The sequence below is a fragment of the Ruania rhizosphaerae genome, from assembly GCF_009805705.1.
Lineage (GTDB): Bacteria > Actinomycetota > Actinomycetes > Actinomycetales > Beutenbergiaceae > Ruania > Ruania rhizosphaerae.
In genome coordinates this window covers 1-56,934 of record NZ_VSMB01000019.1, presented here as the reverse complement: position 1 = coordinate 56,934, position 56,934 = coordinate 1, and the positions used below count along the sequence as shown (strand labels likewise).

Below are 56,934 nucleotides of genomic sequence, written 5' to 3'. Positions count from 1 at the left end.
AGTTGGACCCGACCGGCGCCTGAGTAGCCGCATCGACACGTATGCGTCGAGCGCGGCGAACGCGTGCCTGGCTCGGCGCATACGTGTCGATGCGGTCAGCCGGAGGGTTGCCGGCACCGGCAAGCGAGCCCGCACGGACTATCCTGCATCGAGCCGCCTAGCCGATCGGAGCCTGCATGCCCACCCTGCGTGACTGGGTGGACGGCGCACGTCCACGTACGCTGCCCGCCGCCCTCGCCCCGGTGCTCGCCGGCACCGGAGCCGCCGCCTACGACGACTCGGCCTCGCTCGTGCGGGCACTGCTGGCAGCCGGGGTGGCACTGGCGCTCCAGGTCGCCGTGAACTTCGCCAATGATTACTCCGACGGCGTCCGGGGCACCGACGACGTCCGCGTGGGTCCCGTGCGGCTCACTGCCTCCGGCACTGTTACCGCGGCAACGGTCAAGCGAGCGGCGTATGCCGCCTTCGGGGTGGCCGGGGTGTTGGGAATCGTGCTGTGCGCGGTGGCCGGGACCTGGTGGCTGATTGGCGTCGGGGCGCTGTGCGTACTCGCCGGTTGGTACTACACCGGTGGCAAGAACCCCTACGGCTACCGGGGGTTCGGCGAGGTCGCGGTGTTCGTCTTCTTCGGGCTCGTGGCCACGCTGGGGACGACCTACACGCAGGCGGGCCGGATCAGTGTTCCGGCGGTCCTCGCAGCCTGCGCGATCGGCGCTCTGGCCTGCGCCCTGCTCATGGTCAACAACGTCCGCGACATCCCCACCGATACGGTGGCCGGGAAACGCACCCTCGCGGTGCGCCTGGGCGATCGCAAGGCACGTCTCGCCTACGCCGGGCTGCTCGTGGCCGGTGTGGTCTGCGCCGTCGCGATCGGTGCCTGGGCGCCGTGGGCGCTGCTGTTGAGCGGGCTGGCCCTTCCGGTACTGCACCTGTCGAGGCAGGTGGTCGGCGGTGCCACCGGCAGGGAACTGATCACGGTGCTGGGCCGCACCGGAATGCTGGAGTTAGCGCTCGGCGTCGGTCTGGCCGTGGTGCTGACGATCTGAGTCCGCCTCGGATGCCGGTCCGGGTTCCGGGGACTGCTCCACCGCTGCCTCGCTCACCCCTGTCGAGCCGCTCCCGTGCTGGTCCAGTGCTTCGTCCTCGGCGTCGGCATCCTCGCGCAGCGATCGGGAGAACCTTCCCTCCCGCCCGGCCGACCGTTGCTGCAACCACAGGGCCGAAGCCTGCCGGAACCGGTCCAGCAGCACATAGGAGAGCGCGGCGCCGATCAGCACCGCCGCTGCCACGAGCAGCACCCCTCGCATTCCGGCAAGGTAGAGGCCCGCTCCGGCCAAGCCGATGAGGAGCAGGCGGAGGGCGCTGTAGACGATGACGGGCACAGACACAGCGTAGGCTGTCTGTGATGAGGATTCTGATCAGCCTGGGCCTGCTGGCGCTCGCGGTGTACTGCGTGATCGACTGCGTCGGCGGTGAGGAACGGCGGCGCCTCGGGGTCCCGACCTGGCTGTGGGTGCTGCTGATCATCGTGCTGCCCGGGCTGGGTCCGCTGATCTGGCTGTTGATGTCGCGCACCTACGGCAACGGCGGCGCCACGACGCCGAGACGTCCCACCCGACCTGTCGCTCCGGACGACGACCCGGCCTTCCTCGCCGACCTCGACCGGCATACCCACGACGAGCACCATGGCGAGGACCGCACCGGCGAGGACCACCCCGAGAACGATGGGCATGGCCCTGAGGAGCGAGGCGACGGCCGCCCCAGCTGATCAGGAACCGGAGCTCCACTGCCTACGCGGTTGGTCGCAGCAGCCACACGACCACCCACAACCGCGCAGGCCGGTATCAGGACCCTGATATCAGGACCCGTGCTTCACAGCCCTGAGTAGGAGTGGCGACCGTTGAAGAAGATGTTGACGATGTAGAAGTTCGCCAGCAGCGCCATGAATCCGACCAGGGCGAAGTACGCGAACTTGTTGGCGGCCCAGCCGGTGGTGACCCGGGCGTGCAGATAGGCGGCGTAGATCACCCAGATCACGAACGTCCAGGTCTCCTTCGGATCCCAGCCCCACGGCCGGCCCCAGGCATGCTCGGCCCAGATGGCCCCGGCCACGAGGGTGAAGGTCCAAGCCACGAACCCGACGGCGTTGAGCCGGTAGGCGATCCGCTCCAGGTCCGCTGCGGCCGGCAGAGCGTCCACGATCCGGGAGAGCACTCCCGTTCGGGAACCCGCCGGAGCCGCACCCGCCGGAGCACTGTCCACCACTGCACTCGGGGCAGCAGCGGCAGAAACAGAGACCGCACCTGGGCGCTCGGTGAAGGCATCGGGACGGTCGCTGCCACGCTGTGTCCCGGTCGTCGCCGCCACCCCACCCGCGGAGGCTCCCGACCCGCCGTCGCGCCCCCGCCCCTTGATCAGCTGCAGGACCGACAACAGCGCGCTCACCCCGAACAGCCCGGTGGCGAAGGTGGCGACCGAGACGTGGATCACGAGCCAATAGCTGTCGAGCGCCGGCTGCACCCCATCTGCGTCGACGTAGAGCACCGCTGTTGCCAGCCCGAGCGCGAGCAGCGAGAGCAGCGTCACACCCACGCCGATGTAGCGGATGTCCCGCCGCCGTTGGATTCCCAGGAAGATCGCCGTCAGGAAGAACGTGAACATCAGCGTGAACTCATACATGTTCGCCCACGGCACCCGCCCGGCCGCCAGCCCCCGCAGCAGCGTCCCCGCTGCGAGCACCACGACCGCCAGCCACGTCAGGGACATGCCGATCCCGGCAGCACGGCGGCGCCGGTCCTTCGCAGCACCGGTTCCCAGGGCCGAGACGTCGATCGCGAATGCGATCATCGCGATCATGTAGCACGCCATCGCGCCATAAACGAGCAGCGTGCTCACAGTGCCGAGATCGGTGTTCACGAGTTCTCCTTCGTCATCTGGCCGAGCGGACTCAGAACCCGGTCCAGCTCACGGCGCAAGCCCGGGTCGTCCCCGCGCGCCAGGGCAGCCGCCGTCACCACTGTAGTCCCGCCCGGGCCGGGGGCGATGCGCGCCCAGACGCGCCGCCGCGGCAGGAAGAGAGAGGCCATCAGGCTCACGAATGCCATTCCCGCGAACACTCCCATCCAGGGGATCGAGGGGTCGTATCGCACGTCCAGAGCCGCGAAGCGGGGCAGTCCGTCGAACGTGATGGTGCCCAGCCCGTCCGGCAGTTCGACCGTCTCCCCCGGGCGCAACACCAGCTGCACCGGGGTCTGGCTGCCGTCGGGCCCGGTCTCGGCCACGGGTTCCATATTCGTGGTGTCCAAGGTGTACAGATTCTGCGGCAGCCCATCGTCCAGCCCGAGGTCACCGGTGTAGAGGTTGAGCACCATGACCGGGTCGAGCGCTTCCGGGTAGACCGAGCCCACCGGGTCACCCTCCGGGGATTCGAGCACGGTCGGCAGCAGCACCCCGCTGAAGCCGTACTGCAACTCACCGCCGTTCGCATCCGGGGCCATGATCACACCGTTCGAGGTGTAGAACAGGTCACCCGAGGGCAGGAACATCGTCGAATCGGCGAACGCCACCTCACCCTCGGCGTCGGTGATCGTCACCTTCGGGGCATACCCATTGCCGGAGAGGTACACGCGGGTCGAATCTGTCTCCAGCGGGTGGTTCAGCCGGATGTCCTGCTCACGCTCGGCGCCGTCGGGGGTCAGCAGCGTGACCGAGGCGGTGAAGTCGCGCGGCTGGGCGTCGTCGGTGAAGACCGAGGAGAAGGCGTCCAGGCGAAGACGGAACGGCTCGACCGACTCCCCGGCGAACCAGGCACCGGTGTCGAACGAGTCGTAGTCCAGCGGAGCATTGACGAAGGTGCGCCCCTCAACCACCACGATCTGACCGCGGTAGTGCACCAGCTGGCCCCACGCCGTCACGACCAGCAGTCCCACCAGGGCGAGGTGGAAGAGGACGTTTCCCGTCTCCCGTCCCCTGCCCCGTTCGGCGGAGATGGTGCGCACCTGCACCTGGCTGCCGGACGCCGTCGTGCGATCTTCCACGCCGGTACGGCGAACGTAGCGCCGCCCGAGCGCAGCCATGAGTGTCCGCTCGGTCTCGGCAGGGCTGAGCCCGGTCCGCAACTCGGAGCGGACGTCGAAGCGGGAGAACCGCCTCGGAACCCGCGTGGGCTCGGCGCGCAGGTTGCGGGCGTGGGCGATGGTGCGCGGCACGATGCAGCCGATGAGCGAGGCGAACAGCAGCAGGTAGACCGCGGAGAACCACGGCGAGGAGTAGACGTCGAACAGGTGCAGGGAGTCGAGCACCTCCGCGGTCTCAGGGTGGTCGCGGTAGTACTGGATCACCCCGTTCGGGTCCACCGGGCGCTGCGGGAAGAACGCCCCCGGGAGCGCGACAGCGGCCAGCAGTAACAACAACATGAGGGCCACCCGCATGCTGGTCAGCTGCCGCCACATCCACCGCAGCCAGCCTCGCAGGCCCAGCCGCGGGCCTGCCGGAGTGCTCGACGGCGGCTGCTCGCCCGGGTCGGGAGCGGTCTTCAATCCTTCGGGATGGTAGGTGCTCATTGCGGCCTCCTCGCGCTCACACCATGCTCCCCTTCGTGCAAGCACTGCGGTGCCCTGCTCCGGCACACCTCGTCCCTCGCCGTACCTCCGCGAGGCCTCCTCGCGCTCACACCATGCTCCCCTTCGTGCAAGCACTGCGGTGCCCTGCTCCGGCACACCTCGTCCCTCGCCGTACCTCCGCGAGGCCTCCTCGCGCTCACACCAACACCTCGAAGTCTGCGACGTACCCCTGCAGCCACGACGCCAGCTGGCTCCACAGTCCCGTCACCATCGCCAGCCCCAGCAGCACCAGGAGACCACCGCCGATCCGCATCATCGCGAGCCGGTGCCGGCGCAGGAAGACCATCATCCGCTCCGAGGAGCGCAACCCCAGCGCCACGAGCACGAACGGCAGCCCCAGGCCCAGGCAGTACAGCAGCACCAACACGAGCGCGCGGATCGGATCGGCACCACCGATCGCCAGACTCTGCACCGCGGCGAGCGTCGGACCGATACAGGGCGCCCAACCGATGCCGAAGACCACACCGAGCAGCGGCGCACCCCACACCCCGGCACGCGGGGAGAAGTGCAGTCGGCGCTCGCGCTGCAAGAACGGCAACGCACCGATGAAGGCCAGCCCCATGACGATCACCACCACACCGAGGCCGCGCAACAGCTCGTCCTGCCAGCGCACCAGCGCCACACCGATCCCGGCCAGCGCCATCGTGGTGGCGGTGAACACCGCCGTGAAACCGGCGATGAATCCGAGCACGCCGAGGACGAGCCGCATGCGGGCACGGCGGGTCGCCTGCGTGCTGCCGCGAGCGGCCGGCGTACGGCCCGCCCCACCGGCATCGGCGCCCACCATTCCCCCGACGTAGCCGAGATAGCCCGGAACCAGCGGCAGCACGCACGGCGAAGCGAACGAGATGAACCCAGCCAGCAGCGCCACCGGGGCTGCCGCGAGCAGCGGCCCCGAGAAGACGGTCTCGGCGAAGGTGCGGCCGAGTTGCTCCCACCAGGTCACGGCACCTCGGCCCGTACGTCGTCGATCAGTGCACTCAGCGTGCTGGCCTCCACCCGGCCCACCACCCGGGCGGCCACGCGGCCGTCCTGATCGATCACCACTGTGCTGGGCATCGCCTGCAACGGCACCACGCCCTGCAATGCCGCGACCCCGGCGGCGTCGGAGTCGTACAGGCTCGGATACGGCACCTCGAAACGCCGCTCGAACGCGAGTGCCGTCGCTGGTTCGTTGGTGTGGTTCACACCGAGCAGATGCACGCCCTCGTCGGAATACTCCTCGTGCACCTGCGCCAGATCGGGAGCCTCCGCCCGGCAGGGCGGGCACTCGGCGTACCAGAAGTTCAGCACGGTGATATCCCCGCGCCAGTCAGCCAGATCGACCGGCTCTTCCTCGAACGTGACCCCCGCGAGCTCGACGACGTCGCCACGCTCGCCCCGCGGCCAGGTCTGCACGCTGCCATCTCCGGAGACGTAGCCGGTGTCGACCTCGGCGTCGGCGGTGGTAGTGGCATCCGCACTGCACGCAGCCACGGTCAGCCCGGCGACTGCGGCCAGCGCCCCGGCGACCACACGGCGCCGCGAGGGACCGGTCACGGAAGCACCGCCGTCGAGGTATCTGGCAGCAGGTCGCGGCACGGTTCGGCATAGTCAACAGTGATGAGCGTGCCGTCATCGAACGTGAGCGAGGTGATCGACGCAAGCGTGGTGTTGCGCTTACGAGGATCGTGCACCATGCTGCGACCCTCGAGATGGCGGCGCATGGTCCAGATGGGCAACTGGTGGGAGACCAGCACGGCCTCGTGGCCGGCTGCCCGGGCCCGCGCCTCGCGAATCGCGGCGGTCATCCGCTCGATCACCTCGACGTAGGGCTCACCCCAGGAGGGCTTCCAGGGGTTGACCAGCTTGACCACCCGCGCCGGTCGCAGCAGGTGGGTGGGGTCCTTCGCCACAGAAGTCCCCTCGAAGTGGTTACCGGCCTCGATCACCCGCTCATCCGTGCCGAGCTCGAGCCCGAACCCCTCGGCGATCGGGGTGGCGGTCTGCTGCGCACGCAACAGCGGCGAGGCAGTCACATCGACGATGTCTGCACCTTGCTCCCGCAGCGTGGAGGCGACCCGCTCGGCCATCTCGCGGCCGCGGGCCGACAAGGGATACCCCGCGAGACGGCCGTAGAGCACCCGGTCGGGGTTGTAGACCTCGCCGTGCCGGATCAGATGGACCGTCGTATAGACCATGGCACCAGTGTCGCAAACCCCGACGACGTCCCTGACCCCCGTGTGCGGCAACCGGCGTGAAGCCGGTCACCTCCTCGTTCAGGGTTCGTGGCGGTCCATCTCGCGGAGGATCTCGGTGAATGCCTGTCCCACTGTCTCCAGCTGCTCGGGTGTGAGCACATCCACGAGGCGCCGCCGTACAGATTCCACGTGCGCGGGTGCTGCGGCTTTCAGCTTCTCGAACCCGGCGTCGGTGAGCACGCAGTCGACCCCCCGACCGTCGTCGGCCGCACTACGGCGCTCGAGGAATCCCGCTGCCTCCATCCGCCTGACGGTGTGGGTCAGCCGCGACCGGGAGGAGATGACGTCGTGAGCGAGCCGCGACATCCGCATGGTGTGGCCCTCGCACTCACTGAGCCGCACCATCACCTCGTACTCGTTCATCGACAAGTCAGCCGCCTCCTCGAGGTCGCGTCCAAGAGCCTCGAACAACGCCCACGACCCTCCGAGCAACGCACGCCAGTGTCGCTGCTGATCGGCGTCCAGCCATCGTGGTTCTGCCATGTCGTCCCTCTCGCGTGATCAATCCCGACCGACCTCTTGACAGCAAGGGTAGTTGTCCCGCACAGTAATTGCTACAAGATTCAACTAATTCTTCGATCCGAGGAGATCCATCGTGAGCACCATCCCCGCCGGCATCTACGCCATCGACCCCGTCCACAGCGAGGTCGGCTTCGTCGTCCGTCACTCCGGCATCTCCAAGGTGCGTGGCCGGTTCACCGAGTTCGCCGGCTCCTTCACCATCGCCGACAACTTCGCCGACTCCTCCGCCCAGGTGACGATCCAGTCCGCATCGGTGCACACCGGCAACGAGCAGCGTGACGGCCACCTGACGAGCCCGGACTTCTGGGACGCCGCCTCCAACCCCGAGTGGACCTTCACCTCGACCTCCGTCGAGGGAAGCGGCGAGGAGTTCACCCTGCACGGGGACCTGACCATCAACGGTGTCACCCAGCAGGTCGCACTCGAGGTCGAGTTCGAAGGTGCGCTCGCCAGCAGCGATGGCGAGGAGAAGGTCGGCTTCTCCGCCCAGACCACCATCTCCCGCAAGGAGTTCGGCCTGACCTGGAACGTCGCCCTCGAGGGTGGCGGCCTCCTCGTCGGCGACAAGGTCACCATCTCGATCGAGGTCCAGGCCGCGAAGCAGGCCGTCGCCAGCCAGGCCTGACCTCCCCCGCACGCGGAGCCAGGACAGAGGCCCTCCCCGGTTCAGCCGGTGAAACGCTGCCCGGTTCCGCGCCGCAAGAAATGACGGCCCTCAGCGACACCGCCTATGTGGCACGGAGTCGCTGAGGGCCGTCGTTTGTGTACCGGGCTCCGTCAGGCCAGCGCAGCCTCGAGCCGCGCCGGGTCGATCCGGTAGTACCCGACCTGCTCACCGTCGACGACGACCACCGGGACGAGTTCCCCGAACCGAGCGGTCAGATCGGCGTCGGCGTCGACGTCCACCTCGGCCCACGTCGCTCCTCGACGTTCGCTGATCACCCGGACCACACGCCTGGCGGCATCGCACAGGTGGCAGCCGTCCCGGGAGTAGAGAATCACGCGCGCATCCACAATCCCAGGGTACGGGTAGCGAGCCAGGTACCGAGCGTCAGCTCTGGCCGGGACCGAGCGCCGGAGGGCGCGCGAAAGGGCCGGACCGGCTCCACTGGGGAGCAGCGGTCCGGCCCAGCGCAGGTGAGCGTCACGTCGAGGTGCCGCCAGGAGGGCGATGCCGACTGCGCGGCCCTACTGGCGGAACCTCTTACTTCTTGTTGCGGCGCTGGTGACGCGTCCTGCGGAGCAGCTTGCGGTGCTTCTTCTTCGCCATCCGCTTACGACGCTTCTTGATGACCGAACCCACGGGACCTCACTACGACTCAGGCGATCACGCGAACGCTCCGGGGAATCCCCGGCGCTCGCGTCGGACAGAACATCGGGCCATCTTACCTGCCCGGGAGGGCAGCACCCGCCGCGGCGGGTCAGCGACCGGAAGCGGCTCGCGGATCGCCCCAGTCACCCAGGCCGCCCGAGAGCATCTCCTCCACGGCGGCCTGCGGCACCCGGTAGGACTTCCCCACCCGGATCGCCGGCAGTTCACCGGAGTGAACCATCCGGTACACCGTCATCCGGGAGACACGGGCCATCTCGGCCACCTCGGCAACCGTGAGGAAGCGTGGTGCACCGTCGTCGGCCATCCTCGTCTCTCCCTCTGTCGGTCGTCGTGCCTGGTAGCCCGGCGAACTTGCGCCTCGTCGGACGTGGACAAAGCCCCAGACGAGCATCCTAGGGGTAAAACACCGGCGACGGGAACCGCAGGAGGCAGATCAGTCCGCCGTGAGCGGGTCAAGACCGCGCCAAGGAAAGGCGGCACGTCGTGTCGCGGCGATCGCCTGGTCCACCGGATCTGCAGGGTCGTATCCGTCGACCCAGGACCGGAAGTCCGTGTCACCGCCGTCGGACATGGTGGTCGGACCGTCTCCGTCACCCAAGTCACGCACCCGCTCCAGCCACCCGGCAGGCAGGTCGGTCTGCACCGCGAGCGGCACACCTGCACTGACGGCAACCAGATGCGCCCACGAGCGTGGGACGGTCCAGATGAGGTCGTACCCCCCACCACCGGTGGACAGCCATCTCCCACCGGCGTGCTCCGATGCCCACCGGCCCACCATCTGCGCTGCTGCGCGCTGGGCATCGATCGTGAGGTCCAGACTCGCCTGCGGGTCGCGCCGGTGAGTGTCGCATCCGTGCTGACTGACGATGACCTGTGGTGCGAACTCACGGACCACCGGCCCGGCGACGGCCTCGATCCCCCGCAACCAGGCGACGTCGCCCGTACCTTCCGGAAGAGCGAGGTTGATCGCCGATCCCCGCGCGTCCGGGCCCCCTACATCCTGGGCGAAGCCCGTTCCCGGGAACAGCGTCTGCCCGCTCTGGTGCACCGAGATCGTCACCACCCGCGGATCGTCCCAGAACGCCCGCTCCACCCCATCGCCGTGATGGGCGTCGATGTCCAGGTACAGCACACGCTCACAGCCGGCGGCCAGCAGCCAGGAGATCGCCACCGCCGCATCGTTGTAGATGCAGAACCCGCCGGCGCGGCCGGGCATCGCATGATGCATGCCTCCGGCGATGCTCACTGCACGGGCCGGCCCCTCCTGCCATACAGCGCGCGCCCCTGCAAGGGTGGCTCCCACGATCCGGGCCGAGGCTTCATGCATCCCGGCGAAGATGGGATCGTCGGTGGTTCCGAGCCCGCGGGAGCGATCCGGAACGCCCTCGGAGGCTGCGCGCACGGCCGCGATGTAGGCACGCTCGTGCGCGCGGGCGAGCTCGTCGTCGGAAGCCGGCTCGGCGTCGACCACCCGCACCTCAGGAGCGGACAGCAGCCCGAGCGCGGACAGCAACTCGACCGTGAGGCGCAACCGGATCGGTGCCATCGGGTGCCCAGCGCCGAAGTCGTACGCCAGGAGCTCCTCGCTCCAGGGCAGCGTGAGGGGGCAGGGCATACCTCACGGTAGCGCGAACGCCCCCTCCTCGATGCAGACTGCGGCCGGCGGCGGCCATCAAGCTGCCCGACCCACCGGTGACTGCCTGCTCCGGCACGGATCGACGTGGCACAGTAGGCACGTCCCGACCGCAGGCTGTCAGGAGAGACGTGGCACGCGAGCAGACCCCTCGCCCCGGCGACGATGTCGGGGTGCTCACTCGCATGCGTGAACGCGTCGACGACGTCGCACGCCACTCCCCGGCCCGGCTGACACTGATCGTCTTCGCCTCGGTGATCGGGGTGGTCACAGCGCTGCTTTCGCTGCCGATCTCCACCAGCACCGGTCAGCCCGCTCCGTTCGTGGACGCGCTGTTCACCGCTACCTCAGCCGTGTGCGTGACGGGACTGGTCACGGTCGACACCGCAACCTACTGGTCGCCGTTCGGCCAGGTGGTGATCCTCGTCGGGATCCAGATCGGAGGGCTCGGGGTGATGACCCTCGCCTCGATCCTGGGTCTGGCTGTCTCTCGTCGGATCGGGCTGACGCAGAAGCTGCTGGCTGCGGCCGAGACGAAGACCACCCGGCTCGGCGAGGTCGGCTCACTGCTGCGTGCCGTCCTGGCGACCATCGCCGTGATCGAGGGGGCCCTGTGGATCGTCCTGTTCCCGAAGTACCTCCTCATCGGCTACCCCCTCGGAGAGGCACTCTGGCACAGCCTGTTCCAGGCAATCTCGATCTTCAACAACGCGGGCTTCATCATCGAAGAAGGTGGTCTGGGCCAGTACGCCGGTGACTGGTGGATGGTGCTGCCCATCATCATCGGGGCGTTCATCGGTGCGCTCGGATTCCCCGCCATCCTCTCGATCAGCCGGAACTGGCGCCGCCCCCGGCAGTGGTCGCTGCACGCGAAGCTCACCGTGGCCACGAGCACGATCCTCTGGGTCGTCGGGACCCTCGCCATCGGCTTGCTGGAATGGGCCAACCCTCGTTCATTCGGGACCCTCCCGGTTGCCGACCGGATCCTCAACGCGATGCTCGCCGGGATGACACCGCGATCGTCCGGGTTCTCGACCGTGGACATCGCGACCATGACCGAGAGCACCTGGTTCATCCAGGACGCGTTGATGTTCGTCGGTGGCGGCAGCGCCTCCACCGGAGGCGGGATCAAGGTGACCACCTTCGCCGTCATGGTGCTCGCCATCCTTGCCGAGGCACGAGGCGATCCGGACATCGAAGCGTTCGGACGGCGGATCGCGCCCACCGTGCTCCGGCTCGCCGTGGCGGTGGCTTTCGTGGGTGCCACCCTCGTGGGTGCCGGAACGCTCGCACTGCTCGTCCTGACCGACCTGCACCTGGACGTGATCCTGTTCGAGGTGATCTCCGCCTTCGCCACCTGCGGACTGAGCACAGGTATCACCGCCAACCTGCCCGACTCCGCCAAGTACGTCCTGAGTGCTCTGATGTTCACCGGGCGGCTCGGCACGATGACGATGGCCGCGGCCCTCGCCCTGCGAGACCGCCGCCGTGTGATCCGACTTCCCGAAGAGAGGCCGACCATTGGATAAGAAGTTTCCGCGCGGAAGCACCCCTGATCTCGACCAAGGTGCCGACGCCAGCGTTCTGGTGATCGGGCTGGGCCGGTTCGGTGGAGCGCTGGCGGCGACGCTGGACGAGTTGGGACGCGACGTCCTCGCCGTCGAGCGGGATCCTGACCTGATCCGCGATTGGACCGGCCGCATCCCGCTGGTCGAGGCCGATGCCTCCAACCCTGTCGCCCTCGAGCAGCTCGGGGTCAAGGACTTCCCGATCGCCGTCGTCGGGGTGGGAACCTCACTGGAGGCGAGCGTGCTGATCACCGGGAACCTGGTGGACCTCGGCACCCCGCTGATCTGGGCGAAGGCGATCTCTGCCGAGCACGGGCGCATCCTCCAACGCATCGGCGCCCACCACGTCGTCTACCCCGAGCATGACGCGGGGGCGCGGGTGGCACACCTGGTCTCGGGCCGCATGCTCGACTTCATCGAGCTCGAGGACGGTTTCACGATCGTGAAGATGCGCCCGCCGAAGGAGACGCATGGGTTCACGGTCGGCGAGACGGAGATCAAGAGCAAGTACGGGGTGACCGTGATCGGTGTGAAGCAGCCGGGTCAGCCGTTCGAGTACGCCACCGCCGAAACCCGGATCGACGCCGGCGACACGCTCATCCTCTCCGGTGACACGGCGCTGCTGGAGAAGTTCGCTGCCCGGCCGTGAGCTCTACTTGACGTCGTAGGAGCGCACAGCGGTCGCCTTCTCCCCTGGCTTGGGGGCGATGACCACGACGGCCTGACGGTCACGCTTGGAGGCGCTGAGCAGGGGTCCTTCGGGCAGTCCGGGCAGGATCTGCGCCAGTGGCAGGGGCCGGCCTGCGACCTTGCCCTTGGTCAGGGCCGTCTCCCACTGCGCCACCTGCGGCCCGGCAGCGGCGACCTGCTGGCGTACGTGGGCGAGTAGTTCCGCGTTCTGCTGCTCCGACATCGATGGGTGGGTGAGCAGGTCGACATCCAGCCCGGCGGACTTCCTGTCGATGCTCACGCGCAGGCCCGTCGGCTGGGCGAGGGCCAGGTACCCGCGTTCGAGATAGGCCTGGTGCAGGCGCCGATAGAGAGCATTCTGGGAGATCATCGCGTAGGCGAACAGCACGGCTGCGAGCACCAGCAGGATCGGCGGGCCGTAGACGACGAAGTTCAGCCACACCGACGTGGCCTGGTCCTCGCCGAGCGTGGACCAGAACACCCGCCAGAAGCGGGAGGAGCCGATCGCGGAGAAGTCGTTGTCGAGAGTGCGCAACGTGGAACGCAGGTTCCACAACAGCCCGATGACGGCGAACATCAGGGCTATTCCCGCAGCCGCCATCGTGGGGCGCTCGATCCGTAGCGACTTGCCGAAGCGGTGTGGGTCGGTGAACTGGCTCTGCAGCTGGGTGATCGACACGAGCAGCACTGTAGCGGGACCGACGGGACCGTCAACCGGTGACCACTGGGTGGTCTGTCACCCAGCCGCCGGTGGAGTTCGGGCGCCCAACACTCCTTCAGATCAGTCCGCGAGCTCGCGCCCCATCTCGATCGAACGCAGCCGCACCGTCTCGGCCGCGGCGATCACCGCGGCCCGGACTCCCCGCTCGTCCAACTCCCGGATCGCGGCGACGGTCGTACCCGCCGGGGAGCTGACGCGTTCACGCAGTACCACCGGGTGCTCACCGGTCTGCTGAGCCATCGCCCCGGCGCCGGCGACGGTCTGCACGGCGAGGTCGCGAGCGAGGTCGCGGCTGAGGCCGCCGAGCACCCCGGCCTCGGCGAGGGCGTCGATGAGGTAGAAGACGTACGCGGGGCCCGATCCGGAGATAGCGGTGACGGCATCCTGATAACTCTCCTCGACCCGGTGGACGGCGCCGGTCCCGGCCAGCAACGTGGCCACCTGGTCGAGGTGGTCACCGGTGGCGTGCTCCCCCGCGCTGAGCACGCTCACCCCGGCACCGATCGTGGCGGGGGTGTTGGGCATGACGCGCACCACGGGGGTGCCTGCGGGCAGGCGGGAGGCGAGGTACGCCGTCGAGATCCCGGCGGCCACGCTCACCACGATGGCGCCGGGTGCGAGCGCCGGAGCGATCTCGGTGGCGATGCCACCGATATCCTTCGGCTTGACGGCGAGGATCACCACGTCAGCCCCGGTGACTGCCTCGGTGTTGCTGCCGGCCGCCTGCACACCGAGCGCGGCGGCGCGGGTACGCGCGTGTTCGGGCCGGCCGTCCGCCACGCGCACGCCGCCAGCATCCACGGTCGGCAGCATCGAGGTGAGGATGGCCTCCCCCATCACTCCGATGCCGATGAGGGAAATGCGTTCTGCCATGGCGGACTCCAGTCGGTTGTGGTTCGTCATGCGGTCGGTGCTCACGTCACAGGGGGTAGGCGCGGTAGAAGGTCGTGACGGTCTCGACGTCCGGCCCGTCGGCGATCAGCACGACGGTGGCGTTGGTCCATGCCACCCGGGCGTCGTCGTCGGTCTCCCACACCACGTAGCGCCCTGCGACCTCACCATCGACCTCCACCTCACCGGTCTCGACCGGGTCTGCGCCCTCGGTCAGAGTCGAGAGTGTCTCCTCCGCCTCGCCGGCTTCCTCCCATTGCGCGATGCGGAGGGTGACGGCGTCGGCCGGGCCGGTGTAGGTCAGGTGCCAGCTCTCCAGGGCGTTCGGGTCGAGGGGCTCGGGGTCGGCGTCCTGGGCGGTGACGGCATACGGGGCGGTGGCTTCCACGGTGTCCGGCAGAGCGGCGAGCAGGGGCGTGGCGGTCTCCCGCTCGATCGGGTCCGGGGCTGCCGTTGTGGCGGGCTCGGAGGCCGTGGGCGACGGGCTCGCGTCAGGCTCGTCATCACCATCCAGCAGTGGAACCAGCAGGACCGCCAGCACGACGAGCAGGCCCACGACGAGGGCGATCAGGGTGGGCAGCAGCCATCGTGGGCGGCGGCCCTTCGCCTCACCTGGGCCGAGTCCGTCGGCGCCGGGTCCGCCGGTGTCAGCCCCCTCGCCTGCACCCGTCTGGCTCCTCATCTCGCCTGCTCATCTCCCGCCGTCGGCCCGCATCGATGGACCTGCCTGCCCAACCCGGTCCTGTGCTCTACTGCCCCGCACTGTACGCGCCGTCCGGCCCTCGCGCGGCTGACGTCTGGTTTCCGAACACGCCTGCGGGCGCCGTCCACAGGTGACGGGCCCACCCCGAGGCCGGATGTCAGCGCAGGCGGCTACCGTGGCGCTATGGCGACGACGGGGCAGGGCCGACGATGGCAGGATCGATGAGAGCACGGACGACGTTCGCATGCGCCGGCTGCGGTGCCGAGTATGCGAAGTGGTATGGACGTTGCCAGCAGTGCGGGGCCTACGCCACGATCGAGGAGCAGGCGGCAGCGCCCGCAAATGCCGGTCTGAAGTCGACGCGCACCACTCGAGCTCCGGCTCGTCCTGCGCGTCGCGTGCGCGAGATCGAGGTCGATTCGCGGCAGGCGCGCACCTCGACCGGATTGCGGGAGCTGGACCGGGTCCTCGGCGGGGGCCTGGTGCCCGGGCAGGTCGTGCTGCTCGCCGGGGAGCCGGGGGCAGGGAAGTCCACGCTGCTGCTCTCGGCTGCCGATGCGGTCGCCGAGTCGACCGGGCGGCCGGTGCTGTACGTCTCCGGTGAGGAGTCGGTCCACCAGCTCGCCGCACGCGCCCGCAGGATCGAGGCCACCAGTGAGCATCTGCTCCTCGCGGACAGTAACGAGCTCGGGGAGGCACTCGGGCACCTCGAGGCCGTCGAGGGTGAACCGGCTCTGCTGATCGTCGACTCGGTGCAGGCGATCGCCTCGGCCGAGGTCGAGGGCCGCGCCGGTGGTGTGGCTCAGGTGATGGAGGTCGCCTCCACCCTGACCCGGCTCGCGAAGTCGCGGAACCTGCCGATGTTCCTGGTCGGTCAGGTCACGAAGGAGTCCACGCTCGCCGGCCCGCGAGCCCTGGAGCACATCGCCGACACCACGCTGGCGATGGAGGGCGAGAAGCAGACGCCACTGCGGATGCTGCGCACCATCAAGAACCGCTTCGGACCGGCAGACGAGGTCGCCTGCTTCGAGCAGACCGACACAGGGGTCGTGGAGGTGCCGGATCCGAGCAGTCTGTTCCGCAGCCTGCGTGCCTCACCGGTTCCCGGGACGTGCCTGACGGTGACGGTCGAGGGCCGCCGGCCGATGATCGCCGAGATGCAGGCGCTCGTCTCGCCCAGCACCACCCCGAACCCGCGGCGTGGGGTGAGCGGTCTCGATACCTCCCGGGTCTCGATGCTGGTCGCGATCACGGAACGCCTGGGAGGCGTGCGCCTGAATGACAAGGACGTCTTCGCCGCGACGGTGGGCGGGATGCGCTCCAGTGATCCGGCGACGGATCTGGCGGTGTGCCTGGCGATCGCCTCTGCCTCCCAGGACCTGCTGGTGCCGCTCGACGTGGCCGCCATCGGCGAGGTGTCGCTGTCCGGGGACATCCGCCGGGTGGGAATGATGACGCAGCGGCTGGCGGAGGCCAGGCGCCTGGGGTACCGCCGGGTGATGGTCCCCCTCGGCACCGGCAGCTCGCTCGGGCAGCAGTCCGGCGATGTGGAGCTGCTGGAGGTCGCGACAATCCACAATGCCTTCTTCACGCTGACGCAGTTGCAACCTCGGGCCCGAGAGTCCGCGGGGTCGCCGACTACGATGGAGCGCGAGCGAGGTCGGCTCACCTCGATCAGACCGGTCGAATCGTGACCACGACCACCGCCCTGCAGAAAGGTTCCCGGGTGCCTGCTTCCACTCTCCCACCACTCCTGCGCGAGACCTTGCGCGCCGTTGCTCCCGGTACCGAGCTGCGGGACGGGCTGGAACGGATCCTGCGTGGCCGCACCGGCGCGCTGATCGTGCTCGGTTACGACGAGACGGTCGCTCACATCTGCTCGGGCGGCTTCGAGCTCGACGTTCCGTTCTCCTCCACCCGGTTGCGTGAGCTGGCCAAGATGGACGGGGCGATCGTGGTCGACAACCGTGCCGGCCGGATCCTGCGGGCTGCCGTGCAGATGCTTCCGGACGCCTCGATCGAGACGACCGAGTCCGGCACGCGCCACCGCACCGCCGAGCGGACGGCGAAGCAGACCGGGTTCCCGGTGATCTCGGTGAGCCAGTCGATGCGCATCGTGGCTCTGTACGTCGGCGGCCAGCGGTACGTGCTGGAAGACTCCGACACGATCCTCTCGCGCGCGAATCAGGCCCTCGCGACCCTGGAGCGCTACAAGTCCCGGTTGGATGAGGTCACGGGCACCCTCTCCGCCCTGGAGATCGAGGATCTCGTCACGGTGCGGGATGTGGCCGCGGTGGTGCAGCGGCTGGAGATGGTGCGACGGATCTCGGCGGAGATCTCCGACTACGTGGTCGAGCTCGGGACGAACGGCCGGCTCCTGTCACTGCAGTTCGACGAGCTCATCGGCGGCGTGGGACCGGACCTGGAGCTCGTGGTGCGGGACTATCTCGACCCGCGCAGCGTCCGGTCCCTGGACGATGTGCTCGACGCGCTGGGTGGCCTCGACTCGACTCAGCTGATCGACCTGACCCAGCTGGCCCGCATTCTCGGTGTGGGGGGCCGGCAAGGCGACTCGCTGGATTCGGCCCTCTCCCCGCGTGGATACCGCATGCTGACGCGGATCCCGCGGCTGCCGATGAGTGTGGTGAACGATCTGGTGGAGCACTTCGGGTCGCTGCAGAAGATGCTCGCCGCCACCACCGACGATCTCGAGGTGGTCCACAGCGTCGGTGGCCAGCGTGCCCGGACGGTGCGCGAGGGGCTCTCCCGGCAGGCGGAATCCTCGTTGCTGGAGCGTTTCGCCTGAGGCTTCCCTCGCGGAGTCCCGCGGGGCCGCGCGACGCACCGGTCAGCTCAGCGTGAGGGCCTGTTCCGTCGCGACGCGGCTCTCTCCGACGATGAGGGCCACCTCGATCACATACGTGCCCGCCTCGGCCACGGTGGTGTCACCTGGGCACCCTTCGGCGCTCCGGCGCCCACTCCAGGTGAGGGTGCGCTGCTCCTCGGCACCGATGTCCAGCAGAATCGGAATCTCCGACGATCCCGCCGGGCACTCAACGCTCGTCCACACCTGATCCTCACCGGAGGTGACGGTCATCTGCAAGGCGGCATGGCCGACGTCCAGTAAGCATGGCACCTGCCCGCGGTTGGTGACCGTGACCGCTGCGGGCACCTCAGAGCCTGCACTCACCTGGGTCGAGTCGAGCGTCGTGACGACGTCGATCGCCTGCGGCAGACATCCCACCGGATTGGCGAGGGCCTCCTCATCCGGTGATGACTCGGGAGCCGGCGTAGTCTCGGGAGCCGGCGTGGTGGCCCCATCGGTGGCAGGCTCGGTCGCGGCGGGTCCTTCGCCTGATCCGAATCGCTCCAGCAGGGTCCGGACGCCGAGGCTGCCGGCGAAGGCCGCACCCGCCACGAGCACCAGCGCGAGAAGACCGACCACGAGGCGCCGACGGCGGTAGGAGGCCTTGCTCGGGCGGGAGGTCGCGTTCGCACGGCCACGTGAGGCAGCCTGCGAGGTTCGCCCTGTGCGGGGGGCCGCACCTTTCGGCGTGCCCGACCCACGCGTCGAGTTTCGTGTGCGGCTGGCACCAGCCGATCCCTTGACGGCGGAGCCCGCCTTCTGACCGGAGGTGGGCTCCGTCCGACGTCGCGCTCCGGTCCCCCGGGTCACGGCACCGTCGGCACCGCCGCGGCCTGAACGCGTGCGGTGCCCGGCATCACGAGGGGTTCGGTTCGGCACGGTACAGACGGTATCCCGCGCCCCCGGGGCACACGTGGAGCCACGTCGAGGAGGCACCACACACGCCGTCTCGTGGTGAGCGTCAGGAGTGCGGGCGCGGGCGTTGACCGGACGCAGCCCGTGCCCGCCGTTCGGCCTCATTTTCCCGCCGGCGCTGATCCTGCTGCCGCGTGTCCTCCTGGACCACCCGCTCGGCGATCAGCCAGTCCGGCGGGTCGTCTCGCAGTTCATTGATCTCGGCGGTCGTGAGCGCTCCCTCGATACCGGCCCGGGTCAGACCGGAGATCGAGATACCCAATCGGCCGGCCACCACCGGCCGCGGGTGCGGGCCGTTGCGACGCAGATCGGTCAGCCAGTCCGGTGGGTGTCGTTCCAGCTCCTCCACCTCCTGCCGGCTGAGCTGGGCCGCCTGGAACTCCTGCGGCGCAGCCGGAAGGTAGATGCCGAGCTTCTTCGCGGCTGTGATCGCCTTCATTCGTTGCTGGTCGGCTCCCATGGGAGCAGTATGCCCGCTCGCTAGGCTGGGCGCGTGACCACGCCATCGTTCAGACTCGGCTACGTCCCCGGGGTGACCCCCGCGAAGTGGGCGGGGATCTGGCGGGAGCGTCATCGCACGGAGCTCGAACTGGTGCCTCTCGCCGTCGGGGACGCCGAAAGCGCGGTGCGCGAGGGTGACGTCGCGGCCGCGCTGCTGCGGCCCCCGGTGGACCGGGAGGTGTTGAGCGCGATCGTCCTCTACGAGGAGGCCTGCGTCGTGGTGACGCCGATCGATCACGTGATCGCGGCCCTCGAACGGGATGAGCCGGTCACCTCGGAGGACCTGGCAGACGAGGCCATGCTGCACCCAGGCGATGACGTGCTTGGCAGCCCCCCGGGCCAGCTGGTCGAGTATCGTCCGCCGACCACCGCCGAGGCGATCACCCTTGTCGCTGCCGGTACCGGACTGTTGATCGTCCCCCAGTCCTTGGCGCGCTTGCACCACAGGCGCGACCTGACCTACCGGTTCCTCGACGGCGGGCCGACAGCGCCGGTGGCGCTGTGCTGGCCGACCGATCGCACCACCGACGAGGTGGAGGATCTGATCGGCGTGGTGCGGGGCCGGACCGTGAACTCGTCCCGGGGCCGGCCAACTCCACCGTCGACGAAGCCGGTTCGGCCACAGCAAGGCGCGCGCAGTTCCCCAGGAGGGCGCGGCTCCGGTGGTCGCAGTTCCTCAGCCGGACGCCGATCCACCCGACGCGGCCCGAACCAGCGGGGCAACCGGGGACGACGCTGATCGCGGCGCGGCGAAGGTGGATTCCGCGCACGCCTACGCTGGAGCAGCGATGACCACTGCCCCCGACTGCCCGTGCGCCGACTGCACCTCGACCCTGCACGAGACGATCCTGACCTGGTATGACGATCATGCCCGCGACCTGCCGTGGCGCGTACCGGGGGCGACCGGGTGGGCGGTACTGGTCAGCGAGATCATGCTGCAGCAGACACCGGTGGTACGGGTGGAACCAGCGTGGCGGGCGTGGATGCACCGCTGGCCCACACCCGCGGATCTGGCGGCTGCGAGCCCGGCGGAGGTGTTGCGGGCGTGGGACCGGCTCGGCTACCCGCGGCGTGCGCTGCGACTGCGGGAGGCGGCACGCACGATCGTGGCCGAGCACGGCGGCGTGGTGCCCGCCGACGAGGCGGCCCTGCGTGCGCTTCCGGGGATCGGTGCCTACACGGCAGCGGCAGTCGCAGCTTTCGCCTACGGACGGCGCACGGTCGTCCTGGATACGAACGTGCGCCGCGTGCTGGGTCGCCTGGTATCGGGGATGGCGCTGCCACCGCCCTCGCAGCGTCGTGCGGAGAGCGAGACGGCGGCCGCGATGCTGCCCGAGGAGCCGGAGCGATCCGCGCGCTGGAATGTGGCGGTGATGGAGCTCGGTGCACTCGTGTGCACGGCCCGCTCGCCGCAGTGCGGTCAATGCCCGGTGGCGACCCACTGCCGGTGGAGGGCTGCTGAGTATCCGGCGGACGAGTTCGCTACCGCCCGTCGCACCCAGGCCTGGCACGGTACCGACCGTCAGGCGCGGGGCCGGGTGCTCGCGGCGCTGCGCACGCAGGAGGAACTGGGGACCCATGAGGTCGGCGATCTCTGGCCCGATGCCGGTCAACTGCAGCGTGTGCTGGCAGGGCTGTGCCTCGACCGGTTGATCGCCGCCGAGACCGACCTGGACGGGGTGGTGACGGGCTACCGGCTGCCACAGGAGTGAGGCGGCCGGCGCGGGAGACTAGGCTCGGCCTGTGCCCTCCGGAACTCTCCCGCCCGATGTGGTGATCGCGCGCGCCCTGCGCGCTCACACACGCACCTTGGTCGCGATGTGCACGATGGTGGTGGTGCTGATGCTCATCGGCGCGGGGGCCCTGAGCATGGCCGGCGGGAACGTCGGCGACCTGCGGGTGGTGGCCGGCCTGACGATGCTGGGGGCGGGACAGGTGCTGGCGCTCGCCGCGGCCGCATTCGCAGGTGCCGGATGGCTGCACATCGTGCGCGCTGTCGGAACGCCGGGAAGTACGCAGAGCGCCCGGGCGGTCGCCGATGGCATCCCGGGCGAGCAGGTGGAGGTGACCGGCCGCCGTCTGGCCCTGCTGCTGCGCGTGACGCTCGGCGTCGCGGTGCTGGGCGTGACCGCCTGGGCGGTGATGGCAGTCGAGGGCGTGATCGGTGCGGTCGTCGGCGGGGTGCTGGTGGCACAGGTCGCCGTGGTGATCACACTGGTACGCACGCACCTGCTGCTACATCCACGACGGCCCTGACCTCGCCGGCCACGGCCCGTCGGTGGCTTCAGGTGCCTGCGGCAGCACGGATCTGCGTGACGCTGAAGGCCCCCGGGCCGAAGCCCTCGCGCGCCGCCCGGTGCGCTAGGCCGACCAGGGCGGCGTTGACCGGGGTCTGCACCTGATACGCCCGGCCGAGCGTGACGATCTCGCCGTTGAGGTAGTCCACCTCGATCGATCCGGTACCGCGCTGGAGCGACTGCCAGCTCGACCCACCGCCGCGCTGGTGACCGGGAACCTCACCCAACCGGGCACGTTCCTGCGCCTGCTCCTCCTCCGGTGAGGCGAAGCCGATACCGGCGGCGGCGAGCGCCGCCTCTGCCTCGGCGCGCGCCTGCCGGGCGATTTCCTGAGCCTGATCACCTGCAAGCGAGCCGACGAGTGCCTCGACCGCGTTCGCGAGGTTGCTGAGCAGCTTGGCGTACTTCCACCGCATGACGTCCTCGCGCACTGGAGCCAGGAACTCGCTGGCCTCCAGATCCGCGGCGACCGCGAGGTCAGTGTCGTCGGTTCCCTCGGGATAGCGCCCCAGATGCAGCACCCCCCGGTACGGAACGCCTTCTGCAACCACGACGCCCGCCCGCAGATGAGTGGCCGGAAGCCACACGCACACCCCATGCACATGCGAGAAGACCCGGGCCGCAGCCGGTTCATTCGCGACGCCGTTCTGGGCACACAGCAACGGCAGCCGGTGCGCCGCGGTCCCGCCCGAGACCACCGGGACGTCTGCCCAGGCCCGCAAGGCCGCCGCCGTGTCCTGCCCCTTGACGGCTAGCACGAGTACGTCGTCCTCGCTCAGTCCCCCATCGTCGCGGATCAACTCCTCTGGTCCGTTCACCACCCGGGGGTGCAACGTGCTTGAGCCGTCCGGCGTCAGCAACCTCAACCCGTCCGACGCCATGACCCGCCCGTGCTCACCGCGAGCCACCAGGACGACGTCGTGCCCGTCTGCGTACAACTGCCCGCCGATGGTGCCGCCCACGGCACCTGCTCCGATCACCACATAGCGCATGTACCCAGCATCCCACCGCTGCAGTCCCTGTGGGATGTTGCCCTCAGCCAGAGAAGAGCAGGTAGAGGACCACGATGACGGCGATGACCACCAGCAGCCACCACCACGAGCCAGACGCGGTGCCCCTGCTCCTGGTGCCGCGATAGCGGTTGGACGACCACGTCCTGCGGCCAGACCTGCGATGGGTCGAACGACGCGAGCGTCGACCGAAAGATGAGGACGACCCTCGCGAACGGCGTGAGGACCCAAAGGACCGGCCGCCGGATCGGCGGCCGAATGAGCGGCCGCCCGAACGGCGACCGATACTGCCCATGCGTTTGCCCATGCGGTGACGGTAGCGGGCGCCCAGACGCCGTGCACTGGGCAGAAGTCCCCTGACATGTGCCCGCGATCTGCGACCGGGACGCACCAGGTCGGTGCGTACCAGTCCGGTCAGCGCCGAGGGCTCTCAGGCCAGTCGGCGCAGCATCCGCGTGTTTCCCAGTGTGTTCGGCTTGACCCGGGCGAGGTCGAGAAATTCGGCGATCCCGTCATCGCGGGAGAGGAGCATCTCCTGATAGACGTCTGGATCCACCACATCCCCCTCGATCTCGGCGAAACCGTGCCGGGCGAAGAAGTCCACCTCGAAGGTCAGACAGAACAAGCTCGCCAGGCCGAAATCACGGGCGCGGTCCACCAACGCCTCCAGCAACGCGTGCCCGACGCCCTGGCCGAGCATGTCGCTACGCACAGCCAGTGTGCGTACCTCGGCCAGGTCCTCCCACATCACATGCAGCGCACCACAACCGACGACGGATCCCTCCCAGGTGGCGACGAGGAACTCCTGCACGGACTCGTAGTAACCGACCATGTCCTTGGCGAGCAGGATGCGCTCGTCCGCATACGGTTCGACCAGCCCACGGATCGCACCGACGTCAGCAGGCCGGGCAGGGCGGATCTCGATCGAAGCGTCAGTCATGGATCCCATCTTCTCTCGTCCGTGCCCCTGCTCGCGCCCCGGCCCAAACCAGCCGAACGGCGCGGGGGGCGGGTGGGGGGTGGGGTTGCGGGTGCGGGCGGGGTGGGGCGCTACGGCCGGACCGAACCGCGTAGCCGGTCCAGCAACGACCGGGCGGTCGTCTCGTCGATGATGAGATCTGTCGCCACCCGCGCCCGCAGCGCACCGAGCAGTGCGGGCACCTTCGCCTCCCCTACCGCCACGCACACGCGCCGGGCGAGCTGGCGCAGGTCACCGGGGGAAGGACCAGTGGCACGTGCGTTGATCGCGATATCGCGGTAGCTGCCGTCCTCGCGCAGGAAGACCGTACACACGTCGCCGACCACCCGGTCCGCGGTGAGCTGGGCCATCTCCGCATCGTCCAGGTATCCGGCGTTGTAGACATGGGAGGGGACATCTGCAGCCACCGCACCAACACCGAACAGCGCCAGATCGACGTGCCGCTGGACATCGAGCACGCGCCGGACACTGCGCTCGCGCCACATCGCAGCCTTCGTCTCGGCGAAGTCGAAGAAGGCCGGTACCGGGAAGAGGTACGGAGTCGAGTCGAAGGCGCGTGCGAACGAGGCGATCAGGTCACCGGCGTACGTCACACCACCTGCCGCGGTACTCGCGGCTCCGTTCAACTGCACCACCGAACTGCCGCGCACGGGGGTGGGCGCCAGATGCCGCGAGATTGCCGTGACAGTCGTCCCCCAGGCCACGCCGAGCACCATCTGAGGCGTGGCCCACTCGGTCAGCAGCCGCGCCGCCACCATGGCGACCTGCTCGAGCCGGTGCAGTTCGGTGGCGTGCTCGCGCACGGGAACCACGTGTGTCTTGATACCGAAGGTCGCCGAGAGCCGATGGCCGATGTTGGTCCCGCTGCCGCTGGGCTGACGCACCGAGATCCGCACGACCCCCTCCTCGCGCGCCGACTTGATCAGCCGGGAGACCGTGGACCGGGAGACGCCCAGCGTCTTGGCAATGACCTCCATCGTCTGGTCCTGCAGGTAATACATCGTCGCTGCGCGGTAGGCATCGTCCTCACGCACTCTCACTCTCCCATCCCTGGCGTGCACATCTGTGCACGATGGTTGCGCACTCGTGCGCTGCGAGCAAGCATGGCGGCCAGAGGGGCTCCGCCACACTCGGTGCGGCCACCTCGATCACACGGCTCGAAGGGGAGAGGTGACGTGCCTACGCAAGGTCGGGCTCCGACGTCGGAGATCACAACCAGGCACCAACCACGCCCAGAGACGTGCGAGCGGCGCTTCGAACCAACGCGCCGCGTCCTACTCCTGATGAGAAAGAGAGTGTGATCGTGAACTTTTCCGCGATCTTCGTCCCGGAGTTGTTCGGGACCATGATGCTGACGTTGCTCGGCTGCGGCGTGGTCGCCAACGCCGCACTACCCAGTACCAAGGGCAATGGTGGCGGCTTCCTGATGGTCAACTTCGGCTGGGGCCTCGGCGTCTTCGCCGGTGTCTTCGTCGCCATCTCCAGCGGAGCCCACATCAACCCCGCAGTGACGATCGGGCTCATCGCCAACGGCGCCGAGAACTTCGCCGACGGCATCCCGGTCACCGCCTCCAACACGCTCATCTACATCCTCGCTCAAATGGCGGGCGCATTCCTCGGTGCGGTGTTCTGCTGGCTTGCCTACAAGACCCACTTCGATGCCGACAGCGACGGTCCCACCAAGCTCGGGGTCTTCTCCACGGGCCCGGCAATGCGCTCCTACGGCTGGAACGTCGTGACCGAGGTGATCGGCACCTTCGTGCTGGTGTTCGTCGTGATCTCCTTCGGCTGGGCCGGCGAGAACGCCAGTACCGCCGCTGGACAGCTCGGCCCGCTGGCCGTGGCCCTGCTGGTGGTCGGCATCGGCGCCAGCCTCGGTGGCCCGACCGGCTACGCCATCAACCCCGCACGTGACCTGGGTCCGCGCATCGCGCACGCACTCCTGCCGATCAAGGGCAAGGGCGGCAGCGACTGGAGCTACGCCTGGGTCCCGGTGGTCGGTCCGATCATCGGCGGCGTGCTCGGTGGCCTCGTGGCTACCGCGGTCTTCGTCTGAGCACACCACCGGTGCGGCGGCGAGCGCCGCACCGCTCATGAACGGTCCGCACACTGCGGACACCCCACCACCGAAGGAGCATCATGGCGGACTACGTCCTCGCAATCGACCAGGGCACCACGAGCACCCGGGCGATCGTCTTCAACCACGCCGGCGAAATCGTCGAGACCGGTCAACTCGAACACGAGCAGATCTTCCCGAAGGCGGGATGGGTCGAGCACGACCCGATGGAGATCTGGCGCAACACCCGCGAGGTGGTGGGCCTGGCCCTCACCCGGGCAAACATCACCTCCACCGATCTCGCCGCCGTCGGCATCACAAACCAGCGCGAGACCACAGTCGTGTGGGACAAGAACACCGGTGAGCCGGTCTACAACGCGATCGTCTGGCAGGACACCCGCACCCAGAAGATCGCCGACGAGCTCGCCGGCGACGAAGGCGCCGAGAAGTACAAGGCGATCTGCGGCCTCCCGCTGGCCACCTACTTCTCCGGCCCGAAGGTGAAGTGGATCCTCGACAACGTCGAGGGTGCGCGCGCCAAGGCCGAAGCTGGTGACCTGCTGTTCGGCAACACCGACACCTGGCTGCTGTGGAACATGACCGGCGGCACCGACGGTGGTCGGCACATCACCGACGTCACGAACGCCTCCCGCACCATGCTCATGGACCTGACCACGCTCGACTGGCACGAGGGCGTGGCCTCGGACATGGGCATCCCGTTGTCGATGCTGCCGACCATCAAGTCCTCCTCCGAGGTGTACGGAGAGGGACGCCCGAAGGGCATGATCCCGGGCATCCCGATCGCCGGCATCCTCGGCGACCAGCAGGCCGCCACGTTCGGTCAGGCCTGCTTCGAGGTCGGGATGGCCAAGAACACCTACGGCACCGGCAACTTCATGCTCATCAACACCGGCGAGGAGATCGTTCCCTCGGAGAACGGCCTACTGACCACGGTGGCCTACAAGATCGGCGACGCCAAGCCGATCTATGCACTCGAGGGCTCGATCGCCGTCACCGGTTCGCTGATCCAGTGGTTGCGGGACAACCTGGGCCTGATCTCCTCCGCACCCGAGGTCGAGGACCTCGCCAAGACGGTCGAGGACAACGGCGGCGCCTACTTCGTGCCGGCGTTCTCCGGGCTGTTCGCGCCGTACTGGCGCGGTGACGCCCGAGGCGTGCTGGTGGGTCTGACCCGCTTCGTGAACAAGGGCCACATCGCGCGCGCCGCCCTGGAGGCGACGGCCTTCCAGACGCGCGAGGTGCTCGACGCCATGAACGCCGACTCCGGGGTCGATCTGACCGAGTTGAAGGTCGACGGCGGCATGATCGCCAACGAGACGCTCATGCAGTTTCAGGCCGACATCCTCGGTGTGCCGGTGGTGCGCCCGAAGATCGCCGAGACCACGGCCCTCGGAGCTGCCTACGCAGCCGGGATCGCCGTCGGGTTCTGGTCCGGTCAGCAGGATGTGACCGACAACTGGGCCGAGGGGCAGCGCTGGGAGCCGCAGATGGACGCCGACGACCGCGAGCGCACCTACCGGCTCTGGAAGAAGGCCGTCACCAAGTCCTTCGACTGGGTGGACGTCGACAGCGAGTAAGCAGCACCCCCGAGATCACCAGCCGGCGCCCGGTCAGCCCTTCTGGGGCTGGCCGGGCGCCGTCGTATGCGGCTGTCCGAGGAGGTCCGCTGGCCGGAGAGGCACGGATACGTAGTCTGCGGCAACAGGCTGCCGGCCCACACGCACCCGTGTCGATCCGGTCACTGCAGCGCGGTCGGAGGTGTGCACGGGGCGCGGATACCCCGAGATCTGGCACGTAGTCGCATGAGCAACCGGTTTCTCCGTAGGATGGGTGGCACACAGCACACCGACAACTCGGGGGCAGGACAACACGTGAGCAGCGACGGCGCCCCGACCATCGCGGAGGTGGCGCGTCAGGCCGGGGTCTCCCGGGCGACCGTCTCCCGGGTGATGAACGACCGCGCCACTGTCGACCCGCAACTCGCCGCCCGGGTACGTGAGGTGGCCGCCCGGCTGAACTACTCGCCCAGCCGCGTGGCACGCAGTCTCTCTCTCGGCCGCACCCAGACAGTGGGCCTGCTGGTGCCCGATCTCGGGAACCCCATGTTCCAGCAGGTGCTGCGCGGGGCGAACCAGGCCGCGCGCCGGTCCGGGTACCGGATCCTGGTCGCCGACAGCATCGAGGAGCCACAGCGGGAGGCCGAGCTCGCGATCGAGGCCCGGCGCCGCTGCGACGCCCTCATCCTGTGCTCACCGCGGATGCCGGAAGCCGAGCTGGTGCAGGTGCTCGGGGCCACCCGGCCGGTGGTCCTGGTCAACCGGGAGCTGACCGGATCGAACGTCCCCACGCTCACCGTCGACTACGTGCACGGCATCCGGGCCGTCGCCGATCACCTGCTCGAGCTGGGCCACCGCCGGCTGCTCTACCTCGCAGGGCCGGCCGAGAGCGCCTCCAACGCCGCACGCCTGGCCGGATTGCGCCAGTGGCAGGCCGAGCACCAGGAGGTGGTGGTTGATCACCTACCGTGTGGATCGATGATCGACGACGGGTACCGCGCGGTGGACGCCGTGCTCGGGTCCGGTGCGACGGCGGTGATCGCCTTCAACGATCTCGTCGCCTTCGGACTGCTCGGCAAGCTGGATGAGGCCGGGGTGATGGTGCCGGGTGAGTTGTCGGTCGCCGGTTTCGACGATATCGACTTCGCCCGCTACGCACGCCCCTCGCTGACGACGATGTCGGTCCCCCAGGCGGAGCTGGGACTGCAGGCGTGGAGCCACCTGCACGAGTTGCTGACGGGCCAGGGGGAGCGAGCAGCACCGCACACCCAGTACTTCCGGCCACGCCTGATCGTGCGCACCAGCACCGGAAGCCCCTCGTGAGTGCCGTCCTCTCCGCACTCGCCACCATGGCGGTCATCGCGTTCGCCGGCTGGGTGCTGGCCACCTTCCGCGTGCTCGGTGAGGGTGCCCAACAGGTGCTCGCGCGCCTGGTTTTTGCCCTCGCCACACCGTCTCTGCTGATCACCACCATCGGCGAGGCCGATCTGGCCCTGCTGCTCACCCGCACGGCCGCCACCACCTGGGTGAGCACACTCACCGTGGCGACGGCCGCCGTCGTGATCTTCGGCGTGCTGCTACGGCGCGGCCGGGGGCAGACCACGGTGGCCAGCCTCGCCGCCAGCTACGTCAACGCCGGCAACATCGGCATCCCGGTGGCGATCTATGTGCTCGCCGACGCCCTGGCCGTGGTGCCCACGATGCTCATGCAGCTGCTCGTGCTGGCCCCGGTCGCCTACGCGGTGCTGGACACGGCCGGGGCCAGCCGCCGCGAGCTGCTGCTACGTCCGCTGCGCAGTCCGCTGACGATCGGGGCGCTCATCGGCCTGACACTGGCCGTGGTGCCGTGGACCCCGCCCGATGCGGTGCTGCAACCGTTGCGTCTGGTGGGCACGACCGCCGCGCCGCTGGCACTGCTGACGCTCGGGATGTCCTTCGCGCCGAAACGACGCGGCCAGACGCCCGGGACCGATCCAGCCGCACCGCCCGAGGCGCGCGAGGCTGGGTCACGCGGTCACTGGGTGGATGTGTCGATCGTGGCCACGCTGCGTGCCGTGGTCCACCCCGCCCTGACATTCGCCGTGGCCAACGCCCTGGGGGTCGACGAGGAACACATGCTGGGCGTGGTGCTGATGGCTGCCCTCCCGACGGCGCAGAACGTCTTGGTCTATGCGCTGCAGTTCGACCGCGGGTTGCGGATCGCCCGTGACGCGCAGGTGATCACCACGGCGCTGTCGGTCCCGTTGCTGGTGGGTGTGGTGGCGTTGCTGCACTGACGCCCGCGACGTCCAGCGGGCAACAGCTCAGGCCCCGAAGGTCATCTCCCGCGCCTGCGCGTACCGGTCGGCCAGGGAGGCGTCCCGCTCGGCGGGCACGTCGAACTCCTTCGCGCCGGCCAGGCCCCACTCGGGCGGCTGATCAGCACCGGAGAGCGCCCATGCGGCCTGGCGAGCGGCGCCGTCGGCCACATACTCCCCCGGCTTGGGCACGGTCACCGGCACTCCGAGCACCGCGGGGGCGATCTGTCGCACCGCCTCCGACTGCGCGGCACCACCGATCAGCAGCACCCGCTCGACCGGCACGCCCTGCGCCTGCAGCGCACCCAGCCCGTCGGCCAGGGAGCACAACACCCCCTCGACGGCGGCCCTCGCCAGGTGCGCGGGGGTCGTGTTCCCGAGGCGCACCCCGTGCAGGGCGCCGCTCGCATCGGGCTTGTTCGGGGTGCGCTCACCTTCGAGGTAGGGCACGAATGTGAGCCCATCGGCACCCGCGGGAGCGGAGAGAGCGAGCTCGGCAAACTCCTGGTGGTCCACGCCGAGGAGGCGTCCGACGGCGTCGAAGACGCGGCTGCCGTTGAGGGTGCAGGCCAAGGGCAGGTAGCGGCCGGTGGCGTCGGCGAAGCCAGCCACCAGGCCTTCCGGGTCGGACACCGACGCGTCGCTGACGGCGCTCACCACACCCGAGGTGCCGATCGAGATCGCGACGTCGCCGGCCCCCATGCCGAGCCCCAGTGCGGCACCAGCGTTGTCCCCCGCCCCGGCCCCAAGTACGAAGGTGTCGGTGGTCCGTGCGACGGCCCCGGGAGCCACCACCTGGGGCACACCGATACGGCGACCGAAGGCACGCTCGAGCAGGTCGAACCTGTACTCACCGCTGGCCGCGTCGAAATAGCCGGTGCCGGAGGCGTCGGAGCGGTCCGTGGTGAGACGCTCCACGCTGTTCTCGCCCGCACGACTCCCGGGCCCGTCACCGGCGAGCCGCCACGTGAGCCAGTCGTGGGGAAGCGCCACGGCGGCGACCTTGGCGGCGTTCTCGGGTTCATGCTGGGCGAGCCAGCGCAGCTTGGTGATCGTGAACGAGGCCACCGGCACGACGCCCACCTGCTCGGCCCAGGCGCGCGCTCCCGCCTCGGCATCACCCTCGCCCAGTTCGTCGATGAGGTCGGTGGCGGCCCCGGCGCTGCGGGTGTCGTTCCACAACAGCGCCGGGCGGACCACGTCCCCATCGGCATCCAGGGCGACCATGCCGTGCTGCTGCCCGCCTACGGCCACGGCAGCGACGTCGTCGAGACCGCCGGCGGCGGAGAGTGCGACCTGGAGGGCGTCCCACCACGCCTCGGGGTCCACCTCGGTGCCATCCGGGTGCGGCGCCGAGCCGAAGCGCTTGAGCGCCCCGGTCTCGGCGTCCCGGATGACCACCTTGCAGGACTGGGTCGAGGAGTCGATCCCTGCGACGAGGCGACCTGCAAGGGAGCCAGTGGTCTGGTCGGACGGCTGCTCGGGCGACGTCGAGGTCATCATGCTCCTAGTTCATCCGATCAGGTGCCGGATCGCCAACTGGTTGAGACGGACGAAGCCGGCGTTGCGCTCACCGGAAGCGTCGGCGTCGAAGTCCTCGAAGGCGGCGCGGTCGGCCAGTAGGTCGGCCAGGCTCTCCCCCTCAGCCAGCGTCGGCTGGGCGAGCTCGAACACGCCGGAGGACTCCAGGGCCGCCTGCACCTCGGGGTCGGCGCGGTAGGCCCTGGCCTTCTCCGCCAGCAGCAGGTACGTCTCCATGTTGGCCCGGGCCGAATCCCAGACTCCCTCGAAGCCCTCAGTGCGGGAGGGCTTGTAGTCGAAGTGGCGCGGACCGTCGTAGGTGGGTCCACCTCCGGGGAAGCCGTTCTCGATGAGGTCCACCGTGAAGAAGGCCGAGAGCAGATCGCCGTGGCCGAACACGAGGTCCTGGTCATACTTGATGGAGCGCTGGCCGTTGAGGTCGATGTGGAAGAGCTTGCCGGCCCACAGCGCCTGGGCGATACCGTGCGTGTAGTTCAGCCCGGCCATCTGCTCGTGCCCGGTCTCGGGGTTGAGGCCGACGATGTCACCGTGCTCGAGCTCGGCGATGAAGCCCAGTGCGTGGCCGACAGTCGGCAGCAGGATGTCCCCGCGGGGCTCGTTCGGCTTGGGCTCCAGGGCGATCTTCAGGTCGTAACCCTGGTCCTTGATGTAGGCGGCGACGGTGTCCACACCCTCGCGGTAACGGTCGAGGGCGGCGTTGACGTCCTTCGCGCCGTCGTACTCGCTTCCCTCGCGACCGCCCCACATCACGAACGTGGTGGCGCCGAGCGAGGCGGCGAGGTCGACATTGCGGATCACCTTGCGCAGGCCGAACCGGCGCACGGAGCGGTCGTTCGCGGTGAAGCCGCCGTCCTTGAACACCGGGTGAGAGAAGAGATTGGTCGTCACCATCTCGATGGTCAGCCCAGCGGCGTCGGCGGCCTTCTTGAAGTCGGCGAAGCCCTTCTCGCGAGTGGCGTCGTCAGCACCGAAAGGCACGACGTCGTCGTCGTGGAAGGTGACACCCCAGGCACCGGCCTCGGCGAGATGGGGCAGGTATTCGGTGGGGTCCAGCGCCGGGCGGGTGGCCTGACCGAACTGGTCCTGGGCAGCCCAGCCCACGGTCCACAGTCCGAAGGAGAACTTGTCATCAGGGGTTGGCGTGCGCGCCATGGCGGGCTCCTCGTCGCAGCAGGAAGATGATGGTCTGTCATTGTTTGTTGCGCTGCACAACTTATCCGCTTGTTTCGGCTAAGGTCAACAGTCATGGACGGATATCCTGACCGGCCGCGGCGCGCAGCGCGCCAGGAGAGCCTGCGAGAACACAATCTCGCGCTGGTGGCGCGCACCGTCCTGCTCGCCCCGGAACCGCCCTCGCGTGCCGATGTGGCCGCACGCACCGGGCTCAACCGCGCCACCGTCTCCCGGCTCGTGGCGGAACTGGTTGCCGGTGGTCTGCTCAGTGAGGACGATCCTGTCGCCGCCGGTGCGGGGCGACCCGCCACTCCCCTGCGACCCGCTGCTGGAACGGTCGCCGGCCTCGGGCTGGAGATCAACATCGACTTCGTAGGTGCGCGGCTGGTCGATCTCGCTGGACGGGTGGTCGCCGAACGGATGACCCCCGGCCACTTCCGCGACTCCGCTCCGGACGAGATCCTGGGCCTCGCTGCGCACCTGGGCCGGCAGACCCTCGAGTCCGCACCGGACGTACCGACCGCGGGCACCGGGCTGGCCCTGCCCGGACTGGTACGTGAGAACCGGTTGCTGACCGCGCCCAACCTGGACTGGCACGACCTCGACCCGGCGGATGTCCTCATCAGGGCCGCGCCGGAACTGGGGCCGGTCACACTGGGGAACGAGGCGCGGCTCGCCGCGCTCGCCGAGCTCGCGACCGACCCCGCTGCCTCGTTCCTGTATGTCTCGGGAGAGGTGGGGATCGGTGCGGCGATCGTGCGCGATGGTGAGATCGTCACCGGTGTGCACGGCTTCGGGGCAGAGCTCGGTCACCTCATGGTCGATCCGGGCGGGCACCGGTGCCGCTGCGGCGCCACCGGATGCCTGGAGACGGTGGCCGGTACGGATGCGCTTCTCGAAGCAGCCGGGCTCCCTGGCGCGAGCATGGCGGAGCTCGCCGAACGGTTGGTGACCGGGGAGGCTCAGGCGAGGGCCGCCGTCGAGCGTGCCGCGACAGCCCTGGGCCAAGCTCTGGCGGCGTTCGTGAACCTCGTGGACGTGCCCACGATCGTCCTCGGGAACACTCTCGCCCAGCTCACCGAGGCCCTCCGGCCGGGGATCGAGGCGGAACTCGGGACCCGCGTTCTGGCGGCACGATGGGCCCCACCGCAGCTACGGACTGCGGCACCGCTGGCACACCCGGCACTCACCGGTGCCGCGCGGGCGGCCCTCGCGCCCGTCGTGGACGACCCGAGTGCGTGGCTCTCGCGGGTGAGGGCCGACTGACGGCAGACTGACGCCATGGCACGCACCGACTCACGATCCGAGCGCACCTGGTGCGATGAAGCGATCCGGCGGGTCCAAGCGGACGCGCAGCGATCGGCCGATACCCACCTGCACCAGCTCCAACTCCCGCAGGACTGGGGCATCGACGTCTACCTCAAGGACGAGTCGGTCCACCCCACCGGCAGCCTGAAGCACCGGCTCGCACGGTCGCTGTTCCTCTACGCGCTCGCGAACGGCTGGCTGAACGAGCACACGACGGTGATCGAGGCGACGAGCGGGAACACCGCCGTCTCCGAGGCCTACTTCGCCCGCATGCTCGGCCTCGACTACATCGCGGTGATGCCCCGCTCCACCTCCTCCACCAAGGTCGAGCGGATCGAGGCCTACGGCGGCCGGTGCCACTTCGTCGACGCCGCACCCGACATCTACGCCGAGGCCGAACGACTCGCCGAGGTGAGCGGCGGGTGCTATCTGGACCAGTTCACCTACGCCGAGCGCGCCACCGACTGGCGCGGCAACAACAACATCGCCGAGTCGATCTTCGAACAGATGAGCGCCGAACGGCATCCGGTGCCCACCTGGGTCGTGGCAGCCGCGGGAACTGGAGGGACGTCGTCGACGATCGGGCGCTACCTGCGCTACCGCCGCTTTCCCACCCGGCTGGCGGTCGTGGACCCCGAGAACTCCGCCTACTACCCAGGATGGTGCGACGGAGTCTCGGACTACACCACCGGGATGCCGTCCCGGATCGAAGGCATCGGCCGGCCCCGCATGGAGGCCAGCTTCGTCCCGTCGGTGATCGACACGATGATCCCGGTACCCGACGCGGCCAGCGTCGCTGCCATGCACCACCTGGACGAGGTGTTCCGCCGCCGGGCGGGAGCCTCGACCGGCACTTGCCTGTGGGGCGTGTGGACCCTGGTGGAGCAGATGCGCGACGCCGGCGAGCCGGGCAGCATCGTCAGCCTCATCTGCGATTCCGGTGACCTGTACGGCTCCACCTACTACGACGACACCTGGCTCGCCGGCCAGGGAATCGACCCCGCGCCCTACCGCGAGCGCCTGGAACGCTTCTTCGCCGGGGGCGCGCTGGGCTGAGGCAGCGCAGCACGTACCTCAGGTGAGGGCAGGGGTACGCGCGGCGACGGCGGCCCCCATCTGCCGTAGGTGCGCGTTGGCGGTCTCCACGAGTGCGGTCGCGCGACGAGACGCCGCGTCCCAGTCGCGGTGTGCCGCGATCGCGAGCTGTGCCGCACGCGGGGCATCGTTGATCTCGACCACCATCTCCGGATCGCCCAGGTCGGCATACATGTGCCCCTTGGCGGTCTCGGTCGGCAGGCGCAGGTAGAAGGTCGGCGTTCCCTGCGCGGCCGCGATGATCGGTGAGTGGCAATCCATGCTCACCACGACCGAGGCGCGGGCGTAGACGCCGGACATCTCCTCCAACGGCCAGTAGCGATCCAGGATGTGCACGCGGTCGCGGACATCGTCGGGGAGACGTTCGGGCAGGTGCGCGAGCGCGAACTCGTGCACGTAGCTCATCTCGGGTACGACCACTGCGGGGGTATCGGTCGAACGCACCCACTCGGTCACGACGGCCGCGAACGCATCCAGATCCTCGCGCCAGGTCAGCTCGTTGAGGGCCGCGCGGCGCTGCTGCTCCGACGTGGGGTGGCGGCCCTTGATCTGCGGATACGGCGCGTACCGCAGCCGCGGGACGAAACACCCGAACTGCCGTTCGGTGAGGTCGAACTGTTCGAGGAACGCCTCCGCCTTGGCGTCATCGCGATACGTGAACGCGAATGTCGCATCCGGGCCGAACTCCGGCCTCACCCCGTGCAGCCTCTGACTCCGCAGGTATTTCAGGCTGAGCGAGTCGCGGGTGTAGAAGAACTCGGCACCTTCCAGGCGCGTCCGCATGTCCTCGCTCATGTAGTCCTCGAGGAGCGAATCGATCATCTGGTCGATCTCGGCGAGGGTCGCCCACGTCGGCGGGCAGACCGGGTCCGCTGTGACGCCGAAGTAGCCGTAGGGCTTGCCGGTGTGCGCGACCCAGGCGTCGATCTCACCCGCCAGCATGGGCGATGCACCAGGGCCGTGGACCAGCACGTCCGCACGCTCCCACGCGGCGAGCACGTCCGGATCCGTGGGCACTCCATTGTCGGACACCGCCCCCTCGACGATCTGCACCTGCGGGTAGATCGCGGCGAGTAGCTCCTTCTCCCGAGCACGGAAGTCCAGGGCCCAGACGATCACCTCGGCCCCGCCGTACTCCTGCAGGGCGCGGATCGTTCCGGGCACGTGAGCGACATCGCCCACATTGTCGACCTGCCATCCTGCGCGCAGCAGCACGGTACGGCCCGGTCCAGGGTCCTGGATCGTCATCTCGGTCTCTTCCTCTCGGGTTGGGGGCATCAGTGGCGGCCCTGCAGTTCGATCTCCTCGGCGCGCAGGCATGCGACGGCGTGCCCCGTCTCCTCCTGGAGCACCGGCGGCGCGTCGCCCCGGTCGCAGAGCCCTTCGACGGCGAACCGGCAGCGGGTATGGAAACGGCACCCGGGCGGCGGGTTGGTCGGGTCGGGCAGGTCGTCCGGTAGGCGGATGCGTCTGCCGCCGCCTCGTTGGTGCGGATCGGGCTGCGGCACGGCTGACAGCAACGCCTCGGTGTAGGGGTGCTGCGGCTGATCGAAGAGCGATCCGGTGTCTGCCTGCTCGACCACCTGGCCGAGATACATGACGGCGACGCGATCGCAGACATGCTCGACGACGGACAGGTCGTGGGAGATGAACAGATACGTCAGCTGGAACTCCTCCTGCAGGTCCTTGAGGAGGTTCAGGATCTGTGCGCGCACGGAGACGTCGAGGGCGGAGACTGCTTCGTCGGCGACGACCAGGCTGGGCCGGGTGATGAGTGCGCGCGCGATGTTGACGCGCTGGCGCTGGCCACCCGAGAAGGCGTGTGGGTAACGGCGCATGTACTCGGGGCGCAGGCCGACCTTGGCGAGCATGTCGGCCACCTGGTCCTGGATGGTGCTGTCGGCGACGTCCTTTCCAGCCGGTGGACGGTTGCGGGAACCGGCCCGCTGCAGCGGTTCGCCGATCAGTTGCAGCAGGGTCTTGCGCGGGTTGAGCGAGGTGAAGGGGTCCTGGAAGATCATGCGGACATCGCTGCGGTAGGGCCGCAGCTCGCGTCCGCTGAGATCGGCGAGGTCGACCTCGCTGTCCGATCCTGGTGCGCGGTAGGCGATCGATCCTCGCGTGGGCGCCAGCGCGCGGACGATGCTGCGGCCGAGTGTGGTCTTGCCACACCCGGACTCACCGACGAGCCCGAGGGTCTCACCGGGATAGATATCGAGATCGACGCTGCTGACGGCACCGACGTGCCCGACCGTGCGCTTCCAGAAGCCCTTGCGGATCGGGAACTCCACCGTCAGGTCCCGCACACTCAGCATCGGCTGCTTGCTCGCGGGCATGGGGGTTTGTTCCCGGACTTCTGGGGTTTCTCGGGCTTCCGGAACAGGCGGGACGGGCAGCATCGGCAGCGGCCGACCGCCTCCGCTGGTCTCCGGGTTGTGCAGGTGACAAGGTGCGATCCGGTCATCACCGAGATCGAGCACCGGGGGCTCGTCGACATCGCAGGTCCCCGCCATCGCGTGCGGACAGCGCGGGTGGAAGGAGCACCCGGGAGGACGTTGGGCAGGGTGCGGCACCGTACCGCTGATGGCACGGAGCCGGTCGAGCCTGTGACCGTCGTGGTCCCGGCTCGGGATCGACTCCAGCAGGGCTTGGGTGTAGGGATGCTGCGGGTTCTCGAACAGATCGACCACGCCTGCCCTCTCGACGACCTTGCCGAGATACATCACCGAGACGTCGTCCGCGATCTCCGCCACGACCCCGAGATCGTGGGTGATGAACAGCATCGACATCCCGGTCTCGGCCTGGAGCTCGTGGAGGAGGTCGAGGATGCGTGCCTGGGTGGTGACGTCGAGCGCCGTGGTCGGTTCATCGGCGATCAGCAGCGAGGGGTCGCACGAGAGCGCAAGCGCAATCATCACGCGCTGGCACATGCCACCGGAGAGCTGGAACGGATAGTTGTCGAAGCGCCGCTCCGGCTGCGGGATCCCCACCCGCTTGAGCTCATAGATGGCCCGGTCTTTCGCATCGGCCTCATTGAGATCGGAGTGCAGCTGAATGGTCTCCATCAGATGCGAGCCGACCGTGTACATCGGCGACAGGGAGGCCATCGGCTCCTGGAAGACCATGCCGATCTCGCCGCCGCGCACACGGCGCAGCCGCTCACCGTCCTCGTCCAATTGGGTCAGGTCGACGGCCTCGGTTGCGGGGTCCGGCTGCCACATGATGCGCCCGCCGGTGATCTTTCCCGGGTGGTCGATCAACTGCAGGATCGACCGCGCCGTCACGGACTTGCCGCAGCCGGACTCCCCGACCACGCAGGTGGTCTGGCCGCGATAGGCGGTGAGATCGACGCCGTCAACCGCCTTCACAGTGCCCTCGTCGGTTCGATACTGCGTCTTGAGGTCGCGGATGGTCAGGACGGCCTGGCGCTCGCCGCCCGGTTCTCCTGCGACACGGGCACCCTCGGATACGGCGGGCTGGTCCGCTCGGGTGGTGGAGGTCATGTGCGGGGCGCTCCCTTGTCAGTGCTTGTAGGGGTCGGCGGCATCGCGCAGACCGTCGCCGAGAAAGTTCATGGCGAGGACGGCGATCACGACGGCGGCACCCGGCAGCAGGAGCCACGGAGCCGTCGAGATCACGCGGATGTTCTGGGCCTCCTGCAAGAGCACACCCCACGACACGGTCGGTGGTTGCAGCCCGAGGCCGAGGAACGACAGTGCGGTCTCGGCGAGGATCATCGACGGAATCGCCAGTGTCAGCGTCGCGATCAGGTGGCTGGTGAAGGAGGGCAGGATGTGGCCGAAGATGATCCGGGGCTCTCCTGTCCCGTCCAGGCGCGCCGACGTCACGAAGTCCTCCTCGCGCAACGCGAGGAACCTGCCGCGCACGTCTCTGGCCAGACCGGTCCACGCGACCAGCGACAGCACGAGCGTGATCGCGAAGTATCTCTCCACACTGCCCCACTCCCGGGGGACGGCGGCCGCCAGACCGAGCCAGAGCGGCAGCGTGGGCAGTGACATGAACAGCTCGACGGCACGTTGGATGATCGTGTCGACCCGGCCGCCGAAGTATCCCGAGATGCCGCCGAGCAGGATGCCGAGCACGAAGCCCATCCCGACGCCGACGAGGCCGACCGACATCGAGATCCGGGTGCCGTGGATGATGCGGGAGAGCTGATCGCGTCCGAGTTGGTCGGCTCCGAGCAGGTACATCGGAGTGTCGCTGGCGACCGGGCCGATCAGGTGGCGATCCCAGGGGATCAGGCCGAGCAGCTCGTACTGCTCACCCTGCACGAAGAACCCCACCGGCACCTGGTTGTCCGGGTCAGTCGTGAACTCCTGCTCGAGGGTCTCGGGGTCGCGCTCCATCGTGTAGCCGTGCACATGCAGGCCCCAGTCCCAGGAATCGCCCGAGGTGTCGACGATCTGGAGTTGCTGCGGCGGCGCGTAGGCATAGTCGGCGTTGAGGTGGCTGTTGCTGTACGGAGCGATCACCTCCCCGAAGACCGCGATGACGTAGACCAAGATCGTGACGACCAGGCCCACCATGGCGAGCTTGTGTCTGCGGAATCGCCGCCACACCAGGCGCCAGCGCGAGGCTGCGGCGTAGGAGTCTGCGCTCTGATCGTCCGGCTCGCTCGGGAGCGGTTTGATCGAGGTGCTCTGTGATGACATCTGTCTCGCTCCCTCAGTTGATCCGGATTCGCGGATCGAGCCACGCCAACGCGAGGTCCGACAGCAGCGTTCCGACGACCGTGAGCACGGCGGAGATCAGGATGATCGATCCCGCCAGGTACATGTCCTGACCGCGCAGCGACTGCAGCAGCAGTGGTCCGGTGGTGTGGAGGTTCATCACGGTGGAGACGATGACCTCGCCGGAGATCAACGTGGGAAGCAGCCACCCGATCGAGGAGACGAACGGGTTGAGTGCCACGCGCACGGGATACTTGATGAGGCGCTTGCGCTGCGGAATGCCCCGGGCTCTGGCCGCCACCACGTACGGCTTCTTCAGCTCGTCCAGCAGGTTGGCTCGCATCACGCGGATGAGACCGGCAGTGCCGGCCGTGCCGAGCACCACCACGGCGACCACGATCATCGCGGGCGAGGCACCACCGACGCTCAGCCCCAAGCCGGCCGCGGCCCACATCATGACCAGGGCCAACAGGAAGTTCGGAGTCGCGACGCCGAGGAAGCCGATAGTCGTGAAGACGTAGTCACCGGCCGAGTACTGCTTGACGGCCGAGTAGACACCGATCGGAAGGGCCATCGCCCAGGTGAACACGATGGTGATGAGGGCGATGCCGATCGTGAGCGGCAGCCGGTCCGCGATCAGGGCGGAGACCTCACGGCCCCACTCGAACGAGTGGCCGAAGTCGAGGTGGAAGATGATGCCGCTGATCCACTGCCAGTACTGCACCCAGATCGGTTGATCGAGCCCGTACCGCTCTCGCAAGTAGTCGATCTGCGCCTGGTCGACCGACTGACCACTCTCCTCCATCTGCACGATCACAGTGCTCAGGTAGTCACCCGGCGGCAGCTGGATGATCACGAACACGAGGATCGAGATCAGGAACAGTGTGGGGATCATGTAGAGGATCCGCCGGATCAGGAACTGCACCATCGGGTTCTCTCACCCTTCTCTCAGGTCGTCCACGCCGCGGAGGTGCCGGACTCTGCCGGCACCCCCGCGGACACGAAATGGGGTCAGCCCCCGATGAAGTACTGGGACACGTTCGTCGGCGCGGGGTCGCCATACCGGAAGGCCGTCGGGAACATCTCCGGCACGTTCTTCAGTCGATTGGCCACGGTGCCGTATCCGAGCGGGATCCGCAGCGTGCCGATCGTGTAGAACTCATCCTTGGCGATCTGCAGGATCTCCCGGAAGAGCTCCTCGCGCCGGGCATCGTCCGGCTCGGACTCCATCTCCCAGTACAGCTCCATCTGACGCAGCGGAGCCTCCGGCGGGGTGTCGCCCTCCTCACCGCGGCTGACGAAGTATCCAGCCCATTCGACGGCCCACGCGACGATCGTCGTGCGCGAGGGCAAGTAATACAGCGGCGCGAGCACCTCGTCGCGGAATCCGCCGGTGCCGTTCCACACCCCCGCGTCGTGCTCGCTCGCGACGGTCCGCTCCTGGAACAGTGACCGGTCCACCGGTTCGGCGCGCGTGTCGATGCCGACCTCATTCCAGTACCCGGCGACGAGCTCCATGGCGTCGACCATGTAGGGCGTGGGCCCGGGCGTCGCGATCAGGACGGTGATGCGGATGCGCTCACCGTCGGGGCCCAGGCGGTAGCCGTCGGAGTCGCGCTCGGCGTACCCGGCGTCGTCGAGCACCTGGTTGGCCAGATCGGTGTCGAATTCGGTGTACTGCTTCGCCATCTCCTCGTCGTAGTAGACGGAGTCGGCGTTGGGTGCTGCCTGCCAGGCCTCGCCCTGGTCCTGGAACACGGCCGTGTTCAGCTCATCGCGGTTGATCGCATGGGAGAGGGCGATGCGGAAGTCCTTGTTCTGGAAGATCTCCCGCTTCACCGGGTCCTGGTGGTTGAGGTTGAGCGAGATCACCATCTCGTTCATGAAGCTCGTCTGCAGATCGATGAACTCGTATCCGCCACCCTCGCGCCCATCGGCGAGCACCGGCTTGTTGCCGAGACTGTTGATGTGGCGCGTGACGATGTCGAGCTCACCCTCGGTCGCCTTGACGAGCATGACTTCCTCGTCGCTGACCAGCTCGTGCCGGATGGTGTTCAGGTACGGCAGCTGGCTGCCGTCGGGGTCGACCTTCCAGTAGTAGGGGTTGCGCTCAGCCAGAACCTCACCGCCCTCGTCGAGAGTCCGGGTGACGACCCACCCGTTCACCGTGGGGATCTCGGGGTTGTCCCACCACTCGGAGCGATCGACGTAGTAGTCGACCCAGTGCTCGAAGCCGGCAGACTCCGCTTCCGCCTCTGCGTCGTCGTTGTGCGCCAGGTGGAACTGCGACATGTAGTGCTTCGGATGCCCGGTGAGAACCTCGGCGTTGGCCAGCGTTGATATCTCTTGCAGGAACATCGGATTCGGGGAGGGGAAGACGAAGCGCACAGTCAGCTCGTCCACCGCTTCGACGGTCGCACTCCCGTCGGCGTTGGACAGGAAGGCCGACTCCACCGCACCCACGAACTCCTCGTTGAGCGCCACATCGTTGGCGGCGAACGCGACGTCCTCGGCGGTGAACGGTTCTCCGTCCGACCACCGCATACCCTCACGCAGGTGGAAGGTGAAGGTCGTGCCGTCGTCGGAGGTCTCGACGGACTCGGCGACGTTCGGGATCGTCTCCGACCAGTCCGGGGTCCACCGCATCAACCCCTCGTACCCCATCGTCATCTTGACGTAGATGAGGTCCGTCTGGCCGAGGACAACGGTGTTCAGGCGGCCGCCGTAGGCGCCGGTGCTCTCGACCGGCTCGACGACGAGCGGGGTCGCCGGGAGGCGCTCCTCGACCGGTGGCAACTCGCCCGACTCGACAAGTTCTGCCAGGTCAGGCGATTCGAGCCCCTTGTCGGCCTGGGGCATGGCGTCGTTCTCGCCGTCGGCACTGCAGCCCACGACGGCGGCGAGGCCGGTGGCGCCGACGCCGGCAATGAACGTTCGCCGGTCCGGCAGGAAGAGGGGGCGGTTGTGAGTCATGGCGGACATCTCCTCGTTGACGTGTCGTTGCGTCAACGTAGATGACCAGCGTCGACACGGTCAAGACGGGGAGACGCGACGTTGTGTCACAAGTTGATCACGACCTCACTCAGGCGGCGCGGTGCTGGATCGAACGATCACCTCCGGCGGCGGGTCGGTGAACACCCCCAGCTCGGTCGGAGTTCCTGCGAGCAGGGCCGACACCTGCTCGACCGCCCGCACTCCGAGCGCACGCATCGGCAGCTTGACCGTGGTCAGCGAGGGTCGGACCACGTCGGCGATATCAGCATCATGAATCCCGACGACCGAGAACCGGCCAGGAACGTCGATACCGGCATCCGCTGCGGCGGCGAGCAGGCCGACGGCTGACATCACATTGGCCACCACCACCGCCGTCGGGAGCACTCCACGTGCCCGGAGCTCATCCAGCCCGCGCGCTCCCGACTCGGGACCGAAGCCGGTGACCACGGGCGAGGAGGACACCAGACCCGCGCTTCTCATCGCGGTGGCATAGCCCTCGCAGCGCGCCGCCGAAGGCTGACCCTCACCGCCCACGAAGGCGATATCGCGGTGACCGAGCTCGATGAGGTGCTCGGCCGCCATCCGTCCCGCCGCCAGGTCGTCCACGGCGATCCACGAGTCGTGCGGATCGGCCTGGCGCTCCACCAGCACCACCGGAGTCGGCCGCGCCCGCAGGTGCGCCAGCACTTCCTCGTCGATCAACCGATCCTGCCGGAGCACGATCGCATCGATCGATCCTCGCCCCAGCAGCCGAGCGAGAAAGTGGCTCCCCGAGCGCATCCAGACGACGTCACCCAGCACCACCGCCCACCCTCGTTCCTCGGCGGCCTCGTAGATGCCGTGGAACAACTCCTTGTACGCCGGATTCTCGAGCTTCTCCACCACCACCGCGATCGTGCCGGCCTGCTGACGCCGCAACGCTCGCGCCGCATCGTTGGGCACATATCCCGCCTCGGCGATCGCTGCCTCAATGCGCTCCCGCGTCGCATGGCTCATCCGCGTGTGGGTCGTGCCGTTGAGCACAGCCGAGACGGACGAGACCGAGACACCGGCAAGACGCGCGATTTCTTTCTGGGTCGCCATTCGATCGATCGTAGCTGGCCGATCACTGGGGAATCACGATTTCGCTCTTGACCCGGGAGGCCATCGTCTCTAGTGTGACGCAACGACACGTCACTTCGCTTGAAAGACAGCAGGGCAGGCATCGAAGCGCTTCCTGTCCTCCTGATTCCCCGCGGTCGTCCACGTCACAGCCGACCTCCACCCGGGGCTGCTGCGTACCGTCTGCCGACACATCGGGACAGGACGTTGCCCTGCACAGTGCGTGAATCCCGTCCCAGCCGGGACAGAACAACCCAAGGAGGCACTCCACATGCAACGGAGCATTCCCCAGAAACGACTCGGATCGCGCATACGCGCAGGAGTTGCCGCGGGAGCCGCGATGGCCGTCGTGGCCACCGGCTTGGCGACGGCGCCTGCTGCAGCGGACGAGACCTCGGACCTTGCCGAGCTTCTCGACCTCACACGTCCAGAGCTGGCCGATGTGGCCGCCGAGCTCGCCGATGGCGACGCGGAGGGCGCTGCGGAGGAGTTGCAACAGTTCTACGCCGACCGGACGGACGTGGTTCTTCCCGAACCCAATCGAGCAGGTGTCGGCCAAGCGAGTGCGGACGAGCTGGCGGAGGGAATCTTCCGCTTCGACGGCGTCACGCGCGACTTCTACGACGAGGAAGCCCAGCGCATCGACGTCGACTGGCAGGACACCTGGGATGGCACGGAGGAGGAACCGGGCAAAGGTCAGGTATGGATGTCCGATTTCGCCTTCATGCCGACGCTGACGCGGGCCTACATGAGCGAGCAGAATCCACAGGTTCGCGCCGAGTACGCCCAGGCGTGGATGGAGATCACGCTCGACTTCTTCGCCGACAACCCGGACTGGCCGCGAAACAAGAACCTCGCGGGCGCGAAGCGTCTGTCGCAGTTGATCACCTCCTTCTCCGTGTTCCGCACCGAGCCGACGATCGACGCGGGCGAGCTGGTGGACTACCTGATGGGTACCGCCGCCACCACCGATCACCTCGTCGACGCACTACCCGCACACCGGGGAAACAACTGGTACCTGTCGATGGCGCGCTCGATCTACCTCGCCTCGGTGTACCTGCCGGAACTGGCTGACGCCTACGAGCAGGAGCACTTCGCCGTCCGGTCCTTCGAGTCGTTTCTGACCCAGCACGGTGCGCAGTTCAAGGGTGACAGCGTGTACCGCGAACCCACGGTCAACTACCAGGCCTACGCCGCGGACCTGGTCAATGCGACCATCGAGGTGGCCGACCTCAATGACCGCACGCTTCCTGCCTCGATCATCCGGGCCACTGACTGGATCGCCGATTCCCTGTTCGCCACCCGCATGCCCAATCTCGAGGCACCGCTCTTCGGGGACGCGGGTAATGTCGATGCAGGGCAGCGCACCATCGCCGCGAGCGGCGAGCGCAACTCGTGGTCTGACTTCAGCTGGGTCGCCTCCGATCGCGCCGAGGGCACCGCTCCCACTCTGGGCTCGACGATCTACCCGATCAGTTTCGCCGTGCAGCGCTCGGGCTGGGACGCCGACGCCCGGTACATGCACATCAACAACCAGAACACCTCCTACACCTACTCCCACCGGCACCCGGACGACCTCAGCCTCATCATGGCCGCCTACGGCCGCCCGCTGATCGTCGATCCCGGGTCCGGTGACTACACCTCGACCGGACACAACAGCTGGATGCGCCGTGAGACTGAGGCGCACAACACGATCGAGGTGGACGGCCAGCCGCAGGAAGCCGGCATCACGCGCGCCTCGTACCTGTGGCGCTCGAACGAGGGCCTCGACGTCTACCGCGGCGAGGCCCATGGGTACCGGCCGGTCATCCATGACCGCGTCGTCTACTTCGTCAAGCCCGGATTCTGGATCGTCTCCGACGCCCTCACCGGTGACACCGAGACCCATGACTACCGCCAGCTCTGGCACTTCCCCGGCGATCCGGTCTCGGTCGCCCCGGAGACGGACGTCGCCACGGTCGGCTTCGACACGGTTCCCGGAGCTGACCCCGTCTCCGGTGTACAGCTCGTGCCCGTCGGTGCTGGCAGCACTGATGTCGCGCCGACGGTTCACGAGGACGGTGCAGCGCGCGTCGGAGACGAGGTCCGCACGGACATCGACTTCCTGTCCTACGACTGGACGACCGAGGGAGCGACCGGGCTGGACACCGTCGTCGTTCCCGGGGAGGCCGGACCGGCCCCCTCGGTGACGGCGGACCGCATCGAGATGCCCGGGGTGGACCACTCCGTGGCGAGCGCCCTGGAGATCGACCTCGAAGGAGCCACCGGCCAGTTCTACCTCTCCCGTGAGGAGGTACCGTCGTCGCGGTCGTTCGGCAGTGCCACCACCGACGGCGAGACGGCCTACCTCGAGCGTGACGACGCTGGCACCCTCACCCGGTACGCGCTGACCTCAGGATCATCACTGACCGACGACGGCGCCACGATCGCCACCGCCTCCGGAACCGTCTCCGACCTCAGCGTCCGACTCGAGGGCGACACCGCCGAGGTCTCGCTCTCGGACCCCTTCACCGGGACGCTGCAGCTCAGTGCTGCCTCCGCCGACGAGGTGCTGGTCAACGGTGAGCTGACGGAGTTCACTCGCGCCGGCGAGGTGATCACGATCTCCCTCGCAGAGTCGTTCACGCCGGCGCTGCTGTTCGAGGACGACTTCGACGAGAGCAGCCTGGAGAGCACCGCCTACGACTTCGCGGACGGTTCGCTCCAGGGCTGGCGGCCGCGGCCGGGTGACAGCTGGGAGCTCGGCGGCCCCGACGGAACGCAACTGGCGCAGACGTCCACCGCGAACCGCCAGTCGTTCGCGATCCAGCAGGACGTACCTGCGGACGTCCACATCTCCGCAGAGATCGTGCCCGGGGATCGCAGCTACGCCACGGCACGGACCGGTCTCGCGTTCCGCTACAACGACTCCCGCAACTATTACCGGGCGAACGTGGTCAAGACGCGCGAGGGTGTGTCGCTGCAGCTGCTGAAGATCTACAACGGCGAACTGACAGTTCTCGACGAGGCCGACCTCGCCATCGACCCGGACGCCGCGCACACCCTGTCCGTCTCAGCGGTAGGACGGAACCTGGTCGCGACCGTGGGCGATACGTCGGTCTCGGTCGATGACGGCCGATTGCCGACAGGTGGGGTCGGTGCCTTCACGCATCGGCAAGCGACGCTGTTCGACAACATCACGATCGCTGAGGCGCTCGACGAGGATCACTGGCAGTCCGTCCGCGGTGACATCTCGGTCGACGCGGGTCAACTGCAGATGACGCCCACCGGCGACCGTGCCCACGCCTTGCTGACCTCGGCCTTGCCGTCACGGTTCTCCGACACGTGCGACTACGCCGTGACCACCACGATGACGCTCGGTGACACCGGGTCCGCAGGGATCTCGTTGCGAGACAACGGGAACTCCTACGGGTACCGCATCCACATCGGCAAGACCAGCCGTAATACCCAGTACGCGAGCATCATCCGGGAGGCGCATCGGTCCGGACCGGAGAAGATCGGTGGGGCGTCGGTGTCCCACAGCCTCGACGGGCCGGTCGAGCTGGGTGCCACGATCCACGGCGACCACATCACCGTGACCCTGAACGGTGAGACCATCCTCGAGGCACGCGACACCCTGGTCCGCAGCGGCGGCGTCGGGCTGTATGCAAATTCGGAGGCCTCGTTCGAGAACGTGAACGTCTCGGGCGGGTGCGAACCTCCCGGGTCGGACAACGGCGCCGAGCTCGCTCCCTGGGAGGAGGATTCCACGTACACCGAGGGCGACCGCGTGACCTACGAGGACGCCGTCTGGTCAGCGTCCTGGTGGACGCAGGGCCAGGAGCCGGGTGACCCGTACGGCCCGTGGCAGGAGATGGCCACCACCGCCGGCGGCACGGCCTGGACGCCCTCGCGGATCTTCACCGAAGGCGACGTCGCTGCCCACGACGACCAGCGCTATCAGGCGCAGTGGTGGAGCAGGAACGACCAACCCGGCGATCCGCACGGGCCGTGGGAGCCGGTCGAAGGGTAGTCCGCCACGCGCCGGTCCCCGGCACGAAGCGCCCGTCCCGTCCATCGGGGCGGGCGCCTCGCCGACGCGAGCGGGTCGTGAACCGAGACGACGGCTGGGAGCAAGACCGTGCCACATCTGGCACAGAGGCGCTGTGGGCCGTCGGTTGTGTACAGCCCTGACGCCCTGAGAGCGCTTACCATGTGCCCATGGCCTCCGTGACCCTCAGCGATGTGGCCCGCGAGGCGGGCGTCTCCTTGGCGACGGCGTCACGCGCCATCAATGGCAGCGCCAACCGGACCGTGCGCCCCGACCTGCAGCAACGTGTGCTCGCCGCCGCAGCCCGGCTCGGGTACTCCCCCGATGCCAACGCCCAGGCGATGGCGCGCGGTCGCACGTCCACCTTGGGCCTGATCGTCCACGACATCGCCGACCCGTACTTCTCCTCCATCGCCGCAGGTGTCACGACGGCGGCGGAGGCCGCCGGGCTGATGGTCACGCTCGCCAGCACCGGGCATCGTCCGGAGAAGGAGCTGGCGTTCATCGACGTGCTGCAGAGCCAGCGAGCCCGCGCCATCGTCATCGCGGGTGGCCGCCAGGACGCCGAGGAGGCCAACGAGCGCCTACGAGCCGCCCTCGCCACCTACCGCTCTCGCGGCGGCACGGTCGCCGTCATCGGTCAGCCGATCCTGGATGTGCACACCGTCGCGATCGACAACGTCGGCGGGGCAGCGGAGCTGGCGCGCGCGCTGCACGGGCGCGGCTACCGGGAGTTCGCGGTACTCACCGGGCCCGCACCGCACCTGACTGCCCGCGAGCGCACCGAAGGATTCACGACGGCGTTGGCCGGCCTCGGCGTGGAGGTACCCGCCGATCGCGTGGTCGCCTCCGAGTTCACCCGGGACGGCGGCTATGAGGCCATGACCGAGCTGATCTCTCGGCAGGCCGATCATCGGCGTCGCGACGGTCTCGGCTCGCTTGCCGTCTTCGCCGTCAACGACGTGATGGCGATGGGCGCGATGGCCGCCACCCGGGATGCCGGCATGCGGGTGGGTGAGGACGTCGGGATCGCCGGTTTCGACGACATCGTCACCCTCCGGGACGTCACGCCCGGGCTGAGTACGGTGGCGGTCCCGCTCGTGGACGCGGGCGTGCGCGCCACCCGGATGGCGCTGGACTCCGACGGTGACGCTGTCGTGGAGCAGCTCGATGGCGCAGTCGTGCTGAGGGATTCGACCCCGGGGCCCTGACCGGCGCTCTGGCACCGCTGTCATCGGTTGCGCTTATGGTGTGCGTGTGACGTACCGGGTACATCACACGCACACCACAAGCAGGTCGCGAGCAGGCTGATCAGGGGAACAGCCGATCAGTGACGGTCAGCCGATGAACTGGCTCAGCCAGGCCAGATCGTCCGGCTGGTCGATCCGGTAGGAGCCGCCGATACCGGTGCAGGTGGAGTTGACCCCATAGGAGGTGACTCCGACGACGACGTTGGAGTCCTCGATGAAGGTGGGCCCGCCGGAGTCACCGGAGCAGGTGCCGCCGGTGTTGGCGTTGTTGGTGAGCGTCACGGAGTTGCCCGCGCCCTGCTCGCCGAACATCCGGTCATCCCGGATGAGGTCCACGGTGGCCTGAAGCTTGATCCATTCGGCCTCGGTGAGCTGGGCAGTTCCGTTGTCCGGGAGGCTGCGCTGAAGGCCGTATCCGACCACGTCGAGGGAGTCACGGTCCTTCTTCTTGGTGGCGAGCTGGTCGTCCCAGTACCCCTGCTCGGGCAGCTGGCCGTAGGATTCGAAGGCGACCGGTTCGTCGAGTTCGACCACGCCAACGTCGTGCAGGTAGAACGCGGCGTCGTCGTACTCCGGGTGGGAGTAGGGGGTGCCAGTGGCGTCGGCCGCGTCGAGATCGAAGATGTCCGGTCGTTCATCGCCCTGGAGGTCGTCTGCGAACCAGATCGCCACGGCATCGGCGCCGAAGGTGCAGTGGCCGGCGGTGAGATAGGTGTCAGCATCCATCATCGTGCCGGAACAGCGCCAGGAGGGCTGCAGAGCCCCGGACTCGTCCTCCACGTAGGCGATCATCAGACCGACGTTGGGGTGCTCACCGGCGTCGTCCTCGCCGTAGCGGATGGCACTGGCCGGTACCGCGGTAGCGGCGATGAGTGCCAGGCCGATCGCGCCGGCGGCGAGTGTGCGGATGCGCGTCATTGCGTGATTCCTCTCGTATGGGCAAAGCGGTGGGGGAACAGTACGACACGGCGGTCGTCCGCGCGCGCTGTTTCGCAGCCGAAAGTTCTCTGCGCTCGACTGTGGCGCAGGCGAGTATGGGACTACTCGCCGGCCAGCTCGACCACGGCGAGCCCGTCGAACTTCCGGAAGTCACGGTCGAACGTGACAATCCGGATTCCGAGACCGGTCGCGATCGCCGCCAGGTAGGCATCGGTCACGAGGGCGCCGGTAGCACCAGACTGCGTGCACGCCGACGCGAAGCGTTCCAGATCCAGCGCCGGCCCGGGCATCGCCGACCATGCCGGCGCAGACTCCATCGCTCGGAGGAAGCCGAACGCCTCGTCAATGCTGGACGGTACCGTGAAGACCCGCCTGTTCGTCACGATGCGCACGAAGCCCGTGGCCACCAGGTCCGGTAGCGCCACGGCCTCAGTTCCGTTGATCGCCGCGTTCAGGAACGCCGCAGCCGGTTCATGGTGCGGGTGGCTCGGACGGTGCGCGGCCACGAGAACGTTGACATCGGGGATCAGCATGCGTCACCGCAGCTTCGCGGGCGGGATGCCACCGTCGATGGCCTCCTCGATCGATTCCTTAGAAGTCAGGTCAACTCCTGCGAGCGGGCCGGTGTCGCCCGAGAACACCGGCAAGGACACCGGCGGGCGCCGTTCCTCCGTCTCGGCCAGGACCCGGCGCAGCGCCTCCTCGACGAGTGATCCGAGCGTCTCTCCACGTTCACCGGCACGCCGCCGTGCCTGCCTGAGCACCGCGTCGTCGATATTCACCGTAGTTCGCATGAAGCCATGCTACCCGGGGCTCGCATCACAGACATCAGCCTCGCGCATCACCCGCATCACGCACCCTCCACCCATACTCCCCACCCAGTTGCAACCTCACCGCCTGCTGCGCCCATCCGATCTCCACTCAGAGCCTTGCTCGGCCAGTCTTGACCCGCCAGTCTTGACCCGCCAACGAACCGCACCGTATGCTGCGGAAAGCGCATTCCGCTCGTGGCCTGGCCCTAGTGAGACCGCAGCCCCGCACCCCCGATCCTTCAGGAGCACCTATGAGCACCCGCACCCTGCGCATCGCGATGAACGGCATCACCGGCCGGATGGGGTATCGCCAGCACCTGCTCCGGTCGATCCTGCCGATCCGCGACCAGGGCGGGATCACGCTCGCCGACGGCACCAAGGTGCAGGTGGAGCCGATCCTCGTGGGCCGCCGCGAGAACGCCCTCGCCGAGATCGCCGCCGAGCACAACATCGCCGAGTACACCACCGACCTGGACGCCATCGTCACCGACGAGCGCACCGACATCGTCTTCGACGCCTCGATGACCAGCCTACGCCCGGCCACCCTGACCAAGGCGATGAAGGCCGGCAAGCACATCTTCACCGAGAAGCCCACCGCCGAGACCCTGGACGAGGCCATCGAGCTGGCCCGCCTGCGCGCCGAGACCGGAGTCACCGCCGGAGTCGTCCACGACAAGCTGTACCTGCCTGGCCTGGTCAAGCTCCGCCGTCTGGTGGACGAGGGCTTCTTCGGCCGCATTCTCTCCCTGCGTGGGGAGTTCGGCTACTGGGTGTTCGAGGGCGAGCACCAGGCCGCCCAGCGCCCGAGCTGGAACTATCGCTCCGAGGACGGCGGCGGCATGACCACCGACATGTTCTGCCACTGGAACTACGTGCTCGAGGGCATCCTCGGCTCTGTGAAGTCCGTCACCGCGAAGACCATCACCCACATCCCCACCCGCTGGGACGAGAAGGGCGCCGAGTACAACGCCACCGCCGACGACGCCGCGTACGGCATCTTCGAGATCGCCGGCCCGGGCGGGGAGGACATCGTCGCCCAGATCAACTCCTCCTGGGCCGTGCGGGTTTACCGCGACGAGCTGGTCGAGTTCCAGGTCGACGGCACCCACGGGTCGGCCGTCGCGGGCCTGAACAAGTGTGTCGCTCAACAGCGCGCCCACACCCCGAAGCCCGTCTGGAACCCCGACCTGCCGGTCACCGAGTCCTTCCGCGACCAGTGGATGGAGGTGCCCGCCAACGGCGACCTCGACAACGGCTTCAAGGCCCAGTGGGAGGAGTTCCTGCGCGACGTGCTCGCCGGGCGCGAGCACCGTTACGACCTCCTCTCGGCCGCGCGCGGCGTGCAGCTGGCCGAGGCGGGCCTGGCCTCCTCCGCCGAGGGCAAGCGCGTCGAGCTGTCCCCGATCTCGCTGTGAGCGGCATGACCACCCCTGCGAGTACCGCAACCACGATTCCCGACGGCGCGGCTCCCCCGGCCGATCTATCTCGCCTGTCCCTCAACACCGCCACCACGAAGGCCCTGACCCTCACCGAGGCGGTCGAGGTCGCCGCCGAAGCCGGGCTGGGCGCCGTGGGGTTGTGGCGGGACCGGGTAGCCGAGGCGGGCCTGGAAAATGCAGCCAAGATCGTGGCAGACGCAGGTCTGCGGGTCTCCTCGCTGTGCCGCGGCGGGTTCCTGACCGCCGCCGACGAGTCCGGTCAGTCCGAGGCGCTCGGGGACAACCGAGCTGCGATCGTCGAGGCCGCCACACTCGGCACGTCCGAGCTGATCATGGTGGTCGGAGGGCTGCCCGACGGCAACAAGGACATCGTCGCGGCCCGCACCCGGGTGGCGAACCGCATCGCCGAGCTCGCGCCGTTCGCGGCCGAGCACGGCGTGCGGCTGGTGCTCGAACCGTTGCACCCGATCTTCGCCGCCGACCGGGCCGTGCTGTCCACGCTGGGGCAGTGCCTCGACCTGGCGACGGAGTTCCCACCCGAGCAGGTGGGCGTGGTGGTCGACACCTATCACGTGTGGTGGGACCCGGCCCTGCGCGACCAGATCGCGCGAGCGGGCCGGGAGAACCGGATCGCCTCCTACCAGGTGTGCGACTGGATCCTGCCGCTGGCGGCCGACCCGCTGCTCTCACGCGGCTTCATGGGCGACGGGTACATCGACTTCCCCACCATCACCCGGTGGGTGAGCGAAGCCGGGTACACCGGTGACGTGGAGGTGGAGATCTTCAACCAGGAGATCTGGGATGCGCCCGGCGCGCAGACCGTCGCCACCATGGCCGAGCGGTACAGCCGGCTCGTTCACCCCTACCTCTGAGGCGCCGAGTGGCGAGTGGCGCGATCCTGCTTAGGATGAGACTCAGGGGAGTTACTAGGGGAATGTGGTCCAGCACAGTTCGCACACCGACGAGGAGGCGACGATGACGGACGCAACTGGTAGCACCGAGCCCATCGCTGAGGTTCGCGAAGGGATGACGGTCTTCGACTCCAGCGGAGAGAAGGTCGGCACAGTGAGGGACGTCCAGATGGGCGATCCGCAGGCCGTCACGGCACAGGGCCAGGGCGGCGGTGGTGAGAACGGCAATGTGGTGACCTACCTTGCTGAGGCGTTCCGCCCCGGGAGCCTCGACGACACTGTCAGGGAGCGGCTCGCTCGCCTCGGCTTCGTCCGGATCGACTCGAGCGGACTGTTCCACCGGGACCGCTACACCACCAGCGACGAGATCGCCGCGGTGGAGGATGACGCCGTGCACCTCTCGGTCCCGGGCGACCAGCTGATCCACTGACGCCGCCCCTCCGTCCGGCGAGGGATATCGTGGGACGGACGAGAGGTGGTTGCCATCAAGGGGGCAGACGAGTTCGTCCTGGAGGGCTCAGCTGAACCTGCTGCTGAGGTCCCCAAGGCGTCCCGACGGCGGCAGGTGCCGCGCATCGGCGGCTCACCCTGGCCATGGGTTGCCATGGCGACGGCGCTGATCGCGGCCGCCGTGATGGTCTCCCCTGGGCAGCGCCCCGACCCGGACCCGCCGGCCATGGCGTGGACAGTTCGTATCTCCGAGGGCCGAGCACCCCAGGTCTGGGTTGTCGAGAGCCAGGCTCTGGTCACCACCGCGACCGGCGTCACTGCCCTCGACGTCACCACTGGAGACAGGATGTGGTCCGTACCGCTCGAGGACCCCGCCTGCACCGAGATCGACAACCAGCTCACATGCGTCCACGGCGCGGGCGAGGACGCCGCTATCGCCACGATGACCACCGGCGGTGACATCGTGGCCGATCGCCTCTTCCCTGGGGCAGATGTCGCGCACCAACTGGGCGACGATCTCCTGGTCGGCGGGCAAGATCCGGAGCAGGACGGCCGCTGGCTGGGCCGGTACGGCAACAACGAGGGATGGCCCGGACGCTGGCTGCTGGACTCAGGGGATCTGGGCGACAACGATCGATGGCAGACGATCATGCTCAGCCAGGGTGTCGTCACGATCTCCGACCGTGTGGTCGACGAGAACTTCGACGGTGATGCGATGGCCGCCGACCTCGACACCGGCGCCGCCCAGCCAGCTGTGCAACGACGCGTCGGTGGCTACTCGGTCTCCGGCATCGGACCCGGTGGACAGACGGAATTCGTGATGCCGCTCGACAGTGGTGATGTGCGGGTGCCCGGCCATCCCGATGCGGTTGTGGGACGCAGCGGCGTGTACACCGGGGCCGGCGGAGAAGAGCTCCTCGAACTTGCCGGACTCCCGGTGGTGGCACTCGGTGATGATGTCATCGCGTCCGTCGTCGACCAGAGTCGTTGGCGACCCGGGCGGTTCGCCACCACCATCGAGCGGGTCGACGTACCGACCGGAGAGAGCCGGTGGAGGCTGCCGCGTAGCGCGATGGCGTCCTGCCCGTGCGCACTCAGCGAGGACTCGCTCGTCCTCACGCAGGCTTCTCGCGGCGAGCAGGTCGAGGCGTACGGTCCCGTGCCTGTCGTGGACACGCTACTCAACGTCGATCCCGAGACCGGCGAGCACCGCTGGGCCCTCCCGATCTCATCGATACCGGAGGCGCTCGCCACGCAGGGCAATCAGACCGTTGTACTCATCGACGGTGATCTGACCGCCTACACCGATCGCTGAGCGCCCGGAGCTGGGACATGATGGGCGCGATGGGGCGAGGAGACGAGGACGAGTTCGCACTTGAGGGCGGCGAGTCCGTCGAGAGTGCGACCCGCGATGCCTCTCGACGGCGCGGGGTCCGTGGGCCAGGAGGGTCCCCGTGGCTGTGGGTCACGGCAGCCGTGGCATTGATCGCGGCTGGAGTCGCCGTCTCGCCCGGCGGAGAACGTCCGGCGCCGAGACCACCGGCAACCGCGTGGACCGTTCAGATCACCGAGGGCCGCGCACCCCAGGTGTGGGCGATCGAGGATCAGGCTCTGGTCACCACCGCGGCCGGCGTCACCGCCTTCGATGCCGCCACCGGCGATGAGGTGTGGTCGGTGCCGCTGGCGGACCCTTCCTGCACCGAGGCCGATGGCGAACTCACTTGCGTCCACGGCGAAGACCAGGACGCCACCATCGCCATCGTGACCGCCCACGGCCAGACCACCGAGCACGTGTCACCGTTCGCGAACGTGGCCGTAGCGGTCGGTGACGCTCTACTCGTAGCCGGAGGGACGTCGTCGGTACACCCCTGGGTGGACCGCTACGACCCGGGTGAGACCGAGCGCACGTGGCGGGCACGACTCGATTATCCCCTCGGTGAGGGCCGCTGGGCACGAGCGATCCTCAGCCAAGGCGTCGCCACGTTCTACACCCCGATGACCGATCCGGAGACGTTCGTTCCGATGATGGCGGTGGATGCCTCCACGGGTGAACTCAGGCCGGTGGTCATCCCGACACCGCGGGGGTACCTGGTCGGAATGAATGCCGACGTGGAGCGGAACCTTGACCAACTTCTCCCGGCTGCGGGTCCGGGACTCGACCTCCCGGAACATCCTGACGCCGTGCTCACGACCGAGGGGGTCCTCACCGCCCCGGAAGGCGACGCGGTGTATTCGAACGGCGGCAGCACCGTGGTCGCCGCACTCCGTACAGACCTTCTCGAGTGGGTATTCATCCCACCCGAGGGACCGTGGGAACCGTCGTCACCACCCGACAACCTCCCGGGCACCTTCCGTCGCGTGGACGTCACCACCGGGGAGTCCATCTGGAGCACACCGACCGAATCGCTCGTCGGCTGCCCGTGCACCATCAACGACACGACGGCGGCGTTGATCACCAGCAACTGGAGCGAGGCGGAAGCTCAGTTCGGTGTCGAGTCGATCCACGGTTTCGACCTCGATACCGGCGACGCGGAGTGGTCGATCCCGTTGTCGAGGGCCCCGGAGGCGATCGCGTCAGATGATCGTCACTTCTACGTCCTCATCGACGGTGCCGTGACCGCATACGCGGACCGTTGAGGTCTCGCACCATGGTCAGCGAACCGGCTGACGAACAGGCATCGGTGCCGCAGTTGCCTCAGGATGCCGCAGCAACTCAGCGCTCTCACCTGTGGGCCTACCAGACCGCGCAGATCCAACGCCGCGCGCTGACGTGATGTTGTCGATTTCGCGCCGAAGTCCCCGTCGACGGGTGGTGTCGGCGGGGTCCGGGGCGGAGCGGTCAGAACGGTGGCGGGTCGGTGCCGCCAGTCCCAGCAATCCTGCCCGTCCTGCTCGTGCTGCCGCTGCTGGTGTGCGCGGCGGTCTGGTGGGTCGTACTCGCGGGGGCGTGCTCGCCAGTGGGTGGTCGCACCTGATGGCGGCGGGTGGGCATGCCCTGGGCGGCCGCCCGCATCGAGGCCAGGGCACGCTGCCGGGCCCGGATCACCGGCCCGCCCCGCGTGCCGGGAAGCAGGAAGGTGCTGGCCGGGGTGACCAGGTACTGGGTCCCGTGCGGGTCACACCAGTAGTAGGTACCCGGGTTGAGCATCACATAGGACCACCCGTCATGGGTTTTGCATCGGTGGTGGCGGCGACACAGACTTCCGAGATTGGCCGAACTCGTCGGCCCGCCCCGCTCGTGCGGGGTGATGTGATCCCGGTCCGCTGACCGGGCCGACCGATTGCAGAACGGGAACGCACAGGTGCGATCGCGCAAGATCGCCTGCTCACGAAGCTTCGGGCTGGCCTCATAGGTAGTAGCCGAGTAGTCCTCGGCCAGATCGATCACCGGGCGCACGATCACTGTCCCCGCGGCCCCGCACCAGGACCGCACCTGCTCGGTCGTGACCGGCGAGCGCGTGTTCTCGCACCGACCCACTCGAGGATCGAACCCGCTGTCGGCAGACAGGTGAAGGTAGAGCATCACCGTGCGCCCGTTCACCCCGGGGTCTGCGACCGGGCCGGAACCGCCCGCCGCACCGGGGGTACTGGGGGTACTGCCGCGGCTGCACGTGCCGATGCTGGTGCTGCCTGCGCTGACATCGCCGATGCTGGCCGTCTCCGCACTGGCCGCCGCACCACCATCCGTCTCCGCGCCGACGGCGCCAGCCGGCAGCGATACCTGCCCGCGAGCAAGGTCACCCAGAGCGATCGAGCGGCGCACGTCCTCACTCGCATC

54 protein-coding genes are annotated in these 56,934 nt (G+C 68.5%); 23 read left to right on the top strand and 31 right to left on the bottom strand.

From position 1 onward, the window contains the following. Positions 1-176 precede the first annotated feature (176 nt). Complete coding sequence (locus tag FV560_RS18890) at positions 177-1,046, top strand: 1,4-dihydroxy-2-naphthoate polyprenyltransferase (RefSeq protein WP_159623329.1); 870 nt, start codon at positions 177-179, stop codon at positions 1,044-1,046. On the opposite strand, the gene FV560_RS18885 is transcribed toward FV560_RS18890, so the two are convergent. Next, positions 1,005-1,382, bottom strand: coding sequence for a DUF4229 domain-containing protein (locus FV560_RS18885; RefSeq protein ID WP_159623327.1), 378 nt, complete (start codon positions 1,380-1,382; stop codon positions 1,005-1,007). The two genes, FV560_RS18890 and FV560_RS18885, sit on opposite strands and share 42 nt — an antisense overlap. Before the next feature lie 23 nt (positions 1,383-1,405). On the opposite strand from FV560_RS18885, the gene FV560_RS18880 reads away from it, so the two are divergent. After that, a complete protein-coding gene (locus FV560_RS18880) occupies positions 1,406-1,768 on the top strand; it encodes a PLD nuclease N-terminal domain-containing protein (RefSeq protein WP_159623325.1) in 363 nt (120 codons plus the stop codon). A gap of 104 nt (positions 1,769-1,872) precedes the next feature. On the opposite strand, the gene ccsB is transcribed toward FV560_RS18880, so the two are convergent. From ccsB to FV560_RS18850, 6 genes are all read right to left on the bottom strand, one after another. Beyond that, positions 1,873-2,916, bottom strand: coding sequence for a c-type cytochrome biogenesis protein CcsB (gene ccsB / locus FV560_RS18875; RefSeq protein WP_159623323.1), 1,044 nt, complete (start codon positions 2,914-2,916; stop codon positions 1,873-1,875). Further along, positions 2,913-4,562, bottom strand: coding sequence for a cytochrome c biogenesis protein ResB (gene resB, locus FV560_RS18870; RefSeq protein WP_159623321.1), 1,650 nt, complete (start codon positions 4,560-4,562; stop codon positions 2,913-2,915). The genes ccsB and resB overlap by 4 nt, the downstream gene beginning before the upstream one ends. A 196-nt stretch (positions 4,563-4,758) precedes the next feature. Then, entirely contained in the window at positions 4,759-5,568 is an 810-nt protein-coding gene (locus FV560_RS18865; RefSeq protein WP_159623319.1) for a cytochrome c biogenesis CcdA family protein, read from the bottom strand. After that, the gene (locus FV560_RS18860) at positions 5,565-6,161 is read right to left on the bottom strand and encodes a TlpA family protein disulfide reductase (RefSeq protein ID WP_235020230.1); all 597 of its coding nucleotides are present in this window, start codon (positions 6,159-6,161) and stop codon (positions 5,565-5,567) included. Before FV560_RS18860 ends, FV560_RS18865 begins: the two co-directional genes overlap by 4 nt. After that, positions 6,158-6,802, bottom strand: a complete 645-nt coding sequence (locus FV560_RS18855; protein ID WP_159623317.1) for a histidine phosphatase family protein — start codon at positions 6,800-6,802, stop codon at positions 6,158-6,160. Before FV560_RS18855 ends, FV560_RS18860 begins: the two co-directional genes overlap by 4 nt. 78 nt (positions 6,803-6,880) lie before the next feature. Further along, on the bottom strand, positions 6,881-7,345 hold the full coding sequence (locus FV560_RS18850; protein WP_159623315.1) for a MarR family winged helix-turn-helix transcriptional regulator: 465 nt from the start codon (positions 7,343-7,345) through the stop codon (positions 6,881-6,883). A gap of 112 nt (positions 7,346-7,457) precedes the next feature. On the opposite strand from FV560_RS18850, the gene FV560_RS18845 reads away from it, so the two are divergent. Further along, positions 7,458-8,009 (top strand): YceI family protein, encoded by a 552-nt coding sequence (locus tag FV560_RS18845; protein ID WP_159623313.1) that lies wholly within the window; start codon positions 7,458-7,460, stop codon positions 8,007-8,009. 152 nt (positions 8,010-8,161) lie between these two features. Here the strand turns inward: FV560_RS18845 and FV560_RS18840 are convergent, their stop codons facing one another. The 4 genes from FV560_RS18840 to FV560_RS18825 form a co-directional block, all read right to left on the bottom strand. Beyond that, the gene (locus FV560_RS18840) at positions 8,162-8,398 is read right to left on the bottom strand and encodes a glutaredoxin family protein (protein WP_235020229.1); all 237 of its coding nucleotides are present in this window, start codon (positions 8,396-8,398) and stop codon (positions 8,162-8,164) included. Positions 8,399-8,588: 190 nt separating this feature from the next. Beyond that, positions 8,589-8,687: a 30S ribosomal protein bS22 gene (locus FV560_RS18835; protein WP_012085056.1), complete on the bottom strand. Its 99-nt coding sequence runs from the start codon at positions 8,685-8,687 to the stop codon at positions 8,589-8,591. A 118-nt stretch (positions 8,688-8,805) separates the two neighbouring features. Next, positions 8,806-9,021 (bottom strand): helix-turn-helix domain-containing protein, encoded by a 216-nt coding sequence (locus FV560_RS18830; RefSeq protein WP_159623311.1) that lies wholly within the window; start codon positions 9,019-9,021, stop codon positions 8,806-8,808. A 129-nt stretch (positions 9,022-9,150) separates the two neighbouring features. Continuing rightward, positions 9,151-10,332: an acetoin utilization protein AcuC gene (locus tag FV560_RS18825; protein WP_159623309.1), complete on the bottom strand. Its 1,182-nt coding sequence runs from the start codon at positions 10,330-10,332 to the stop codon at positions 9,151-9,153. A 203-nt stretch (positions 10,333-10,535) separates the two neighbouring features. Between FV560_RS18825 and FV560_RS18820 the strand changes: the two genes are divergently transcribed. Further along, positions 10,536-11,879, top strand: a complete 1,344-nt coding sequence (locus FV560_RS18820) for a TrkH family potassium uptake protein (protein ID WP_159623351.1) — start codon at positions 10,536-10,538, stop codon at positions 11,877-11,879. Further along, positions 11,872-12,567 carry a potassium channel family protein gene (locus tag FV560_RS18815; RefSeq protein WP_159623307.1) on the top strand — a complete coding sequence of 232 codons (696 nt, stop codon included), beginning with the start codon at positions 11,872-11,874 and terminating at the stop codon, positions 12,565-12,567. Before FV560_RS18820 ends, FV560_RS18815 begins: the two co-directional genes overlap by 8 nt. 3 nt (positions 12,568-12,570) lie before the next feature. Here FV560_RS18815 and FV560_RS18810 read toward each other — a convergent pair whose 3' ends face one another. The 3 genes from FV560_RS18810 to FV560_RS18800 form a co-directional block, all read right to left on the bottom strand. Next, positions 12,571-13,287, bottom strand: a complete 717-nt coding sequence (locus tag FV560_RS18810; RefSeq protein WP_159623305.1) for a hypothetical protein — start codon at positions 13,285-13,287, stop codon at positions 12,571-12,573. Positions 13,288-13,389: 102 nt separating this feature from the next. Further along, positions 13,390-14,202, bottom strand: a complete 813-nt coding sequence (proC, locus tag FV560_RS18805; protein WP_159623303.1) for a pyrroline-5-carboxylate reductase — start codon at positions 14,200-14,202, stop codon at positions 13,390-13,392. 46 nt (positions 14,203-14,248) lie between these two features. Beyond that, positions 14,249-14,902, bottom strand: coding sequence for a hypothetical protein (locus tag FV560_RS18800; RefSeq protein ID WP_159623301.1), 654 nt, complete (start codon positions 14,900-14,902; stop codon positions 14,249-14,251). A gap of 242 nt (positions 14,903-15,144) precedes the next feature. Here FV560_RS18800 and radA point away from each other — a divergent pair, with 242 nt between their 5' ends. Then, positions 15,145-16,617 carry a DNA repair protein RadA gene (gene radA, locus FV560_RS18795; protein ID WP_235020228.1) on the top strand — a complete coding sequence of 491 codons (1,473 nt, stop codon included), beginning with the start codon at positions 15,145-15,147 and terminating at the stop codon, positions 16,615-16,617. Beyond that, positions 16,614-17,729 (top strand): DNA integrity scanning diadenylate cyclase DisA, encoded by a 1,116-nt coding sequence (gene disA / locus FV560_RS18790; protein ID WP_235020227.1) that lies wholly within the window; start codon positions 16,614-16,616, stop codon positions 17,727-17,729. Before radA ends, disA begins: the two co-directional genes overlap by 4 nt. 42 nt (positions 17,730-17,771) lie before the next feature. Here the strand turns inward: disA and FV560_RS18785 are convergent, their stop codons facing one another. Both FV560_RS18785 and FV560_RS18780 read right to left on the bottom strand, forming a co-directional pair. Continuing rightward, on the bottom strand, positions 17,772-18,668 hold the full coding sequence (locus FV560_RS18785) for a hypothetical protein (protein ID WP_159623297.1): 897 nt from the start codon (positions 18,666-18,668) through the stop codon (positions 17,772-17,774). A gap of 82 nt (positions 18,669-18,750) precedes the next feature. Beyond that, entirely contained in the window at positions 18,751-19,164 is a 414-nt protein-coding gene (locus FV560_RS18780) for a DUF5997 family protein (RefSeq protein ID WP_235020226.1), read from the bottom strand. Between the two features lie 33 nt (positions 19,165-19,197). Here FV560_RS18780 and FV560_RS18775 point away from each other — a divergent pair, with 33 nt between their 5' ends. Genes FV560_RS18775 through FV560_RS18765 form a run of 3 tightly spaced genes read left to right on the top strand, consistent with a single transcriptional unit; the run spans position 19,198 to position 21,461 of the window. Further along, positions 19,198-19,944: a LysR substrate-binding domain-containing protein gene (locus FV560_RS18775; RefSeq protein WP_159623295.1), complete on the top strand. Its 747-nt coding sequence runs from the start codon at positions 19,198-19,200 to the stop codon at positions 19,942-19,944. Between the two features lie 49 nt (positions 19,945-19,993). Continuing rightward, positions 19,994-20,917: an HhH-GPD family protein gene (locus FV560_RS18770; protein ID WP_159623293.1), complete on the top strand. Its 924-nt coding sequence runs from the start codon at positions 19,994-19,996 to the stop codon at positions 20,915-20,917. A 31-nt stretch (positions 20,918-20,948) separates the two neighbouring features. Next, positions 20,949-21,461, top strand: a complete 513-nt coding sequence (locus FV560_RS18765) for a hypothetical protein (protein WP_159623291.1) — start codon at positions 20,949-20,951, stop codon at positions 21,459-21,461. Positions 21,462-21,489: 28 nt separating this feature from the next. Here FV560_RS18765 and FV560_RS18760 read toward each other — a convergent pair whose 3' ends face one another. The 3 genes from FV560_RS18760 to FV560_RS18750 form a co-directional block, all read right to left on the bottom strand. Then, positions 21,490-22,494, bottom strand: coding sequence for a ketopantoate reductase family protein (locus FV560_RS18760; RefSeq protein WP_159623289.1), 1,005 nt, complete (start codon positions 22,492-22,494; stop codon positions 21,490-21,492). A gap of 448 nt (positions 22,495-22,942) precedes the next feature. Next, a complete protein-coding gene (locus FV560_RS18755; protein ID WP_159623287.1) occupies positions 22,943-23,452 on the bottom strand; it encodes an amino-acid N-acetyltransferase in 510 nt (169 codons plus the stop codon). A 110-nt stretch (positions 23,453-23,562) separates the two neighbouring features. After that, positions 23,563-24,531 (bottom strand): sugar-binding transcriptional regulator, encoded by a 969-nt coding sequence (locus FV560_RS18750; protein ID WP_159623285.1) that lies wholly within the window; start codon positions 24,529-24,531, stop codon positions 23,563-23,565. Between the two features lie 263 nt (positions 24,532-24,794). On the opposite strand from FV560_RS18750, the gene FV560_RS18745 reads away from it, so the two are divergent. The 4 genes from FV560_RS18745 (at position 24,795) to FV560_RS18730 (ending at position 29,400) form a co-directional block, all read left to right on the top strand. Then, entirely contained in the window at positions 24,795-25,547 is a 753-nt protein-coding gene (locus tag FV560_RS18745) for an MIP/aquaporin family protein (protein WP_159623283.1), read from the top strand. Positions 25,548-25,630: 83 nt separating this feature from the next. After that, the gene (glpK, locus tag FV560_RS18740) at positions 25,631-27,145 is read left to right on the top strand and encodes a glycerol kinase GlpK (protein ID WP_159623281.1); all 1,515 of its coding nucleotides are present in this window, start codon (positions 25,631-25,633) and stop codon (positions 27,143-27,145) included. 294 nt (positions 27,146-27,439) lie between these two features. Then, positions 27,440-28,447 (top strand): LacI family DNA-binding transcriptional regulator, encoded by a 1,008-nt coding sequence (locus FV560_RS18735; protein ID WP_235020225.1) that lies wholly within the window; start codon positions 27,440-27,442, stop codon positions 28,445-28,447. Next, on the top strand, positions 28,444-29,400 hold the full coding sequence (locus FV560_RS18730) for an AEC family transporter (RefSeq protein WP_159623277.1): 957 nt from the start codon (positions 28,444-28,446) through the stop codon (positions 29,398-29,400). Before FV560_RS18735 ends, FV560_RS18730 begins: the two co-directional genes overlap by 4 nt. 27 nt (positions 29,401-29,427) lie before the next feature. On the opposite strand, the gene xylB is transcribed toward FV560_RS18730, so the two are convergent. Beyond that, entirely contained in the window at positions 29,428-30,921 is a 1,494-nt protein-coding gene (xylB, locus tag FV560_RS18725) for a xylulokinase (RefSeq protein ID WP_159623275.1), read from the bottom strand. 12 nt (positions 30,922-30,933) lie between these two features. Next, on the bottom strand, positions 30,934-32,115 hold the full coding sequence (gene xylA, locus FV560_RS18720) for a xylose isomerase (RefSeq protein ID WP_159623273.1): 1,182 nt from the start codon (positions 32,113-32,115) through the stop codon (positions 30,934-30,936). A 93-nt stretch (positions 32,116-32,208) separates the two neighbouring features. Between xylA and FV560_RS18715 the strand changes: the two genes are divergently transcribed. Beyond that, positions 32,209-33,402: an ROK family transcriptional regulator gene (locus tag FV560_RS18715; RefSeq protein ID WP_159623271.1), complete on the top strand. Its 1,194-nt coding sequence runs from the start codon at positions 32,209-32,211 to the stop codon at positions 33,400-33,402. A gap of 15 nt (positions 33,403-33,417) precedes the next feature. After that, positions 33,418-34,500 (top strand): PLP-dependent cysteine synthase family protein, encoded by a 1,083-nt coding sequence (locus FV560_RS18710; RefSeq protein ID WP_159623269.1) that lies wholly within the window; start codon positions 33,418-33,420, stop codon positions 34,498-34,500. Positions 34,501-34,518: 18 nt separating this feature from the next. Here the strand turns inward: FV560_RS18710 and FV560_RS18705 are convergent, their stop codons facing one another. The 6 genes from FV560_RS18705 to FV560_RS18680 form a co-directional block, all read right to left on the bottom strand. After that, positions 34,519-35,787 carry a polysaccharide pyruvyl transferase family protein gene (locus FV560_RS18705; RefSeq protein WP_159623267.1) on the bottom strand — a complete coding sequence of 423 codons (1,269 nt, stop codon included), beginning with the start codon at positions 35,785-35,787 and terminating at the stop codon, positions 34,519-34,521. 29 nt (positions 35,788-35,816) lie between these two features. Then, positions 35,817-38,042, bottom strand: coding sequence for an ABC transporter ATP-binding protein (locus tag FV560_RS20440; RefSeq protein WP_159623265.1), 2,226 nt, complete (start codon positions 38,040-38,042; stop codon positions 35,817-35,819). A gap of 18 nt (positions 38,043-38,060) precedes the next feature. Further along, positions 38,061-39,212, bottom strand: a complete 1,152-nt coding sequence (locus FV560_RS18695) for an ABC transporter permease (RefSeq protein WP_159623263.1) — start codon at positions 39,210-39,212, stop codon at positions 38,061-38,063. Between the two features lie 13 nt (positions 39,213-39,225). Beyond that, positions 39,226-40,158, bottom strand: coding sequence for an ABC transporter permease (locus FV560_RS18690; protein WP_159623261.1), 933 nt, complete (start codon positions 40,156-40,158; stop codon positions 39,226-39,228). An 83-nt stretch (positions 40,159-40,241) separates the two neighbouring features. Next, complete coding sequence (locus tag FV560_RS18685; RefSeq protein ID WP_159623259.1) at positions 40,242-42,203, bottom strand: ABC transporter substrate-binding protein; 1,962 nt, start codon at positions 42,201-42,203, stop codon at positions 40,242-40,244. Positions 42,204-42,308: 105 nt separating this feature from the next. Next, complete coding sequence (locus tag FV560_RS18680) at positions 42,309-43,307, bottom strand: LacI family DNA-binding transcriptional regulator (protein WP_159623257.1); 999 nt, start codon at positions 43,305-43,307, stop codon at positions 42,309-42,311. A gap of 358 nt (positions 43,308-43,665) precedes the next feature. Between FV560_RS18680 and FV560_RS18675 the strand changes: the two genes are divergently transcribed. Both FV560_RS18675 and FV560_RS18670 read left to right on the top strand, forming a co-directional pair. Continuing rightward, positions 43,666-47,337 (top strand): heparinase II/III family protein, encoded by a 3,672-nt coding sequence (locus FV560_RS18675; protein WP_159623255.1) that lies wholly within the window; start codon positions 43,666-43,668, stop codon positions 47,335-47,337. Positions 47,338-47,525: 188 nt separating this feature from the next. Beyond that, complete coding sequence (locus FV560_RS18670) at positions 47,526-48,566, top strand: LacI family DNA-binding transcriptional regulator (protein WP_159623253.1); 1,041 nt, start codon at positions 47,526-47,528, stop codon at positions 48,564-48,566. Between the two features lie 126 nt (positions 48,567-48,692). Here the strand turns inward: FV560_RS18670 and FV560_RS18665 are convergent, their stop codons facing one another. The 3 genes from FV560_RS18665 to FV560_RS18655 all read right to left on the bottom strand — a co-directional run bounded on the left by FV560_RS18665 (position 48,693) and on the right by FV560_RS18655 (position 50,338). After that, positions 48,693-49,523 carry a trypsin-like serine protease gene (locus tag FV560_RS18665; protein WP_159623251.1) on the bottom strand — a complete coding sequence of 277 codons (831 nt, stop codon included), beginning with the start codon at positions 49,521-49,523 and terminating at the stop codon, positions 48,693-48,695. A gap of 122 nt (positions 49,524-49,645) precedes the next feature. Further along, positions 49,646-50,077 (bottom strand): TA system VapC family ribonuclease toxin, encoded by a 432-nt coding sequence (locus FV560_RS18660; RefSeq protein WP_159623249.1) that lies wholly within the window; start codon positions 50,075-50,077, stop codon positions 49,646-49,648. Between the two features lie 3 nt (positions 50,078-50,080). Then, positions 50,081-50,338: a type II toxin-antitoxin system VapB family antitoxin gene (locus FV560_RS18655; protein WP_159623247.1), complete on the bottom strand. Its 258-nt coding sequence runs from the start codon at positions 50,336-50,338 to the stop codon at positions 50,081-50,083. A 269-nt stretch (positions 50,339-50,607) separates the two neighbouring features. Here FV560_RS18655 and FV560_RS18650 point away from each other — a divergent pair, with 269 nt between their 5' ends. The 5 genes from FV560_RS18650 to FV560_RS18630 all read left to right on the top strand — a co-directional run bounded on the left by FV560_RS18650 (position 50,608) and on the right by FV560_RS18630 (position 55,793). Then, complete coding sequence (locus FV560_RS18650) at positions 50,608-51,771, top strand: Gfo/Idh/MocA family protein (RefSeq protein ID WP_159623245.1); 1,164 nt, start codon at positions 50,608-50,610, stop codon at positions 51,769-51,771. A 5-nt stretch (positions 51,772-51,776) separates the two neighbouring features. Beyond that, complete coding sequence (locus tag FV560_RS18645; protein WP_159623243.1) at positions 51,777-52,667, top strand: sugar phosphate isomerase/epimerase family protein; 891 nt, start codon at positions 51,777-51,779, stop codon at positions 52,665-52,667. 103 nt (positions 52,668-52,770) lie between these two features. Beyond that, positions 52,771-53,136, top strand: a complete 366-nt coding sequence (locus tag FV560_RS18640; protein ID WP_159623241.1) for a PRC-barrel domain-containing protein — start codon at positions 52,771-52,773, stop codon at positions 53,134-53,136. A 45-nt stretch (positions 53,137-53,181) separates the two neighbouring features. Beyond that, positions 53,182-54,471, top strand: a complete 1,290-nt coding sequence (locus FV560_RS18635) for a hypothetical protein (RefSeq protein WP_159623239.1) — start codon at positions 53,182-53,184, stop codon at positions 54,469-54,471. A 29-nt stretch (positions 54,472-54,500) separates the two neighbouring features. Next, complete coding sequence (locus tag FV560_RS18630) at positions 54,501-55,793, top strand: PQQ-binding-like beta-propeller repeat protein (RefSeq protein ID WP_159623237.1); 1,293 nt, start codon at positions 54,501-54,503, stop codon at positions 55,791-55,793. A gap of 202 nt (positions 55,794-55,995) precedes the next feature. Here FV560_RS18630 and FV560_RS18625 read toward each other — a convergent pair. After that, positions 55,996-56,934: HNH endonuclease signature motif containing protein (locus FV560_RS18625; RefSeq protein WP_200837803.1), on the bottom strand; the 939-nt coding region annotated here is incomplete at its 5' end.

What these genes read in the sequence shown, in the direction of transcription:
- FV560_RS18890 (WP_159623329.1), top strand. Translation starts at nt 177, where the DNA reads ATGCCCACCCTGCGTGACTGGGTGGACGGCGCACGTCCACGTACGCTG.
- FV560_RS18880 (WP_159623325.1), top strand. Translation starts at nt 1,406, where the DNA reads ATGAGGATTCTGATCAGCCTGGGCCTGCTGGCGCTCGCGGTGTACTGC.
- resB (WP_159623321.1), bottom strand. Translation starts at nt 4,562, where the DNA reads ATGAGCACCTACCATCCCGAAGGATTGAAGACCGCTCCCGACCCGGGC.
- FV560_RS18855 (WP_159623317.1), bottom strand. Translation starts at nt 6,802, where the DNA reads ATGGTCTATACGACGGTCCATCTGATCCGGCACGGCGAGGTCTACAAC.
- FV560_RS18850 (WP_159623315.1), bottom strand. Translation starts at nt 7,345, where the DNA reads ATGGCAGAACCACGATGGCTGGACGCCGATCAGCAGCGACACTGGCGT.
- FV560_RS18830 (WP_159623311.1), bottom strand. Translation starts at nt 9,021, where the DNA reads ATGGCCGACGACGGTGCACCACGCTTCCTCACGGTTGCCGAGGTGGCC.
- FV560_RS18825 (WP_159623309.1), bottom strand. Translation starts at nt 10,332, where the DNA reads ATGCCCTGCCCCCTCACGCTGCCCTGGAGCGAGGAGCTCCTGGCGTAC.
- FV560_RS18820 (WP_159623351.1), top strand. Translation starts at nt 10,536, where the DNA reads ATGCGTGAACGCGTCGACGACGTCGCACGCCACTCCCCGGCCCGGCTG.
- proC (WP_159623303.1), bottom strand. Translation starts at nt 14,202, where the DNA reads ATGGCAGAACGCATTTCCCTCATCGGCATCGGAGTGATGGGGGAGGCC.
- FV560_RS18800 (WP_159623301.1), bottom strand. Translation starts at nt 14,902, where the DNA reads ATGAGGAGCCAGACGGGTGCAGGCGAGGGGGCTGACACCGGCGGACCC.
- radA (WP_235020228.1), top strand. Translation starts at nt 15,145, where the DNA reads ATGAGAGCACGGACGACGTTCGCATGCGCCGGCTGCGGTGCCGAGTAT.
- FV560_RS18780 (WP_235020226.1), bottom strand. Translation starts at nt 19,164, where the DNA reads ATGGGAGCCGACCAGCAACGAATGAAGGCGATCACAGCCGCGAAGAAG.
- FV560_RS18770 (WP_159623293.1), top strand. Translation starts at nt 19,994, where the DNA reads ATGACCACTGCCCCCGACTGCCCGTGCGCCGACTGCACCTCGACCCTG.
- FV560_RS18760 (WP_159623289.1), bottom strand. Translation starts at nt 22,494, where the DNA reads ATGCGCTATGTGGTGATCGGAGCAGGTGCCGTGGGCGGCACCATCGGC.
- FV560_RS18755 (WP_159623287.1), bottom strand. Translation starts at nt 23,452, where the DNA reads ATGACTGACGCTTCGATCGAGATCCGCCCTGCCCGGCCTGCTGACGTC.
- glpK (WP_159623281.1), top strand. Translation starts at nt 25,631, where the DNA reads ATGGCGGACTACGTCCTCGCAATCGACCAGGGCACCACGAGCACCCGG.
- xylB (WP_159623275.1), bottom strand. Translation starts at nt 30,921, where the DNA reads ATGACCTCGACGTCGCCCGAGCAGCCGTCCGACCAGACCACTGGCTCC.
- xylA (WP_159623273.1), bottom strand. Translation starts at nt 32,115, where the DNA reads ATGGCGCGCACGCCAACCCCTGATGACAAGTTCTCCTTCGGACTGTGG.
- FV560_RS18715 (WP_159623271.1), top strand. Translation starts at nt 32,209, where the DNA reads ATGGACGGATATCCTGACCGGCCGCGGCGCGCAGCGCGCCAGGAGAGC.
- FV560_RS18710 (WP_159623269.1), top strand. Translation starts at nt 33,418, where the DNA reads ATGGCACGCACCGACTCACGATCCGAGCGCACCTGGTGCGATGAAGCG.
- FV560_RS18705 (WP_159623267.1), bottom strand. Translation starts at nt 35,787, where the DNA reads ATGACGATCCAGGACCCTGGACCGGGCCGTACCGTGCTGCTGCGCGCA.
- FV560_RS20440 (WP_159623265.1), bottom strand. Translation starts at nt 38,042, where the DNA reads ATGACCTCCACCACCCGAGCGGACCAGCCCGCCGTATCCGAGGGTGCC.
- FV560_RS18695 (WP_159623263.1), bottom strand. Translation starts at nt 39,212, where the DNA reads ATGTCATCACAGAGCACCTCGATCAAACCGCTCCCGAGCGAGCCGGAC.
- FV560_RS18690 (WP_159623261.1), bottom strand. Translation starts at nt 40,158, where the DNA reads ATGGTGCAGTTCCTGATCCGGCGGATCCTCTACATGATCCCCACACTG.
- FV560_RS18685 (WP_159623259.1), bottom strand. Translation starts at nt 42,203, where the DNA reads ATGACTCACAACCGCCCCCTCTTCCTGCCGGACCGGCGAACGTTCATT.
- FV560_RS18680 (WP_159623257.1), bottom strand. Translation starts at nt 43,307, where the DNA reads ATGGCGACCCAGAAAGAAATCGCGCGTCTTGCCGGTGTCTCGGTCTCG.
- FV560_RS18675 (WP_159623255.1), top strand. Translation starts at nt 43,666, where the DNA reads ATGGCCGTCGTGGCCACCGGCTTGGCGACGGCGCCTGCTGCAGCGGAC.
- FV560_RS18670 (WP_159623253.1), top strand. Translation starts at nt 47,526, where the DNA reads ATGGCCTCCGTGACCCTCAGCGATGTGGCCCGCGAGGCGGGCGTCTCC.
- FV560_RS18665 (WP_159623251.1), bottom strand. Translation starts at nt 49,523, where the DNA reads ATGACGCGCATCCGCACACTCGCCGCCGGCGCGATCGGCCTGGCACTC.
- FV560_RS18660 (WP_159623249.1), bottom strand. Translation starts at nt 50,077, where the DNA reads ATGCTGATCCCCGATGTCAACGTTCTCGTGGCCGCGCACCGTCCGAGC.
- FV560_RS18655 (WP_159623247.1), bottom strand. Translation starts at nt 50,338, where the DNA reads ATGCGAACTACGGTGAATATCGACGACGCGGTGCTCAGGCAGGCACGG.
- FV560_RS18650 (WP_159623245.1), top strand. Translation starts at nt 50,608, where the DNA reads ATGAGCACCCGCACCCTGCGCATCGCGATGAACGGCATCACCGGCCGG.
- FV560_RS18645 (WP_159623243.1), top strand. Translation starts at nt 51,777, where the DNA reads ATGACCACCCCTGCGAGTACCGCAACCACGATTCCCGACGGCGCGGCT.
- FV560_RS18640 (WP_159623241.1), top strand. Translation starts at nt 52,771, where the DNA reads ATGACGGACGCAACTGGTAGCACCGAGCCCATCGCTGAGGTTCGCGAA.
- FV560_RS18630 (WP_159623237.1), top strand. Translation starts at nt 54,501, where the DNA reads ATGGGGCGAGGAGACGAGGACGAGTTCGCACTTGAGGGCGGCGAGTCC.